Origin of the sequence: Spirosoma sp. SC4-14 (assembly GCF_037201965.1) — a bacterium.
Lineage (GTDB): Bacteria > Bacteroidota > Bacteroidia > Cytophagales > Spirosomataceae > Spirosoma.
In genome coordinates this window covers 3767474-3825144 of the sequence record NZ_CP147518.1, presented here as the reverse complement: position 1 = coordinate 3825144, position 57671 = coordinate 3767474, and the positions used below count along the sequence as shown (strand labels likewise).

53 protein-coding genes and 2 tRNA genes (2 of these 55 running past the window's edge) are annotated in these 57671 nt (G+C 47.0%); 26 read left to right on the top strand and 29 right to left on the bottom strand.

What is annotated here, in order from left to right:
• The 4 genes in view from WBJ53_RS15655 to WBJ53_RS15640 are tightly spaced (at most 56 nt apart) and all read left to right on the top strand, a layout consistent with a single transcriptional unit that may run on beyond the window.
• A protein-coding gene (locus tag WBJ53_RS15655; RefSeq protein ID WP_338877089.1) for a DUF1611 domain-containing protein crosses the window boundary here: on the top strand, positions 1–970 show its 3' portion. The gene continues 98 nt to the left of window position 1, outside the view; 970 of the gene's 1068 nt are visible here — the last part of the coding sequence; its start codon lies off the left edge, out of view; it ends in the stop codon at positions 968–970.
• A complete protein-coding gene (locus tag WBJ53_RS15650) occupies positions 960–2030 on the top strand; it encodes a dipeptide epimerase (protein WP_338877088.1) in 1071 nt (356 codons plus the stop codon). The genes WBJ53_RS15655 and WBJ53_RS15650 overlap by 11 nt, the downstream gene beginning before the upstream one ends.
• A 19-nt stretch (positions 2031–2049) precedes the next feature.
• The gene (locus tag WBJ53_RS15645) at positions 2050–2976 is read left to right on the top strand and encodes a DUF3445 domain-containing protein (protein WP_338877087.1); all 927 of its coding nucleotides are present in this window, start codon (positions 2050–2052) and stop codon (positions 2974–2976) included.
• A gap of 56 nt (positions 2977–3032) precedes the next feature.
• Positions 3033–4397 carry an amino acid permease gene (locus tag WBJ53_RS15640; RefSeq protein ID WP_338877086.1) on the top strand — a complete coding sequence of 455 codons (1365 nt, stop codon included), beginning with the start codon at positions 3033–3035 and terminating at the stop codon, positions 4395–4397.
• Here WBJ53_RS15640 and WBJ53_RS15635 read toward each other — a convergent pair.
• From WBJ53_RS15635 to WBJ53_RS15615, 5 genes are all read right to left on the bottom strand, one after another.
• Positions 4386–4988 (bottom strand): ACP phosphodiesterase, encoded by a 603-nt coding sequence (locus WBJ53_RS15635; RefSeq protein ID WP_338877085.1) that lies wholly within the window; start codon positions 4986–4988, stop codon positions 4386–4388. The genes WBJ53_RS15640 and WBJ53_RS15635 overlap by 12 nt on opposite strands.
• On the bottom strand, positions 4985–5569 hold the full coding sequence (locus WBJ53_RS15630) for a dCMP deaminase family protein (protein ID WP_338877084.1): 585 nt from the start codon (positions 5567–5569) through the stop codon (positions 4985–4987). Before WBJ53_RS15630 ends, WBJ53_RS15635 begins: the two co-directional genes overlap by 4 nt.
• Positions 5570–5639: 70 nt before the next feature.
• Positions 5640–7196 (bottom strand): T9SS type A sorting domain-containing protein, encoded by a 1557-nt coding sequence (locus WBJ53_RS15625; RefSeq protein ID WP_338877083.1) that lies wholly within the window; start codon positions 7194–7196, stop codon positions 5640–5642.
• Positions 7197–7437: 241 nt separating this feature from the next.
• Positions 7438–8763: an AarF/ABC1/UbiB kinase family protein gene (locus tag WBJ53_RS15620; RefSeq protein WP_338877082.1), complete on the bottom strand. Its 1326-nt coding sequence runs from the start codon at positions 8761–8763 to the stop codon at positions 7438–7440.
• Between the two features lie 73 nt (positions 8764–8836).
• The gene (locus WBJ53_RS15615) at positions 8837–9508 is read right to left on the bottom strand and encodes a TetR/AcrR family transcriptional regulator (protein ID WP_338877081.1); all 672 of its coding nucleotides are present in this window, start codon (positions 9506–9508) and stop codon (positions 8837–8839) included.
• A gap of 180 nt (positions 9509–9688) precedes the next feature.
• On the opposite strand from WBJ53_RS15615, the gene WBJ53_RS15610 reads away from it, so the two are divergent.
• Entirely contained in the window at positions 9689–10222 is a 534-nt protein-coding gene (locus tag WBJ53_RS15610) for a hypothetical protein (protein ID WP_338877080.1), read from the top strand.
• 11 nt (positions 10223–10233) lie between these two features.
• On the opposite strand, the gene WBJ53_RS15605 is transcribed toward WBJ53_RS15610, so the two are convergent.
• The gene (locus WBJ53_RS15605) at positions 10234–11106 is read right to left on the bottom strand and encodes an AraC family transcriptional regulator (RefSeq protein WP_338877079.1); all 873 of its coding nucleotides are present in this window, start codon (positions 11104–11106) and stop codon (positions 10234–10236) included.
• Positions 11107–11195: 89 nt separating this feature from the next.
• On the opposite strand from WBJ53_RS15605, the gene WBJ53_RS15600 reads away from it, so the two are divergent.
• Together WBJ53_RS15600 and WBJ53_RS15595 are read left to right on the top strand one after the other, a co-directional pair.
• Positions 11196–12137 carry an NADP-dependent oxidoreductase gene (locus WBJ53_RS15600; protein WP_338877078.1) on the top strand — a complete coding sequence of 314 codons (942 nt, stop codon included), beginning with the start codon at positions 11196–11198 and terminating at the stop codon, positions 12135–12137.
• A 12-nt stretch (positions 12138–12149) separates the two neighbouring features.
• The gene (locus tag WBJ53_RS15595; protein ID WP_338877077.1) at positions 12150–13142 is read left to right on the top strand and encodes a YhdH/YhfP family quinone oxidoreductase; all 993 of its coding nucleotides are present in this window, start codon (positions 12150–12152) and stop codon (positions 13140–13142) included.
• A gap of 43 nt (positions 13143–13185) precedes the next feature.
• Here WBJ53_RS15595 and WBJ53_RS15590 read toward each other — a convergent pair whose 3' ends face one another.
• The 4 genes from WBJ53_RS15590 to WBJ53_RS15575 all read right to left on the bottom strand — a co-directional run bounded on the left by WBJ53_RS15590 (position 13186) and on the right by WBJ53_RS15575 (position 18177).
• Positions 13186–15318, bottom strand: a complete 2133-nt coding sequence (locus WBJ53_RS15590) for a ComEC/Rec2 family competence protein (RefSeq protein ID WP_338877076.1) — start codon at positions 15316–15318, stop codon at positions 13186–13188.
• Positions 15315–15767, bottom strand: a complete 453-nt coding sequence (locus WBJ53_RS15585; protein WP_338877075.1) for a GNAT family N-acetyltransferase — start codon at positions 15765–15767, stop codon at positions 15315–15317. Before WBJ53_RS15585 ends, WBJ53_RS15590 begins: the two co-directional genes overlap by 4 nt.
• A gap of 108 nt (positions 15768–15875) precedes the next feature.
• Complete coding sequence (locus WBJ53_RS15580) at positions 15876–17231, bottom strand: M43 family zinc metalloprotease (protein WP_338877074.1); 1356 nt, start codon at positions 17229–17231, stop codon at positions 15876–15878.
• On the bottom strand, positions 17212–18177 hold the full coding sequence (locus WBJ53_RS15575; protein ID WP_338877073.1) for a PhoH family protein: 966 nt from the start codon (positions 18175–18177) through the stop codon (positions 17212–17214). The genes WBJ53_RS15580 and WBJ53_RS15575 overlap by 20 nt, the downstream gene beginning before the upstream one ends.
• Positions 18178–18537: 360 nt before the next feature.
• Here WBJ53_RS15575 and dnaB point away from each other — a divergent pair, with 360 nt between their 5' ends.
• A complete protein-coding gene (gene dnaB, locus WBJ53_RS15570; RefSeq protein WP_338877072.1) occupies positions 18538–20121 on the top strand; it encodes a replicative DNA helicase in 1584 nt (527 codons plus the stop codon).
• A 394-nt stretch (positions 20122–20515) separates the two neighbouring features.
• Positions 20516–21595 (top strand): alkaline phosphatase family protein, encoded by a 1080-nt coding sequence (locus WBJ53_RS15565; RefSeq protein ID WP_338877071.1) that lies wholly within the window; start codon positions 20516–20518, stop codon positions 21593–21595.
• Positions 21596–21672: 77 nt separating this feature from the next.
• On the opposite strand, the gene rlmD is transcribed toward WBJ53_RS15565, so the two are convergent.
• Positions 21673–23115 carry a 23S rRNA (uracil(1939)-C(5))-methyltransferase RlmD gene (gene rlmD, locus WBJ53_RS15560; protein WP_338877070.1) on the bottom strand — a complete coding sequence of 481 codons (1443 nt, stop codon included), beginning with the start codon at positions 23113–23115 and terminating at the stop codon, positions 21673–21675.
• A gap of 72 nt (positions 23116–23187) precedes the next feature.
• On the opposite strand from rlmD, the gene WBJ53_RS15555 reads away from it, so the two are divergent.
• Together WBJ53_RS15555 and WBJ53_RS15550 are read left to right on the top strand one after the other, a co-directional pair.
• A complete protein-coding gene (locus tag WBJ53_RS15555; RefSeq protein WP_338877069.1) occupies positions 23188–25428 on the top strand; it encodes a gliding motility-associated C-terminal domain-containing protein in 2241 nt (746 codons plus the stop codon).
• 92 nt (positions 25429–25520) lie between these two features.
• Positions 25521–26330 carry an SDR family oxidoreductase gene (locus WBJ53_RS15550; protein WP_338877068.1) on the top strand — a complete coding sequence of 270 codons (810 nt, stop codon included), beginning with the start codon at positions 25521–25523 and terminating at the stop codon, positions 26328–26330.
• Between the two features lie 31 nt (positions 26331–26361).
• Here the strand turns inward: WBJ53_RS15550 and WBJ53_RS15545 are convergent, their stop codons facing one another.
• Positions 26362–27105 carry a hypothetical protein gene (locus WBJ53_RS15545; RefSeq protein ID WP_338877067.1) on the bottom strand — a complete coding sequence of 248 codons (744 nt, stop codon included), beginning with the start codon at positions 27103–27105 and terminating at the stop codon, positions 26362–26364.
• Positions 27106–27161: 56 nt separating this feature from the next.
• On the opposite strand from WBJ53_RS15545, the gene WBJ53_RS15540 reads away from it, so the two are divergent.
• A tRNA-Lys gene (locus WBJ53_RS15540) sits at positions 27162–27237 on the top strand.
• A gap of 97 nt (positions 27238–27334) precedes the next feature.
• Here the strand turns inward: WBJ53_RS15540 and WBJ53_RS15535 are convergent.
• The gene (locus WBJ53_RS15535; RefSeq protein WP_338877066.1) at positions 27335–27745 is read right to left on the bottom strand and encodes a DUF3127 domain-containing protein; all 411 of its coding nucleotides are present in this window, start codon (positions 27743–27745) and stop codon (positions 27335–27337) included.
• A gap of 149 nt (positions 27746–27894) precedes the next feature.
• On the opposite strand from WBJ53_RS15535, the gene WBJ53_RS15530 reads away from it, so the two are divergent.
• Positions 27895–27976, top strand: a tRNA-Leu gene (locus WBJ53_RS15530).
• 112 nt (positions 27977–28088) lie between these two features.
• Here WBJ53_RS15530 and WBJ53_RS15525 read toward each other — a convergent pair.
• The 3 genes from WBJ53_RS15525 to WBJ53_RS15515 form a co-directional block, all read right to left on the bottom strand.
• Positions 28089–28568, bottom strand: a complete 480-nt coding sequence (locus tag WBJ53_RS15525; protein WP_338877065.1) for a DUF1772 domain-containing protein — start codon at positions 28566–28568, stop codon at positions 28089–28091.
• Between the two features lie 376 nt (positions 28569–28944).
• A complete protein-coding gene (locus tag WBJ53_RS15520) occupies positions 28945–29799 on the bottom strand; it encodes a DUF2911 domain-containing protein (RefSeq protein ID WP_338877064.1) in 855 nt (284 codons plus the stop codon).
• 284 nt (positions 29800–30083) lie between these two features.
• Positions 30084–30275, bottom strand: a complete 192-nt coding sequence (locus tag WBJ53_RS15515) for a cold-shock protein (RefSeq protein ID WP_338877063.1) — start codon at positions 30273–30275, stop codon at positions 30084–30086.
• Between the two features lie 314 nt (positions 30276–30589).
• On the opposite strand from WBJ53_RS15515, the gene WBJ53_RS15510 reads away from it, so the two are divergent.
• The 6 genes from WBJ53_RS15510 to WBJ53_RS15485 all read left to right on the top strand — a co-directional run bounded on the left by WBJ53_RS15510 (position 30590) and on the right by WBJ53_RS15485 (position 35978).
• Positions 30590–30925: a hypothetical protein gene (locus WBJ53_RS15510; RefSeq protein ID WP_338877062.1), complete on the top strand. Its 336-nt coding sequence runs from the start codon at positions 30590–30592 to the stop codon at positions 30923–30925.
• A gap of 258 nt (positions 30926–31183) precedes the next feature.
• Entirely contained in the window at positions 31184–31363 is a 180-nt protein-coding gene (locus tag WBJ53_RS15505; RefSeq protein WP_338877061.1) for a hypothetical protein, read from the top strand.
• Between the two features lie 300 nt (positions 31364–31663).
• Positions 31664–32575 (top strand): hypothetical protein, encoded by a 912-nt coding sequence (locus WBJ53_RS15500; protein WP_338877060.1) that lies wholly within the window; start codon positions 31664–31666, stop codon positions 32573–32575.
• Between the two features lie 112 nt (positions 32576–32687).
• A complete protein-coding gene (locus WBJ53_RS15495) occupies positions 32688–33629 on the top strand; it encodes a universal stress protein (RefSeq protein WP_338877059.1) in 942 nt (313 codons plus the stop codon).
• Between the two features lie 221 nt (positions 33630–33850).
• A complete protein-coding gene (locus WBJ53_RS15490; protein ID WP_338877058.1) occupies positions 33851–35587 on the top strand; it encodes an APC family permease in 1737 nt (578 codons plus the stop codon).
• A 28-nt stretch (positions 35588–35615) separates the two neighbouring features.
• Complete coding sequence (locus WBJ53_RS15485) at positions 35616–35978, top strand: hypothetical protein (RefSeq protein WP_338877057.1); 363 nt, start codon at positions 35616–35618, stop codon at positions 35976–35978.
• 40 nt (positions 35979–36018) lie between these two features.
• Here WBJ53_RS15485 and WBJ53_RS15480 read toward each other — a convergent pair whose 3' ends face one another.
• From WBJ53_RS15480 to WBJ53_RS15445, 8 genes are all read right to left on the bottom strand, one after another.
• On the bottom strand, positions 36019–37686 hold the full coding sequence (locus WBJ53_RS15480; protein WP_338877056.1) for an ATP-binding protein: 1668 nt from the start codon (positions 37684–37686) through the stop codon (positions 36019–36021).
• Positions 37670–38701 (bottom strand): SpoIIE family protein phosphatase, encoded by a 1032-nt coding sequence (locus WBJ53_RS15475; protein ID WP_338877055.1) that lies wholly within the window; start codon positions 38699–38701, stop codon positions 37670–37672. The genes WBJ53_RS15480 and WBJ53_RS15475 overlap by 17 nt, the downstream gene beginning before the upstream one ends.
• Positions 38694–39080, bottom strand: coding sequence for an anti-sigma regulatory factor (locus WBJ53_RS15470; RefSeq protein WP_338877054.1), 387 nt, complete (start codon positions 39078–39080; stop codon positions 38694–38696). The genes WBJ53_RS15475 and WBJ53_RS15470 overlap by 8 nt, the downstream gene beginning before the upstream one ends.
• A gap of 7 nt (positions 39081–39087) precedes the next feature.
• Positions 39088–39483 carry an STAS domain-containing protein gene (locus tag WBJ53_RS15465; RefSeq protein ID WP_338877053.1) on the bottom strand — a complete coding sequence of 132 codons (396 nt, stop codon included), beginning with the start codon at positions 39481–39483 and terminating at the stop codon, positions 39088–39090.
• 3 nt (positions 39484–39486) lie between these two features.
• Entirely contained in the window at positions 39487–40356 is an 870-nt protein-coding gene (locus WBJ53_RS15460; RefSeq protein ID WP_338877052.1) for an STAS domain-containing protein, read from the bottom strand.
• A 242-nt stretch (positions 40357–40598) separates the two neighbouring features.
• Positions 40599–42725: a xanthine dehydrogenase family protein molybdopterin-binding subunit gene (locus WBJ53_RS15455; protein ID WP_338877051.1), complete on the bottom strand. Its 2127-nt coding sequence runs from the start codon at positions 42723–42725 to the stop codon at positions 40599–40601.
• A 17-nt stretch (positions 42726–42742) separates the two neighbouring features.
• On the bottom strand, positions 42743–43765 hold the full coding sequence (locus WBJ53_RS15450; protein ID WP_338877050.1) for a xanthine dehydrogenase family protein subunit M: 1023 nt from the start codon (positions 43763–43765) through the stop codon (positions 42743–42745).
• A 19-nt stretch (positions 43766–43784) separates the two neighbouring features.
• Complete coding sequence (locus tag WBJ53_RS15445) at positions 43785–44576, bottom strand: 2Fe-2S iron-sulfur cluster-binding protein (RefSeq protein WP_338877049.1); 792 nt, start codon at positions 44574–44576, stop codon at positions 43785–43787.
• Positions 44577–44756: 180 nt separating this feature from the next.
• Between WBJ53_RS15445 and WBJ53_RS15440 the strand changes: the two genes are divergently transcribed.
• On the top strand, positions 44757–45293 hold the full coding sequence (locus tag WBJ53_RS15440) for an OmpA family protein (RefSeq protein WP_338877048.1): 537 nt from the start codon (positions 44757–44759) through the stop codon (positions 45291–45293).
• A gap of 556 nt (positions 45294–45849) precedes the next feature.
• Here the strand turns inward: WBJ53_RS15440 and WBJ53_RS15435 are convergent.
• Both WBJ53_RS15435 and WBJ53_RS15430 read right to left on the bottom strand, forming a co-directional pair.
• Positions 45850–46236 (bottom strand): hypothetical protein, encoded by a 387-nt coding sequence (locus WBJ53_RS15435; protein WP_338877047.1) that lies wholly within the window; start codon positions 46234–46236, stop codon positions 45850–45852.
• A 192-nt stretch (positions 46237–46428) separates the two neighbouring features.
• Entirely contained in the window at positions 46429–46785 is a 357-nt protein-coding gene (locus tag WBJ53_RS15430; RefSeq protein ID WP_338877046.1) for a nuclear transport factor 2 family protein, read from the bottom strand.
• Positions 46786–47234: 449 nt separating this feature from the next.
• Here WBJ53_RS15430 and hslU point away from each other — a divergent pair, with 449 nt between their 5' ends.
• Positions 47235–48620 carry an ATP-dependent protease ATPase subunit HslU gene (gene hslU, locus WBJ53_RS15425; RefSeq protein WP_338877045.1) on the top strand — a complete coding sequence of 462 codons (1386 nt, stop codon included), beginning with the start codon at positions 47235–47237 and terminating at the stop codon, positions 48618–48620.
• 68 nt (positions 48621–48688) lie between these two features.
• On the opposite strand, the gene WBJ53_RS15420 is transcribed toward hslU, so the two are convergent.
• Positions 48689–49081, bottom strand: a complete 393-nt coding sequence (locus WBJ53_RS15420; protein WP_338877044.1) for a helix-turn-helix transcriptional regulator — start codon at positions 49079–49081, stop codon at positions 48689–48691.
• 197 nt (positions 49082–49278) lie between these two features.
• Between WBJ53_RS15420 and WBJ53_RS15415 the strand changes: the two genes are divergently transcribed.
• From WBJ53_RS15415 to WBJ53_RS15395, 5 genes are all read left to right on the top strand, one after another.
• Positions 49279–49440: a hypothetical protein gene (locus WBJ53_RS15415; RefSeq protein WP_338877043.1), complete on the top strand. Its 162-nt coding sequence runs from the start codon at positions 49279–49281 to the stop codon at positions 49438–49440.
• A gap of 795 nt (positions 49441–50235) precedes the next feature.
• The gene (locus tag WBJ53_RS15410) at positions 50236–51396 is read left to right on the top strand and encodes a hypothetical protein (protein WP_338877042.1); all 1161 of its coding nucleotides are present in this window, start codon (positions 50236–50238) and stop codon (positions 51394–51396) included.
• Positions 51393–52877 (top strand): MBL fold metallo-hydrolase, encoded by a 1485-nt coding sequence (locus tag WBJ53_RS15405; protein ID WP_338877041.1) that lies wholly within the window; start codon positions 51393–51395, stop codon positions 52875–52877. The genes WBJ53_RS15410 and WBJ53_RS15405 overlap by 4 nt, the downstream gene beginning before the upstream one ends.
• A 9-nt stretch (positions 52878–52886) precedes the next feature.
• Complete coding sequence (locus tag WBJ53_RS15400; RefSeq protein ID WP_338877040.1) at positions 52887–55091, top strand: peptidase domain-containing ABC transporter; 2205 nt, start codon at positions 52887–52889, stop codon at positions 55089–55091.
• Entirely contained in the window at positions 55091–56395 is a 1305-nt protein-coding gene (locus WBJ53_RS15395) for an HlyD family efflux transporter periplasmic adaptor subunit (RefSeq protein WP_338877039.1), read from the top strand. The genes WBJ53_RS15400 and WBJ53_RS15395 overlap by 1 nt, the downstream gene beginning before the upstream one ends.
• Positions 56396–56543: 148 nt before the next feature.
• Here the strand turns inward: WBJ53_RS15395 and WBJ53_RS15390 are convergent, their stop codons facing one another.
• Both WBJ53_RS15390 and WBJ53_RS15385 read right to left on the bottom strand, forming a co-directional pair.
• Positions 56544–56951 carry a hypothetical protein gene (locus tag WBJ53_RS15390; RefSeq protein WP_338877038.1) on the bottom strand — a complete coding sequence of 136 codons (408 nt, stop codon included), beginning with the start codon at positions 56949–56951 and terminating at the stop codon, positions 56544–56546.
• Positions 56948–57671, bottom strand: the 3' portion of a protein-coding gene (locus tag WBJ53_RS15385; protein WP_338877037.1) for an MFS transporter. 533 nt of this gene lie beyond the right edge of the window; only the last 724 of its 1257 coding nucleotides appear in the window; the start codon falls outside the window, past its right edge; its stop codon occupies positions 56948–56950. Before WBJ53_RS15385 ends, WBJ53_RS15390 begins: the two co-directional genes overlap by 4 nt.

Sequence of the window (57671 nt, the reverse complement as noted above, 5' to 3'; positions counted from 1 at the left end):
AATTGTTGGGGTCGTTGATGCACCAACCGCCGGACAGGATGCGGGAATGGTACTGGATGGCAAGCACCGAAATATTCCCATTTTCGCATCCGTTGCCGATGCTCTGGCCCACCTGGAGTCGGTGTCGTTTGCCCTTGTCGCCGTCGCTACCAGTGGTGGCGTTTTACCCCCAACCATGCTGACGGCAATCAGGCATGGTTTGCAGAATGGACTATCTATTGTTAATGGTCTACACGAATTTCTGAACGAGAAACCAGATCTGGTCGAACTGGCCCGGCAACATGGCGCAAAGCTCATTGATGTGCGCCAGCCGAAACCTCGTCATGAGCTTCACTTCTGGACCGGCGAAATCCATTCGATCACCGCGCCAATTATTGCCGTTCTGGGAACAGACTGTGCATTGGGCAAACGAACCACAACCCGACTTATTCGCGAAGCCTGCAAACGCAATGGTATCAATGCACAAATGATTTATACGGGACAAACGGGCTGGCTTCAGGGCGGGAAATATGGGTTTATTTTCGACTCAACACTTAACGATTTTGTTTCGGGCGAACTTGAACATGCGCTGGTATCCTGCTGGCGCGAGACTGGTGCCGATGTGCTCCTGATTGAAGGACAGGCTTCGTTACGAAACCCCAGCGGCCCTTGTGGTTCGGAGTTTCTGGTATCGGGCAATGCCCGCCATGTGGTGCTCGTTCATGCGCCCAAACGCACCTACTATGACCACATTCCGGCCTGGGGCGAAATTCCTTCCGTTGAATCGGAAATTGCCCTGATAAAAGCCTACGGATCGACTGTTATTGCACTGGCGATTAACACCGAAGATTGTAGCCACGACGAAGCCCTTGCTTTCCAGCAGGCCTATGCCGAGCGCCTTGGCATTCCGGTACTCTTACCACTGACAGAAGGGGTAGCCCCTATTTTACCCATTCTGCAAACGCTAACTGTCAGCTCCCATGCGCATTAAAGCCATTCGAAGCTACCGCCAGAATCTGGCGCTGACGAAACCCTATACCATAGCCTACCAGACCATTTCATCCGTGGAAAATGTCATTCTGGAAATTGAACTGGACAATGGAATGGTCGGATTGGGAGCCGCCAATCCTGACCCGGATGTGGTGGGCGAATCGCCGGAACAAACGTTGCAAAACCTGCAAAGCGAATGGGTAAATAGCCTGACGAACTCCGACATCAGAGCCTTTTATGGGCTACTTAACGGTGTTAACCAGCAATTTTCAGCCGCTCCGGGTACCCTGGCGGCTGTCGATATTGCCCTACACGATGCCTTCTGTCAGTATCTGGGTATACCCGTACTGGCCTTTTATGGGCAAAAAATCCAGTCGTTGCCTACCTCCGTCACCATTGGCATCATGAATGTAGACGACACGCTTAGTGAAGCAGAGGGTTATTTTCGTCAGGGGTTTCGGGTGCTTAAAGTCAAAACCGGGTTGAACGTTGCTGAAGACATTGAGCGAACGCTAAAACTTCGGGAGCGATATGGCAACATGGTCACAATTCGCGTTGATGCCAACCAGGGATACACCCTGACGGATCTGACCCAGTTCGTAAATGCTACACAATGTGCCAATGTTGAATTGATTGAACAACCCCTACCTGTTGGTTTGGAACAGGATCTGTTGTGTTTGCCAACCGAAATCCGGCAGCGGCTGGCAGCTGATGAGTCGTTAAAAGGTCCGGCAGCGGCTATAACACTGGCTCATCGACCCCACCCATTTGGCATCTACAACATTAAGCTAATGAAGTGTGGCGGAATTCGGGCCGCGCTCGACATCGCAACAATTGCCCGTTCGGCAGGCATCTCGCTTTTCTGGGGTTGCAACGACGAAAGCCGGATCAGCATTACGGCTGCCCTGCACGCTGCTTTTAGTTGTGCCAATACCCGGTATATTGACCTCGATGGCAGCTTCGACCTGGCCGAAGACATCGTATCGGGTGGATTTACGCTTAAAGATGGGCATCTTCTGCCTTCTGGCGGCAGCGGACTGGGGCTTAGTAACTATCGGTAAACTGTATACCATTATCTTCATGTTGCCTTATTTCCCTTTCGGCCAGCGGTTTAATGATAAAATGGGCACAATATCGATGACCGATGCCGATCGGCTCATTGAAGTAGATGCTGATTACCAATCGGACGTTGCTCGCAAGCGTGCGCTTTTGGATGAGTACCCGAGGTACTATTTTCAGGCCCTTCCTCATTCAGAAACGGCCCAATGGGATGCTGTTACGCTGATTCTGAACAAGTTAATCCGAAGCTATCCCGAGTGGTTTTCACTGAAGCAGACCGGTACCAACTGGCTCTGGCAAAACAGACTATTGAATGAAGAGACCTCGTTCAGGCCTGGGATTATAGATTCGCTGCCTCTGGCTCCCCTCGACTGGGTTGGTCGGCAGGTTCAGGAAGATTTGGTAGTACTATCGGGCAACGACATAACCCTGATAGCAGGTCAGCTATGCTTTGGCAACGGCTGGTGCCTCGATGAAAAAATAGGACTTCCCTTCTGGCAAATTCATGCGCCCATTGTTCCAATTGTAGAACCAATGATGGTGGCCTCTCAAAAACTCATGCAACGGCTACCCGCCGAACGTCCGGTCTGGCGATTAAACTGGAGCATCAAACATACCGATCAACTCGACATGACTTGTCGGCATACTGAATCCCTTAACCAGCTTTTGGCCGACCAACTACCCACGATGACAGTTGAGACGATCAGCAAACAGCTTTACCTGCGCATTGAACGGCAAACATTAACCCGGCTACCAAATTCGGGGGCAATTTTATTTGGTATCCATACTTACCAGAACCGGCTTGATCGTGAGCTGGCCGAACGACCCGAAGCAGCCCGGCAACTTCTAAACGTACTCCGCACGACTCCACCTGCAATGATTGCCTACAAAGGTATTGCCCACTACCTGCCAGTATTAATCAATTACTTGAATTCAACAACGATATAATAGTATAACACAGTCATTTACACTAACAACAGCAAGAACAAAATTTTCTTAACCATATGATAAAACTTGCTCGTAGCATTGCGCTTCGTCCAGCCATTTTACTGGTTGTTAGTGGCATAGTTGGCTCAGGCGTGTTTAAAAAAGTAGCCCCGATGGCTGCTGAATTAGGTTCGCCGATGCTAGTGCTTGGCTGCTGGGTTGCTGCGGGCATCGTTAGCCTGGCTGGCGCATTGACGTATGCCGAGATGGCCGGTATGTTTCCGCAATCGGGTGGCGAGTATGTCTATTTCAAACAGGTTTACGGCCGCTTATTTGCATTTCTGTACGGTTGGGGTGCTTTCACTGTGATGCGAACGGCAACCATAGCTGCGCTGGCGCATATTTTTGGGCAATCGTTGTTATCGCTGACTGGCTGGCCCGACGATTCGGCAGATGTTGCCGTAAAAGGAGTAGCAACGCTGCTGATTGCCCTGCTAAGTCTGCTCAACTACCGGGGCATACGATTTGCTGAAGGCTTGAGCAGAGCCCTGATTTACCTGACATTTCTGGCTGTCGGCATCATTGCCTTTCTGGGATTTACGGCCGAATCGGGAAGTCTTTCTCACCTTACCCGATCAGTAGCCACTCAACACAGCGCCACGCATGGCAGTTTGCTGGGCTCGCTCGTTGTGGCCTCGCTTGGCGCTTTCTGGGGTTATGAAGGCTGGAATCAGATTGGCTATATTGGCGAAGAGATCAAGCATCCTCAGCGAAATTTACCTATAGCGCTTACTGTTGGAACCAGTATCGTGATTGCCCTGTATGTGCTGCTGAATGCCGTTTATGTCTATGTGTTACCCATTGATTCGCTGGCGCAGTTGGCCGCCACACCCGGCAAAATTGCCGCCGTTGAAGTTGTTCGACAGGCCGCTGGATGGGCCGGAGCCACTTTTATTTCGATACTGATTCTGGTAACAACCTCCAACTCGACGAATGCATCGATTCTGATGCCTGCCCGTGTTTTCTTTGCAATGGCCCGCGATGGACTGTTTTTTAGAGCCGCTGTCCGCATTCATCCCCGTTACCAGACGCCTTCGGTTGCTATTTTGTTTCAGGCGGGCTGGTCAATCATTCTGGTTTGGTCGGGCAGTTTCGATCAGTTGACAGACATGCTGGTTTTTGCTTCCTTTATTTTCTACGGTGCTACTGCGCTGGGGGTAATCCTTCTCCGACAACGCCAACCTGACCGGGAGCGCCCCTATCGGGTTATCGGCTACCCACTGGTTCCATTGTTCTTTTGCGGCTGCTGCACCTTACTGGTCATCATGACCCTCGTCAACCAGCCTCGCGAAGCCCTGATTGGCCTGGGACTGATTGCTACAGGGCTACCTTTTTACGGATTCTGGCGAAAACGAATCCTCTTTCCAGAACTAACCGAATAACAGAGCTTTCCGTACCTGGCTGGCGTGCTCGACCAGCTCCGGCCAAAACTGCAAGAACTGGCTGTTAATTTGTCCGTAATAGCGCTCTAAATCAATAATAGCCGTATCCAGGCCCGACGGAAACGCCGTGCGTCGGGCAATGCCGTTCAGGGAACGATCAATGCCGTCGAATGTCTGATAATTGCTGATCCAGTCATAGCGAATCATACCGTCGAGCATTCGAACGGCCGATGCTGGAAAACGCAATGACAGTTGGCGTAAGGCAGCATAAAAAAATGCCGTAAAATCATCCAGGGTTTCGCCGGTTAGCGGCTCAAACTGGCGCGCCAGGAAATGATCGAAAAAGACATCCACAGCCACCCCGGCGTACTTATGACAACGCGGATGCAGCAATTCCCGAACGGCAGCAACAGCAGGATGAGCATCGGTAAATGAGTCGATCGCCCGGTGCAGTCTGACCCCCGCAACCTCCTCCGTCCGAAGTTTATGCCGGGGGCTGGCAGGGTCTCCTTTAATAAAATCGCCAATAAAGTTACCGGTCAGAAAGCCATCGTTTCGGTCCGACAAATACCCATGTGCCAGAATATTCATTTCCCTGGCATGTCATCGTTTGTTATGCTGGTCCTTTGAGCGACAGGTGTAGCAGCAACTGGTGGTGTAGCCCGAAAAGAAATGTCTGGCTCTGCTGCATAGCGCTCGACGGTTACACCAAACCGGCGCAGAAAATCCACGCCTTCGTCGGACGGTATGCCTTTATATTCGGCATACGAGTGCAAATAGACGACTCTGGCAATTTTCATGCTGTAAATAATCCGGGCACAGGCAATACAGGGCGACAGTGTGACATAAATCGTTGCCCCTTCTATTTCGGCTCCATTTTTGGCTGCATACAAAATGGCATTTTGTTCGGCATGAAGTGCCAGCGAACACGATCCTTTCGAATCGCGCGGGCAACCTACTCCCGGAAACTCTTCGTCGCAGTTATGCGTACCGGCTGGTGGCCCATTATAGCCAATTGAAATAATTCGGGTATCACGTGCGAGTACAGCACCCACCTGGGCCTTTATACAATGCGACCGTTTGGCCAGATTGACGGCCAGCTCCATAAAAATATCGTCGAAGCGCGGGCGGGTAACTACAACCGGCTGATCAATCAGCTCTTTACTATCCATGCCACAAAATACGTAAAATTCGGGGTTCGGCGCTATGAGTAGTAACGCAATCTCCGTCTATTATTGCCTTCTACTCAACAACCAGTCGGTGCTCACGAACCTGAGCCCGCTCTTCTACCCGAAGCAGATAAATGCCAGCAGGAAGTTTCTGAGCAGTTTTCAGCGTTAAATCGCCATTATCGATAGCTAATCGAAGAACAGGAATCTGTCTTCCCTGAACAGTAAACAGACTCAGTTGTGCCGTTTGCGGATCATCGAGATGCAGCCGGAAAGGGGCATCCGAAACAGGGTTAGGGTAAACGCCATAAGCCTGATTATCGACCACTACCGATGCCCACGGATAAGTAGTTTCAGTGCCATCCAGATCTACCTGACGCAGTCGATAGTAGCTCGTTCCTTGGTAAGGAGCGTTGTCGGTATATGAATACGTATGCCCTTTGAAAGCACCCTCTGCGGCTTGCACATTGGTTACGGGCTGCACCTGAACCAGATCTTTGCTACGTTCGATAACGAAGAACGAATTATTAGTTTCACTGGCTGTTTTCCAGTCGATACGTACCGTTTTCTGATCTACAGCCTGGACGGTAAAGGAAAGCAGATGCACCGGCATTGCACTGGCAGTACAAAAGGACAATCCACCTTCGGTACCGGCAAACACTTTATCACTCAGGGCAAATACGCTGGCTACATAGTTAGCTCCCAGGCCATTACTGGTTGTTCTACTGGTGAATGTATTCCCGCCATCGGTCGAAATATTCAGTCCTCCTCCATACGTTCCGGCATAAATGGTATTGCCAATGGCATAAATGCTCAGCACTTCATTATCGCCTAATCCGTCGGCCGTTGTCTTATTCGTAAAGGTATTACCTCCGTCGATCGAAATACTCACTCCTCCATCCGTAGCTGCATAGACAGTACTTCCCACCACATAGACTCCCCAAATGGTTTCACTCCCTAATCCGTCGGCCGTGGTTTTATTGATAAAGGTGTTGCCCCCATCGGTCGAAATACTCAGCCCACCATCAGTGGCGGCATAAACCGTTGACCCAACCACATAAACTCCCCATACAAAATGGCTACCCAGTCCTTCTGTTTCGGTGCGGGCCGTAAACGTATTCCCGCCATCGGTCGAAATAAACAGCCCGCTTTGTGTTGCGGCATAGACTGAGCTACCTGATACGCCAACGCTAAATACAAACTCATCGGTTAAACCATTCGACGCATCCCGATTTGTGAACGTATTGCCTCCGTCGGTCGAGATGCTCACTCCTCCCAGTGTAGCAGCATACACGGTATTGCCCACAACAAATACACCATACACCGCATTATTTCCCAGTCCATCATCCGTGGTTTTATTGGTAAAGGTATTCCCCCCATCGGTCGAAATACTTAATCCACCACTAAGTTCACCAGCAGTTGCCGCATAGACCGTATTACCAACGGCAAATACACCATTGACCGAGTTATCGCCCAATCCATCAGCAGTTGTTTTATTGACGTATGTATCGCAGCCAGGGCCACTCTGCGCCAGAGTCTTGGGAGAAAAAGCCGCATGAAGAAAAAAGAGAAGCAACCCAGACAGGCACAAACGATAGGACAGCAAACTAACCGTAGCTGTAGAATGCATATGAAACGTATGATTGAAGAGGAACGTCGCGTCGATTACCCTAAACCATTGCAGGGAGCTATTTTTCAGGATAAATCTACTAGGCAAAAGTAGTAAAGAACTGGCGAATCTGGATGCGTAATAAAACAGCACTGGTCGGGGCGAATTATTTTTAGATAATCTTCGCCCCGACCAGTGCTGAGTTTATTAAAAACGGGAAGAGTACTTTTTGTATGAAAAAACCGGCACAATGGCATCACCACTAAACCACTACGCCCTTTGGCTGTAGCCATTCGGGTTTGGTGATTACAACCCGCGACCGCAGTTCATTGAGCATGGCGTATAAACCATAATAGGTTCGGTTGATGTATAAACCGTCACGATTGGCCCGAACCACTTTCGACGATCGAAGTTCTTCCATCTTCGATAACTCTTCGGCAAAGGCATACACTTTATTGAAATACGTGTCATCGCCAAAATCGAACGTGTCGCTGGCGAAGGGTTGCCCCAGCATGTCGATCATTTCCACGAACAGGTCAGAATAAAATTTCCGTTCCGATGGTGTATCCTGCGGCACCAGAAAGCCCAGATTCATAAAAATCTGCTGCGTAAGAGCCTCATCCAGCATCGTATCGGGGTTAATGAGCCGGAAATAGTTATCGTAAAAATAATCCGGGATAACCTTAATACAGCCGAAATCTATTACACCCAATGTTCCATCGGCCCGCATCAGAAAGTTGCCGGGATGCGGATCGGCGTGAACTTGCCGAAGTGTATGGATTTGATGGTCATAAAAATCCCAGAGCAATTGCCCAATACGGTCCCGAACCGCCTGCGATGGGTTGGTGGCCAGAAATTCCCGCAGGTGCAATCCGTCGAGCCAGTCCATGGTCAGAATCCGTCGACTCGACAGTTCGGGATAGTAATGCGGAAACACCAGCCCCTCGATATGCGAGCAGGCCTGCGAAATTTCGATACTACGTCGAAGTTCCAGCTCATAGTCGGTTTCTTCGAGTAACTTACTTTCAACTTCCTGCATGAAATAATCGATCTGACGTTCGTCTAGATTCAGCAGACGTACGGCCAGCGGTTTGGCAATTTTCAGATCGGAACTGACCGAATCGGCCACCCCCGGATACTGCACTTTGACGGCCAGTTTTTTTCCATCTTTCCAGGCCTGATGCACCTGGCCGATACTGGCAGCATTGACGGAATTGATGTCGAATTTGTCGAATAATTCAGACGGCGACTTACCAAAATAGGTTCGAAACGTTTTCACAACCAATGGCCCCGACAACGGTGGCGCCGAATACTGTGCCATCGTAAACTTATCGGAATAAGCCGTCGGCAATAACCCCCTGTCCATACTCAGCATCTGGGCCATTTTCAGGGCCGATCCTTTCAATTCGCTCAGGGCATCGTATATATCAGCCGCATTATCCTTATGCAATTCTTCACGTGGCAACTCAGGATCAAGCAGTTTCTTACTATAATGCTTAATATAGTTTCCGCCAACTTTTACGCCCGCTTTCACAAACTGGCTGGCCCGGGCTACTTTGGTTGTTGGAACAGAATTTTGGGTCTTCATATATATTGAATGATTGAGTGATTGACTTCTTGAATAGCTTGGTTTAGTGTCATTCAGCAAGTCAATCACTCAATCATTTATTTTGATAGATAAACTTAGCGAAGTCAAACAGGGTATCGAGCGGAGAACGCCCGATGAGGTCAAAAGCTGTATTGACAGCTTTTTCGATAGCAGTATCCGTTTTTTCGAAATTTTTACTAACGTCACGAACCCAGAAATCGAGCAAATAAAGCGTTTGCATCCAAAATGCATCGGGATAACGGTCGGTGACAAACGGGCGCGGCTCTACTTCCCGGCTCTCTCGTCCTTCGGCCAGTAAATCACGGATATAGTCGAAAAACGCATCCTTAAATGGATTCAGCACCTGCGATTTGGGTTTAAACCGGCTCAGACCGGCAGTCGGCCCTCCCTGCCCTTTGCTTTCTTCGCGTAGCCTGCCAAAACTGTAGACCACAAAACTTCGCTGAGATTTAAGCAATTCGATCCAGGTATAGTAAAAAGCCAGCAGTTTCTCCCGAACCGAATAACCCAGATACGTTTCGTCGGCTTCGACAGTGGCTTTGGCTTCATTAAAAAACGTAAGCCAAACGTCGGCTTCGATAGCATCGAACGATGCATAATCGTTGTAGAAGTCGGCTTCAGAAATTTTCAGTTTTTTAACAAACTGGAAAACGGAGGTGGGTTGTTTTCCGTTTTCAAGAACGTACTCCGTGTACGCCTTACGGATTTTTTCGAGCGTTTCCATACACTAGGCTAACGGACTGTGTACGAGAAAAGTTTAGGATTTTTCCTCTTTCCTTACAGTGAGTCAGCCGGTTTCCATAACTGAACTTGGCGGAGTGATTATCCGACCAGGATGCGGTATTGTTCCACTTTTTTAACGAAATTCGTACTTAGATACTGTGGTTCCATAAAATTTGTACTCATGAAAACCCGTTTGACACCGTACCTTTTTATCGTCAGTATGCTTACCGGCCTGTTTTTCAGTCACTATAGCCTGGGGCAATACCCCGGTGGTTATGGTGGTTATGGCTACGGCGGCTACGGACGTGGTGGCGGCAATATCAGCCAGGGCATGACCAGCACCCCCCGCTCCATTCCCAACATTGCGGGCGATATGGCCAATAAGGAAACCAAATGGCTGAAAGAAAATCTGTCGTTAACCAAAGAACAGGCCAAGGCAGTCAGAAACCTCAATAATGAATATGCCAGCGTCCAGCAGGATGCAATCAAAGATATTATCGGCAAAGGAGAAGGACGTCCCAAACCCGAAGCTATCAAGCAGATTCAGGATATGATGCTGATGCTGAACGAGGAAAAAGAAGATAAACTTCATCCAATTCTTACTCCCGAACAATGGGATCTGTATCAGTCGAAGAAAGAGGCAATGAAGAAAGAAATTGGTGGGTTCCGTCCACCCGCTCCCCGCAAAGATACGCTCAGCAAAGCGGTAAATTAGCCCGTTCCTGGCTACGCACTACGTAGTCTTTCGTTCTCAGATACGCCTACCATCCCCTGCCGCCGAAAGGTAGTAGGGCTGATTCCTCGTTGTTTTCTGAAAAATTTGTTCAGATGGCTTTCATCAGTAAACCCGAGTTCATCGGCAATTTCGTTAATGCGCCTATCGCTGTGCAGCAAGCGGGCTTCAATTAGTTTAGTGCGGTAGTTAATGATGTACTGCTGCATGGTTTGATGGGTGTGTTTCTTAAAATACCGCCCCAGGTAATTTTCCGAAATCCCAAACTCACGGCTCACAGCTTCGGCCCGTATTTTTTCGGGGAAATAAATATTGTTCTGAATGTAGTTCAGCATGTCCAGTGCCATCGCTTCGGTATGGGCATCGACCTGCTCGGGCAGATACCGGGCAATATTGCGGGCAACAACCACAATCAGCGTATTCACCAATTGCTGTATCAGTTCGTTATTGTAGAGATCACGGTTGACATATTCGCGAATGATAGCCTCAACAATAGGCTTCACCAGAAGCTTGTCGGTCAGGTTTTTCAGAATACAACCGGGCTGGTGATTGGCATTTTGCAGAATAAATTCAAGCCGCTGTATGTCGCCGTTCTGAAATACTCCCGACTTGATATATATGTCGGTAAAGCGCAGGAAGAAAAATTCTGTTGTACTCTCCACGTCAAATGAGTGACAATCGTCGGGCGTAATCAGAAACATGTGCCCAGCCCGATACGAAAATGTGTTCTGGTTAATACACTGCTTACCGGTTCCTGAGATGATGTATACCAGCTCAAAAAACAGGTGTTTGTGCTCGGCCTTACCACATTTGTCGAGGGTTTTATGAACAATCTCAAACGGCTTGTACAAACTTTCCTTTTTCATGGCGTAAAAATACCGAAAAAGAGAAAATTTCTACCAGAAAGAACCCCACTAATCAGTACAAATTTGCATCATCAACTTAGTACAGAAAAATGAATGCAATCATATTGAATGGTTTCGGTGGCGTCGATCAGTTCGTTTTTTCAGAATTACCCATTCCTGCCATTGGTGCAACTGAGGTTCTTGTTCGGGTAAAGGCAATTAGTATAAACCCCGTCGATGTCAAAACCAGAATAGGAAAAGGAATAGCCGGGCGCATCAAAAACGAACACCCACTAATTCTGGGCTGGGATATTTCGGGTATCGTAACGGCAGTAGGGCGTGGGGTAAATACGTTTTCGGTTGGCGATGAAGTTTTTGGCATGGTTAATTTTCCGGGGCACGGCAAAGCATATGCCGAGTACGTAGCTGTTCCGGCTTCGCAACTGGCGCTAAAACCGGCTACTATTCGTCACGAACAGGCGGCAGCCGCTACCCTGGCCGCTCTTACTGCTTACCAGGACCTCACCCAACATGCAACGATCCGGCCGGGGCAACGGGTATTGGTCCATGCCGCTTCGGGCGGAGTTGGTCATTTTGCCATACAACTGGCCAAACACCTGGGAGCCTATGTGATTGGAACGTCTTCGGCTGCCAACCGCGATTTTGTCATGCATCTGGGAGCCGATCAGCATATCGATTATCGCTCAGAACGGTTTGAAGACGTGGTTTATGACCTTGACTTTGTACTGGACACAATAGGGGGCGATTTAATCAACCGATCGCTGGACGTCGTAAAACCCGGCGGTACACTCATCAGTATTCCAACGGGTTTACACGACTCGGCCAATGAGAAAGCGAAAGCGAAAGGAGTACATAGTTTTTTCACCATGGTCCAATCCAATGGCAACGATATGCACGCACTGGCAAAGCTGATGCAGCAAGGCATTCTGAAACCTCACGTTTCACAAACTTTTCCTTTTTCTGAAATGGCAGAAGCGCACAAACAGGTCGAAAGTGGGCGAACGGTCGGAAAAGTTGTTGTAACGTTGTAAAAATTCTACGTCATGGAAACTACCTTTCAATGCCTGCTGGTCTCCGAATCGGCTAACGGCTATGCATCCGCAATTGTTACTAAAACCATCAATGACTTACCAGAAGGCGACATCCTTATCCGGGTTCGCTATTCGTCCTTAAACTACAAGGATGCGTTATCGGCTTCGGGCAATCGGGGAGTTACCCGCACCTACCCCCACACACCCGGTATCGACGCGGCTGGCGTAATTGAAAGCACCAATCACCCCGACTGGAAAGTCGGCGATGAAGTACTTGTTACGGGGTTTGATTTGGGGATGAATACAAGTGGCGGTTTTGCTCAATATATTCGCGTTCCGGCCCGCTGGGTGGTCAGACTACCCAAAGGACTATCGCTGCGGGAAAGCATGATTTACGGAACCGCCGGTTTTACAGCCGGCCTGAGTGTAGCCGCCTTATTAAAAAATGGTGTAACAGCCGATACAGGTAGCATTGGGGTTACGGGCGCCACGGGCGGAGTTGGTTCCATAGCCATTGCCATTCTACACCGATTGGGATACACCGTAACGGCGGTCAGCGGCAAAGCGGCCTCCCATCATTTTCTAACCTCAATCGGAGCCAGTGACATCATCAACCGCGCCGAACTGGACGATACGTCGGGTAAAATCCTGCTAAAGACCCGTTTTGCGGGAGCCATCGATACTGTGGGAGGAAATGTGCTGGCAACCCTACTGAAATGTGTTCATTACGGCGGTACCGTTACCGCCTGCGGTATGGTAAATGGGGGCGAATTAAACACCACCGTTTTTCCTTTCATCCTGCGTGGAATCCAGTTAGCCGGTATCGACTCGGTTGAATTTCCCAGCGAAAAGCGGGCAGCCATCTGGCAAAACCTGGCTACCGACTGGAAACCTGACACGCTCGACACTCTGGTTCACGAAATTGGGCTTTCGGACTTACCGGATGCCATTCAAACCATTTTGAACGGCAGGATGCAGGGCCGGGCACTGGTGCGAATTGAGTAAGCCCAAAGCCCTGTTTTATTCAGGTGGTTCGGCAACTGGGTCGCTACAGATCAGCCATATATGCGCCCATTTGCCGAACCGAATAGCACGAAATATGCTGTTGTCGGGCTTCCTGCAAGAGCCTGTCCGTTAATGGTGTTTTGTTCGAATCATCGAAAATAATGTGTCGGGCAACTACCCTTCCGTTCAATTGATTCCAATGCTGCAAGGCATTTCGGCGGATGATGAGATAATCGACAACGGCGGGCAATTTCCAGCGGTTGCGCCCCGAAAACCGATTGACGAGCAACAGGGTTTTCGTATGCCATACCCACAGTGTATAATCTGACGTCTGAAACAATGCCGGAAGCGGGTTTTCGATGCGGCTCGTCTCGTTATTGATGTACCGTGCATTTACGATCTTAGGCTTTGAAATGCCCCATTGGCCAAACGTATTTTTCAGATAAAAATCGTATGACCGCGTATCGGTCGTATCCAGATCCGTCAGCAAGGTGCTGGAGTGTCCATCGGTCAGGCTCACAGCCGTACGGTGCGGCAGAAAATGAATGGCCAACCGCTGTTGAGTGGCCTGTTGGTAGATACCCCAGAGCAAAACGCCCGAAAGCACAACGGCACACACGCATGTTGCCCAGATATAGGCTCGCTGGCGTGTAATCAGCATGGTCACTCCACAAAAAATAACAGAATACGTCAGTAGCATGGCCAATGGAGAAAGCCACAAGCCATCCCACACAGCTCCCGGCAACTGCCCTGTCTGCGCAACGGCATAGTTGAGTAACCAGGCCGTTTTCTGCAATAGCCAGCCCAACCAGTCGCCTACATACGGCACCCAGCTCAACGCCAGTGTTGCCATCGCCAGGGGCAGCAACAGCTCCGACATGACAATGACGATTGGATTTGCCAGCAGAAAATAAGTAGGAAACTGATGAAAATAAAAGACACCCAGTGGATAGGTAATGAGCTGAGCTACCAGTGCAACGGCCGTTAGTTCCCATACCCGGTTTAGCCACTTATTTCGAAACGAGAAGGTCTGATAGAGCGACGACTGCCAGCTCCCGATACCGGCCACGGCCAGATATGACAACTGAAAACCCGCCGAAAACAAAGCGTATGGGTCAACGCAGAGAATAAAAAACATCGACGCACCCAGCGTATTGGCCAGTTGCTGCTGCCGACCGAAGGTATTGGCTAGTATCAGCAACGAAAACATACCTGCCGAGCGGATTACGGGGGGTGAAAAGCCCGTAACGAGCGCATAGAACCACAAAACGGTCAGTTGCAGGCCCGCCATCAATATTTTTCCGTGCGGTCGCCTGATCAGAAAACTGAGCAGGAATGTTAAAACGGCAAACAGAATCCCAACGTGTAAACCTGACACCGATAGCACATGAACAGCTCCGGCCGCCGAATAAGCCCGGTATAATTCGGTATCCAGGTCGTCGCGTATACCCAGAATCATAGCATTGACAATGCCATATTCAGCCCGGCTACCGATTTTACTCACAAACACACTGTCGGCCCAACGGTTTACGGACGTCGCCAATCGGGTACTGAAACTGGGTGGATCGTAGGTTAAAATAGTCCGTTGAAACGGCCGCAGGTACTGCTGGTGATAGATATTCCGGTAGCTCAGATACTGTTTGTAATTAAACTCACCGGGATTCAGCGGGGGGTCGATCGGGCGTGGCGCACCCGACACCAGCCAGACTTCGCCATAGCGTGGCATCGTTTGTCCGATTTTGTCCAGATAAACAATAACCCGGCCGCTCAGCGGTCGCCAGCGACTCAGGCTATCGGTTGCCGACCATTTTCCCCGATTCAGTTCCAGCTCGACCCGATAGGTTTTGGCGCGTTCTTCAGGTTGTACCGACACAACTCCTTCATAAGCCTGTAGGGTATCCCGAAGGTGGCTAATGTTGTCCGGCCGATTGCTGGCCGTTCGTTGATAGGTAATCGCCCAGCCCACCGCCAAAAGAATCAGGAGTCCGCCAATGCCCTGCCGTATCTGAATAGACTTAACTGTCTGCTTTTTCCAGCGGCCATAGCCCCAACCATACAAACCAACTCCTACTAACAGAGCCAGCCATGGAACTACAGATCCTTCGGGCCACTGAACATAACTGATTATTCCGGCAATCAGTCCGGCAGCATAACGGACAAACGGATGGCCTTTCATTCCTGTATGTATGCCGAACCCGGTAAGACCATTTTATAGTGCTGGATACCGGCTTCTTCAAACATAGCCCCTACCGGCACAAAGCCAAATGAAGCATAGAGGGGCATTGCCGTTACTTGTGCGTGCAGGTAAATACTTTCGATGGGTTCGGGTTGCTGACTAAACACATTGTCGAGCACAGCCCGAACAAGCGCTTTTCCAACCCCTTTGCCCCGATAGGTGTCCAGAACGGCAAATCGCTCTAACTTAACACCGTTAGATGTGCGTCGCCAGCGGGCCGTACCGCACGGAACACCATCATACTGAGCCAGAAAGTGTGTGCTGGTCGTTTCAAATTCATCATATTCTTCCTCAGGGCTCACGTGCTGCTCATCGACAAAGACAGTTCGTCGAATGGCAAACACCGTCTCCAGATCAGAAGGGCTGGATATTGGTAAAACAGTAATCATACGCTCGCAAACTCTTCATGAACGGCTGCCGCACCGACAGGTTTTCAGTACAGACATCCATAATCAAACCGGAGAAACCGACGTCTCTCATCGCAAACTACTGTTTTTTTACTGGACCAGCAACCGTTTACTCGAACTCTCATTCGCTGTTTTAACGCGAACGACATATAATCCGGACGCCAAACCGTCGACCGAAAGGCTAACGCGGGTACTGGGTGCATCCGTATAACTAATGGTTCGCACCTGCCGACCACTCATATCCAGCAGATCGACCGAAAAGGATTGAAACCCTTTTAACTGAACGTCGACCGTTGGCTTATCTGACCCCGTCGGATTAGGGTAGACGTTGATTGTCAGGGTTTCGGTTTCGGGCAAAGCCGACAATGATTTCAGGAGTTTTGCCCGGCGAGGACTTAACTGCAATACGGCCCGCATCCGGTCTACCTGTCCCTGCGTAAACAGGTTCATGCAGTTATCGGGCCAGTAGGTCATATAATCTTCAAGCATATCCCGAACTTGCGTGCCCGTACAGTTCGAATAGGTTTGGGTGCAGTTTCGGGGCGAATCCGACCGATCCTGCATCAGGGGCGTATCGGCTACGTAATCTTCGCCACAATTGGCATCGCCCCAGGGGTGAATCAGCCCGAGCCAGTGCCCTATCTCATGCGTTGTTGTTCGGCCCAATGCATAGAGCGAACTGGTTACGGTTCCGGTTTGCCGACCAAAATACCGGTAGTCGATAATGGAGCCATCCACCATTTCATCCGTAACGGTAGGTAGCCCCTGAAGTGTGTCGGCCGCTGTTGGGAATTGGGTATACCCCAGATAGTTTCCCTGCAACGTAGTAACCCATATATTCAGATACCGATCACTGGGCCAGTAGGCAATCTGTGACAACAGAACATCGTCCGTAAATACATTGAAGGAGGATTTCTGCGCGTAATAATGTCGGGTTATGCCGTTAGACGGCTGCCCATTTGGGTCGGTGGTCGCCAGATAAAACTCAATTTTGGCGTCGGCACCGATAGGGCTGGTATTGTAGCCATTTGTACCTGATTGCCGCCGGTAATCTTCGTTGAGAACCTGAATCTGCGAGGCAATCTGTTCATCGGAGATATTCGAATTGTTGATCCCGCCTACTACTCCTGATGAATTATTGTGAATCACGTGCACCACAATTGGGATTCGATAAACGGTATCGTTATCAGCCAGACGAGCCATCTTCCCCGATGCTTTCGCTTCCTCAATTCGACGGTTCAATTCATTAACTTGCCGGGCTCGTTGCGGATTTCGCATCTGGAGCACAAACTTTTCGTATTCTGTTGTACCACAACGCTTTACTGTCGACTCGTCGGGTAGTTGCCCCCACGCCGTAGTGATAAAAAAGAGCATAAAAGAACCGGCCAGCCAAAGCCGGTCGGTTCTTGATAAATTGTTTTTCAGGCTATTGACCTGCTTTTTCATAAGCTGTAATAATTTCCCGCACAAGCCGATGCCGAACTACATCGCGCCCATCGAGTTCAACGAACGCGATTCCCTTGATTGGCTTCAAAATATCGACCGACTCGATCAGCCCTGATTTCTGCCTGTTCGGCAAATCGATCTGCGACCGGTCGCCGGTAATGATGGCTTTCGACGAAGGGCCCATCCGGGTCAGAAACATTTTCATTTGCATCGGCGTCGTATTCTGCGCTTCATCGAGCAGAATAAACGCATTGTTCAGCGTACGACCGCGCATATAAGCCAACGGTGCGATCTCGATTATACGGTTCTCGGTGTAAAATTTCAGCTTTTCGGCCGGGATCATATCATCGAGCGCATCATAGATCGGGCGCAGATAGGGGTCGATCTTCTCCTTCAGGTCTCCAGGCAGGAAACCCAGGTTTTCACCGGCTTCAACGGCCGGGCGGGTAATGATAATTTTCTTAACTTCTTTATTCTTTAGCGCCCGCACCGCAATAGCTACTGCCGTGTAGGTTTTACCCGTACCCGCTGGCCCAATGGCAAACACCAGATCATGTTTCTCAGCGGCTTCGACCAGTCGCTTCTGATTGTCGGTTTTGGCCCGCACAACCACACCTCGGTTGCCATACACAAGCACTTCATCGTCGTCGGGCAGGGTGGGCAAAACGCCCCCATTTGCTCCCGCAGGATGACCGCTATGACTGATGTAGTTCTGCACGTTTTCGTGGGTAATTTTTCCGTACTTCTGGTAGTGTTCCATCAGCGAGTCCAGTATATCACTGATGCGCGTAATTTCGGGAGTAGTCCCTTTTATGCGGATTTCGTTACCGCGCGAGATGATTTTGCTCATCGGAAACGCAGCGGCCACTTCTTTTATATTGTGGTTCTCTACGCCCAGAAAGTCGATGAGCGAGACATTGTCGAGGGTGATGACTTTTTCGACCAAACGATAAATAGCGTTTTAAGTGTGATTCCGAAAAGTAAGCGATTTCTCTGCTTGTACAACACATTTCGCCAAAAATTTATTCGATCCATTCTGATTCTTATTTTGTGAAACCATTCCCTCAAATAGCGTTGATTTATGTAAACAAATTGCTACCTTGCTGTTATTCAGCCTGCTGCCTGTTTCCATAAGCCCGTACGCTAAAATGACACGGTGTCGTTGCCAAAATTTAATGTTTTTTTTCTGCGCGATAGTGTCAACATTACCAGAATGTTACGGTAATTGATTGGGTCGAGCAACCGGGAACCAGGCAGACGGGGCTTGCCTTATGCAGGGATCATTGCGTAAACTTGCACTATTCGTATGGAGAACAACGCACGCCCTAACCAACACCTTCGTAAACAATCGGCTTTTGCCGGTGGTCGTCAGCAAGCCGGTAACCACTGGCTCGATACGGGGCTTGGCAAACTGCCGCCACAGGCCCTTGATCTTGAAGAGGCTGTTCTGGGTGCGCTGATGATTGAGAAAGATGCCCTCTCATCAGTTGTCGACATTCTAAAACCTGAAACGTTCTACAAAGAAGCCCATCAGCGGATTTACAACGCCATTCTGACGCTGTTTGCTAATTCGGACCCCATCGACCTGCTTACCGTGACGCAGCAACTGCGAAAAACCGGCGAACTGGAAATGGTTGGTGGGGGTGGCTATGTTTCAGAACTTACCTTTCGGGTCAACTCAGCCGCCAATATCGAGTACCACGCCCGGGTTATTTCAGAACAGGCCCTGAAACGGGCGCTGATCGCCATGTCGTCGACTATTCTGCGCGATGCCTACGAGGATACCACCGATGTGTTTGAACTTCTCGACCGCACCGAACAGTCGCTCTTCAAGATTTCGGAATCGAATATCAAGAAGAACTATGCCGACATGAGCACCATTGTTCGGATGGCGCTGAACGAACTCGAAACCAAAAAGAATCAGGAAGGGCTTACGGGTGTTCCTTCGGGTTTTACGAATCTCGACCGCGTTACATCGGGCTGGCAACCCACCGAATTGATCATTCTGGCGGCCAGGCCAGCCATGGGGAAAACGGCATTTGTGGTGTCGGCGCTCCGGAATGCGGCTGTCGATCACGGAAAACCAGTGGCGATCTTCTCCCTTGAGATGTCGTCGGTACAGTTGGTGAATCGTCTTATTTCGGCCGAAGCGGAGATCGATTCGGAGAAAATCAGAAAAGGAACCCTTGCCCCTCACGAGTGGACACAACTGCACCATAAAATTCAGCGACTGACCGAAGCTCCTATTTTCATCGACGATACCCCTGCCCTATCGATTCTCGAACTTCGGGCCAAATGCCGTCGTCTGAAAGCCCAGCACGACATCCAGATGGTTGTTATCGACTATCTACAGCTAATGTCGGGCGACACATCGGGTCGTGGCGGTAGTAACCGCGAACAGGAAATTGCCTCGATTTCGCGGGCACTGAAAAACCTGGCGAAAGAACTGAACGTACCCGTCATTGCTCTATCTCAGTTGAGCCGGGCCGTAGAAACACGTGGTGGTGATAAGAAACCACAACTGTCTGACCTCAGAGAATCGGGCTCGATCGAGCAGGATGCCGACATGGTATGCTTCCTGTATCGGCCTGAATATTATAACATTACGCAGGATGAAAACGGAAATTCGACGGCGGGTATTGGCGAAGTGATTATAGCCAAAAACCGAAGTGGTTCGCTCGATACGATTCAGCTCCGGTTCATCAACAAGTTCACAAAATTCTGCGACCTCGATTCGTATTTTGAGCCCGTGCAATCGCAGGGTTTTAGTCCTGATGTCAACGGATTAAGCAGTTTCGACGCGCCACCGATGGGTAATGTATTCAAGAGCAAAGCCAACGATCGGTCGAACTTCGGTAATGCCGATCCAAATCAGGAAACGCCATTTTAATTAGTCATCAACAAATGACAAGCATTTTATTGACCACAGAGAACACAGAGTTTTTTTCGTTTATACCTCCGTGTCTCTGTGGTCAATCACTTTTCCAGGAAGGCGAATGACTAATCAACGAATGACAATAGTTCCATTGAGACTCCGACATTACTGTTGGAGTTTTTTGTTTTCAATGCACTTAATTTTGTTGTCCACAAAGACACAGAGGGCACAAAGAAATAGGTAAGATTCTATAAGTTTCGGTGCCCTCTGTGTCTTTGTGGACAATAAAAAGCGGCTCCGTTATCTGGAAGTTAGCTTAAACGTGTTTGTAACAATTTCGTAATAGCCAATCTGAGTATCAATAGCCATTCATCTCCTTATTTTGCCCATCAATCTTTTTTCCTCCTTTATGAAGTATTTCTATACATGGCTACTGCTTGCAGTGGGCTTACTGGCTCAGGCACAGAAAACGGAGAACGTATTTTTGATTATGACCGATGGCCTGCGCTGGCAGGAAGTGTTTGGTGGAGCAGATTCTGTACTGCTGAAAGACAAAGCGTTTACCCGTAATGAAAAACGACTAAGCCAGGCCTTTTGGAACGATTCATCCGAAAAACGCCGACAACTGCTGTTTCCCTTTTTCTGGTCGACCATTGCTTCACAGGGACAACTCTACGGCAATCGCTGGCTGGGCAACAAAGTCAACCTTCGGAACCCTTATTGGTTTTCCTATCCGGGCTATAATGAAGTGCTATCGGGTTACGATGACGATAAGATTAACTCAAACGACAAGAAAAACAACGAGAATATAACAGTTCTCGAATACCTCAATAATCAGCCTTCGTTCAAGGGAAAAGTAGCAGCTTATGCTACCTGGGACTGTTTTCCCTATATCATCAACCAGGCCAGAAGTCAGGTGCCGGTCAATGCGGGGCGCGATACGGTTTCGGGAAATCTGACGAGCAAAGAAAATCTACTAAACGATATTCTTCAAACTGTACCCAGTCTGGCCAGCGACCGGCAGGATTTTATCACGTATTATCTGGCTAACGAATACATCCACAAAAATCAGCCGCGCGTGTTCTTCCTCTCATTCGACGAAACCGATGAATTTGCGCACGAAGCCAAATACGACGAATACCTCTACGCGGCCAACACGGTGGACCGATACATTGGCCGTTTGTGGCAGTTCTGCCAGAGTCATCCCCAATACAAAGACAAGACAACGTTTATTATCACAACTGATCATGGGCGTGGCGACAAAAACAAAAAACAATGGACCAGTCACGGACAGGCAATACCCGACAGCTATCAGACCTGGATAGCTGTACTCGGCCCCGATACGCCACCCCTCGGCGAAATAAAGACGAACTCCATTTTGTTTCACAACCAGATTGCGAAAACACTGGCCAAACTGCTTGGTCAGAACTTTACTAACGGTAAACCCATCGGCGACGCTATTCCAACCGTCTTCGCAGGTAATCGGTGATGATTTACAGTTTATGGTTTATGGTTGCTCTGTAATAGATGGGTGTATGCTGTTAGGCAGAGCAACCATAAACTACTTTATTTTTTCACCAGCAACACCACGTTTTCGACATGGTGGGTATGCGGAAACATATCGACAGGCTGCACATCGGCAACACGATATCCTTCATCCAGAATGCCAAGATCGCGGGCTTGAGTGGCGGTGTTGCAACTCACATAAACGATGCGTTCGGGCGCTGCTTTTAGCAATTGGCGACTTACGGCTTCGTCCATACCGGCGCGGGGCGGATCAGTAATGACAACTTCCGGCCGACCGTGCCGATCGAAAAATCCATCGGTAAGAATCTCGCGCATATCGCCAGCCGCAAAGGTCGTATTGGTTATACCGTTGATTTCGGCATTCACCCGGGCGTCGGCTACGGATGCTTCTACATACTCCACACCGACTACATGCTGTGCACGCCGGGCAACAAACAAAGCAATGGTACCCGTACCGGTATAAAGGTCATAAACCCGTTCGCGGCCGGTCAGCCCAGCCCAGTCGCGGGCTACTTTATAAAGATTGAACGCCTGCTGCGCATTGGTCTGGTAAAACGATTTAGGCCCAACCCGAAACGTTAGCGGTTTCCCACTGCCATCGTCCATTTGCTCTTCAATATAGGCCTTGCCCGACCAGTTGATTACGTCCTGATCCTGATAGCTATCATTTTTCTTGGTATTGATGATGTAATTGAGCGACGTAATTTCGGGGAAAGCCGTCTCTAAAAAATTCATCAGCCCAGCCAGGGTATCGGGTTTGTCCTGGGCAACCTGAACAGTAACCATCAATTGGCCTGTTGAAGCCGTTCGAATAATCAGTGTTCGCAGAAACCCGGTATGCACTTTCAGGTTATAGAGGCTCATATCGTGCTGAAACGCATAATCCCGAACGGCCAGCCGGATGGCATTCGATGGATCGGGTTGCAGATAGCAATGATTGATAGGCAATACCTTATCGAACCGACCAGGAACATGAAAGCCGATCACTCGTGGATCGATACTGTCGCCAGTTCCCACTTCAGCCTGTGTCATCCAGCGCCCCTCGGCACAGGTAAACTCCAGTTTGTTCCGATAATATTGGGTTGGTTCAGCCGCCCGAATCGGTCGAATATCCGGCAAGGCGACTTTTCCGATGCGGGTCAGATGATCGACAACCTGCTGATGCTTAAACCGTAGTTGTTCGTCGTAGCGAATATGTTGCCATTTACACCCTCCGCAGGTTCCAAAATGTTCGCAAAACGGTTGTGTGCGTACCGCCGACCACTCATGAATATGTTCGGCAACGGCTTCGCGGTATTGTTTCTTCCGATTTGTGATGCGTAGGTCAACCACATCGCCAGGAGCAACGCCCGGCCCTCCGGTTGGATTTTCAACAAAAATGACGCCCTCTTCGGTCCGTACAATACATTTTCCCTCGGCTGCAACGGCATCGACCTGCATTGCGTACAACCGTTCGGGGGCTTTATGACTCCTTCTACGCATAAGTATCCTAAAAAACCGCTAATTTAAGCAGTCGTTTCCGGACAGCAGTTATTTACCTAACCTAATCCTTATATGGTGAATTTGTACCGTAGTCGCTTGTGGACGATAGGCATAATCGGTTTTCTACTGATTATCAGTGGGGTTGTTCGCGCTACGCATATTGTTGGAGGTGAATTGGAGTTGCGCTACCTGGGGGCATCGAGCGCTTATTCTCACCGAATTAATTTAAATCTATACTTTGATGTGGTCAATGGCGACCCTGGAGCCGACGATGGCCGGGTGTCGGTAGGTATTTTTGCCAGGCGCAACAATCAGTTTATAGGCTACGTTCCGTTAAATCGAATTAGTAGTGAACCCGTTGTCTATACAAATACGGCCTGTCAAAAGGCGAATCTGCAAACCAGATTGATTCGCCATAGCATCGACCTCACCCTAGACCCTAATGTCTTCAACGACCCGGCGGGTTATTACCTATCGTGGGAACGTTGCTGCCGCAATGGTACAATTATCAATATACTGGCTCCTGGCGATGCGGGATCAACGTTTTATCTGGAGTTTCCCGCCATTAGTGCCACGCCAAATTCGTCACCCGTTTTCACAATACCTAAAGGCGATTACGCCTGCATCGGCCAGCCTTTCAGTCTGGACTTCAGCGCCAAAGACCCTGATAATGACAGCCTTACCTATACGCTCGTAACTCCCTACAATGGCTATAGCTCGAAAGCAACACCTAACCCTGGGGCTTTAAACCAGTTAAATAATCCAATCTTTTCACCGGGTCCCTACCCTACTGTCAGATGGATCAGTGGCATCTCCGAAGCCAACGAAATTCCCGGAACCAGAGCATTGGCCGTAAACGCCCGCACGGGCCTGCTCACCGTCACGCCTGATCAGGCAGGCTTATATGTATTTTCAGTTCAGGTCGACGAATACCGTAAAGGCGTACGCATCGGTCGGGTTCGGCGCGATTATCAGGTTCTGGTTGTCGACTGTATGAAAAACGATGCCCCGAAGCTATTGTTCAGGCCCGACGGCGACGCCACTTTCTATTCTCAGGGTGCGGTCATTACCATTGCCGAAAAAGACACCAACTGCCTGCAACTATATGTTACCGACCCTAACCCTAATCAACGCATTCGGATTGTCAACATGAGCGGGTCATTACCAGATCTGACATTAGCTCCCAGCGATCTGTTCACCCGTACGACTCACGATACTCTTCAGACAAAATTCTGTTTTGGCCGATGCGTAGGTGGCGATGGCAAACCATTTACCCTGATGATTCGCGCCGTAGACGATGGATGCCCACAGGGATTGAGCGACACCATTAGTATTCGGTTAAACATCATCCCGTCGGACAATAATAAGCCCGTTGCCAGCACTGACCTCACCAACAACAAGGCAACAGTGACGGTTGGCACTTCCCTCTCATTCACTGCCTTTGGCAATGATATCGACAACGACAACATAACCATTCAGGCCGTCGGTCGGGGGTTCACCCTGGCTCAGGCAGGCATGACCTTTGGCTCGGCAACCGGAGTTGGAAAAGTTGCTCAGCCATTTACCTGGAAACCAACCTGTACGGAAGCGATTCATGCCGACTATATCGTCGATTTTATTGTAACCGATACTCGCTGCAATCGCAACCTTCAGGACACCGTTACAGTCAATCTGACAGCCCTTGGACTACCGAGTCGCCCCCCAACAATACGCACAACGCTACAACAACAGGTCGTTGAATTACAACTGGGCTCTACCGATTCGTCGTCAATTGCCTTTACCGTCATTGGCGATGATCCCGACCGCGACACCATTCAGATGAAGGCAGTTGGCCGTGGTTTCGACTACAAAACCATAGGCATGAGTTTTACGGACAAAACCGGGCCTGTTGTTCTGGAGTCGCCATTTACCTGGCAACCAACCTGTGCTATTCTGGCTGGGCAGTCAGAGGCAACATTTGTGGTCGATTTTATTGCCGATGACCGGTCCTGTCAGCCCAATCATACCGATACGACCACGGTAACCTTTCACATTAAAGACCAGTCCGTTATTGCCGACATAAAAGTACCCAACGTATTTACGCCCAATGGCGATGGCTATAACGATTACTTCTCGGTAAAAGGCTTACCCGAAAATTCGTGTGCCGAGCAGTTTAATAAAGTTGAAATTACCAATCGATACGGGCGAACGGTATTCACCTCCAGCGATCCAAAGTTTATCTGGTATGGCACAGATGATCCGGTGGGTACGTATTATTATCTAATTCAAACGACAACCCGCACCCTGAAAGGAACGGTAACACTGCTAAGGTGAGATTTGGTTTATGGTTGCTCCGCTCAATCAGGTTCTAAAGAGGCAGCCCAACCACAAACCACAAACTTTTTTCTATCTTCGCAGCCACAATTATGAAGGACAAAGTAGTACTCATTACTGGCGCATCGTCGGGAATTGGCCGTGCTCTGGCATTTGCGTTTGGCCGCGAAGGAGCCAATATTGTCATCTGTGCCCGTAAGGCCGATGCACTTCAACAAGTTACATCAGAACTTCAGCAGGCTGGAATCACCGTTCTTTCTTTAACTGCCGATGTAAGCAACGAAACGGATGTAAAACAACTCATTGAGCAGACGATTGCCCGCTTTGGCAAGCTGGATATTCTTATCAACAATGCCGGAATCTCTATGCGTTCAATGCTGATCGACACCGATCCGGCCGTTATCCAGAAAGTGATGGATATCAATTTTATGGGAACGGTGTATGCAACCCGCTATGCGCTTCCCTATATTCAGCAAACAAAGGGCTCCATTGTCGGCATTTCGTCCATAGCAGGCTATCGTGGCTTACCCGTTCGGAGTGGTTATTCGGCCTCAAAATTTGCCATGAATGGCTTTCTGGAAGCCGTCCGCACCGAGTTATTACACAGTGGTGTTCATGTTTTAACAGCCTGCCCAGGTTTTACTACGTCAAATATCCGCGTATCGGCGCTCGATGCTCACGGCAATGCCAAAGGCGAAACCATGCGGGATGAAGATAAAATGATGAGTGCCGAAGACTGTGCCGATCACATCCTGCGCGCAGTTAAATCCCGCAAACGCGAACTTATTCTAACAACACAGGGTAAGCTTACCGTTTTTGTCAATAAATGGCTTCCTGCTTTGGCCGATAAACTTGTCTTCAACACACTCGCCAAAGAAAAAGACTCGCCATTGAAGAAATGATTGAATTGTTGAATTTTTACAATTCAATCATTTATATAACCCACACGTTATCGCGACGGACGTAATAGAGTTCGTTATGCCAGAAAACGTGCAGGTAAATATCATGGCTACCAATGATGTTTACCTTATGCCCACGCCCTATAACTTCAGCCACGGGTGCGGCCGCCGATGGATCAGTCCGAAGCAGTACCCGATCCTGACTGGTAATTCCGGATTTAACACGTTCGGGCAGATTGACAAAGAGCAGTAATCCAATCAAATAGATTAACAATACCCATTTCTGGCGGAGCGGAATAGTTTCTTTGCGTGCCAGCTTTATGGCAAGCACGCCAAAAGCATAGCCTGCCGGGAAAAGCAGGAAAAGCAGGAAGTACACGCCATATTTTTTGTAGAACAAATAAAAGTAATTGAGGTCGTCGGTTTCGTACCCATTCAGATTATTAGCGCGGGCAATATCGTTCATCCGCCGAAGTACGGCATCATCGGGATGCCGATCGAAATAAATTTGCAGGTAATATAATTGCCGGGGCACATTATTCTCCTGTTCGTAGGCACTTGCCAGTTTCAATAACATGGCATCAGTTGCCAATCGTCCCTGCGTTAGCGCCGTTTCATAAAGTCGGGCAGCATTGATCTGATCCCCAGCGGCAAACAGCGAATCGGCATGCCGTATAGGGTCTATTGTGGCCGCCAGCAACAGTGGCGACCCTGCCAAAAAACAAAAAAATAGGCTTATTTTAAGGACAAAGGCTTGCATTGATCGAAATAAGGCCATAGTTTTGCACCGCGTTTAAGGGATACGGCATTTATTCACGAACGCATCACGAATACGATTCGGTAGCTCAGCTGGTAGAGCAATACACTTTTAATGTATGGGTCCTGGGTTCGAATCCCAGCCGAATCACCAGAAACATAGCTGGATTTTTTTCTGGCTGTCATACAACAAAAAAGGAAGTAGAGACAAAAGCTCTACTTCCTTTTTTGTTGTATGACAGCCAGAAACGTCAAAATGGCAGGTCGTTACTTTCTTCATCAAACGATGTGTTGAATGGCGTAGCCACGGGTTGGCTTTGCGCAGCAGGGCGTGGTTGCTGGGCTGGAGCGGGGCGTGCAGGTGCAGCATAGCCGCTATCAGCCCCATCGGCCAGTTCGAGCCGAAATGCTCTAAGTTCAGTATACCAACGCTCGTTATATTCCCGCGACTCGACACTAAAGGTAGCCTTCAGGGTATCCCCTTCAGCAAACTGTTTTAAATCAGCGGCTTTGTCACCCCAGACAGTCATGCATACCTTTTTAGGATACTGACTATCTAGTGTTTCAATGACAAATTCCTGTTTATTCCATGCCCCATTGCGCCCCTGACCGGTTACTTCGGGCATTACTTTTATAAGCTTTCCTATTAATTCCAGCGCCATCCTTATTGAACTTTACATGTTATTGGAGGACTAAAATTACAAAATTCCAGCCACTTTTGCAGGAAGTCGCATCAAAATGTAAAAAGAAAAACAAGTCTGTTTGCATGAAGAAATTCAAACATCTATATTTGCACCCGCAAACAGCAATAGGCCACGTGGTGAAACTGGTAGACACGCCATCTTGAGGGGGTGGTGCTGCAAGGCATGGGAGTTCGAGTCTCCCCGTGGTCACTCAAAAAAACGCTCAAATCAGCACGATTTGGGCATTTTTTGTTTTTGCAGGAGTCTTAATGCAAAAATGACTGCACAACCGCCTTTTATCGTTTTGCAAGAGCCGCATGGCCTATGCTATAAAAGTGAATGCCACCAAAGCGGCCGCAAAAGATAGTAAGGTGCATATATTTCGGACATAATTAAGCCCAATCCAAAGAGCCACTAAACGGTTTACCCGCTCGGAAGCTAGCTGATCGGACATCTGCAATTTGATTGCGGTGGGAATAAAGAATGAAAACGTACCAATCCGCTCGATCAGGGTTATCGATGCGGCAACAAGCCACCACTCATAACCTGGTAGCTTCAACTGCCAGGCCAGCGCCAGGTTGGCCATCGTAAGGAGCGTTAAAGGGCCCGTGGTGACATATGCCCAAAATTTTCGCCCAGCGTTCACTTCATCCATGGCCCGAGAATTGACCACATACCCAACTTTAGCTGATTTATGAAACCATAGAGGCATAATCATTTTTGCCTCATACAACCCTGCACCTAATGCGATGCCTAAGTTTAGAATAAATAACGATAGAACAACCAGAGCAAACACATTCATACGATTAGAGATCAGATTAACCAGTTTGTAGTGGTGCATGTAGCTACAGCATTGTAATCTTACTCATTTATACGGCTTCGTGCTGGAACAAGAGAGTGAAGTAAGGAAATTGAGGGATAAACAGGGGTCATTGGCTGATCAATTGCTTTACGTAAAAGCAACGTTTCAGGAAATAACTCTCTTCTTGTGGCGGTTAGCTATTGACGGCCGGGAGCGGTGAAGCATGAATTGAAAATAAGGAACTCGCTATAACAGGTAAAGTGTCGTTTTAAACAAAAACGCAGACCAGTTGTCTGGCACTGCGTTTTTGAGGAATAAGTCCACGACGTTTGCCGCCAATGAACTCTTTAATCAGTTGGTGGAATTGGTCGCAAAATTATTTTTTTGCACTGGCGATCAAATCATTGGCCATTTTCACGTAGTCTGCATTTTTGGCAGTAGTAGCCAGTTCTACTGTTTTCTGGGCACTGGCAATGGCACTTTGCTTATCTTTAAGTTTCAGCTCTATTCTGGCTTTCAATAACATAATCCAAAAAGCATTCGGATTTTGTTCAACCGCTTTGCTAGCCCAGCTCAGCGCCTGTGGCAAATCCCGGTTTGTATCGTAATAATAACTGGCGGCTTCAAAATAGGCTGGTTTATCGGACGCCATTGATGCCTTAATGTTCTGGGAAATAATTGGATCGATATTAACCGTTAAGGGCACAGCGATGCGGGTTTTATCCCACATGATTTCCAATGTTGCCGAACCAGGCAGAATATCAGCAATGTTGATTGTAAATGTTTCTACTTTATAGGGCAGGGTCGTTGGTTTTACCTCAACCCGCGCTACTTCATTTTCTAGTTTATAATCGGCAACATTGGCTCCCAAATTCAACTCTTTAGACAGCATCACCTGCCAGCTTGTTTTACCCGGAATCGTAAATAAGCCGTAGGTTCCGGCCTTTACTTCCTTTCCGGCCACGTTTACATCGTCGGAAAACGTAATTTTAGTTGTTGCATTAGCGCCCGTGCGCCACACTTTGCCAAACGGAACCAGATCGCCAAAGATCACTCGTCCTTTCGCGGCTGGTCTTGAATAGTCGATCGTTATATCGCCTAACCCAAAACTTTGTTTGGTGCTTTGAAAGGGACTAGCGGCTGGTATTTTTAACTGTGCGGTAGCGGTTGTGATGGAGCAGACGGTCAATAGGATGGCTACAGAACTAAGTAAAAGTTGATTCCTCTTCATAATAAATAACAAAACATGTTTTTTCCGCAAGGTACAATTTCGGCCAGTTAATGTCCACTCCCAACCTACAGCTAATCGTAATGGAGCTGAACGGCAGTCGTATGTTTTGTTCGCCATTGGTTGGGTTTTGAACCAACCGATGAAGGCGACAAACGATTTTAGCTGATGGGTTAAAGCACTGATTGCCCTTTGGCCCCCACACACCGTCGATCACTAAAGGCTTTATACCAAAGAAGCACGCCTGAAAGGCGTGCTTCTTTTACCTGGTTCATTATATCGGTCAATTAAGCTTGCTCGACATCCACTGCGTTCAAGCCTTTCTTTCCCTGCTCGACATTGAATTTCACCTTGTCATTCTCCCGTATCTGATCAATCAGACCCGACATGTGTACGAATATATCGGCACCGCCGTTACTAGGACTAATGAAACCAAACCCTTTGGTTTCATTGAAAAATTTTACAGTTCCTTCTTGCATTTTGTTTTTCTTTGCAACGAAGTACGCCCTAATAAATGGCAATTCCTAGTTTGTTCTATTTATTTTTCTTAGTAGTTAATTGATTGTCAATTATTCACGATAACGATTCCCTCCCTAACGACCACTTTTTTCGCCCTTGAAAAAGCAGTATAGCCTTTCTAAAAGGCTATCAGGCAGTGAGCTGGCTTCAATACTGCATTAGGTTGGTTCCTGTTTTCTGTAGCGATTGCCGTTATTGGGCAAATCCTTATCAACCCATGCAGCTTTTCGCTTCTGTAGTGCATCATTTAGGTAACTGACAACGAACTGCCTTAATGAACATACGCGACAGATTTGAGAAAGACCCCATCGAGCTCTTGTTGGGAATGAGTGGCGCCGTCCAGTATCTAAACCATTCCCAAAAAGACGAAGTGACCTATTGGGTTTGGGTAAAAACAAAAACGGGCACAAAACAGATTATGGTCCCAATTGACGCTGTTCGTTCGATTCAATCGAAAAAACCTGACCCAGCCGTTATTCTGTCAATTAAAAATCAGCTTGCTGAGCAATTGCCGGGAGAAGTCATTCAGGTTCATAATCTGGCAGAAGAGTCTAAACCTCCTCTCATTCGGTTTAAAGATCAGTTGTTGCGAATTCTGGGCTTTCGGTAAGCCTGCAAGTCAGGTACCGTAAACCGATCCCGGCAAATTCATATACTTTTTAGAATTCTGACCAATATGCTTTTCGGTGTTTACGGGATCGGCAACTTGTGAACCGTATCGTTACGGCATCGCTTTCGGCTGACGGCAATTAATTTTCTGCTATGTAAGTCGTTCTACTTGGAGCATCCCCACACTCTGCTTATATTGCTTAAAATATTTCGCTCTTCAACGAAGAGCACCCTCGCTTACCTCTAGCTACCCATAGTAATGAAAAAAGAATTCTGGCAGGATCGGGCTAACCAAATGGAACTGGAACAAAATCGGATCATCGATCAAATTGAGCGTATCGAAGCCGGAAAGAAAAAGATCATCATTCGCCCCCATCTGCGATTCCTGAACCGGGTAATGGATCGGCTGGAAGAAGCCAAGGGCAATTGCCAGCCATAAGCAAACCAAAATCAGAAAATTACGCCGATTTCTTCCCAATACATTACAGGCCCACTGAACAACCAGGGCCGTTAACTCCTTACTGAATAATCGTTTTATGGCTGTTTCCTATGGGAACACCGTTTCGCTTTTGCCTTAAAGCCAGCCCAGGCTCTTCTTTCTGACTCGTTTCTTGCCGAAGAAACGAGTTAAATCATCTCCTTACTAAGCAATTTCTAAGCAATTCTTAAGCTGTCTTTAAGGGCAGATGGGTATATTATTGGCATACAAATTTATATTCTATCCAAAAATTATACAGCTATGAATTATAAACAAACCAATACGGCTACCATCTGGCTGGCCGTTTTATCGCTGCTTTTACTGGGCAGCAGCCTATATTACTGGAACAAAACCAGCAACTTAACAAAAGAGAAATACAGAACAGAACTTCGGGCCGATTCACTCTTCTCGGTAAAGCTTACTCTTGAACGGGATATTCAACAAATCAGCAACGATCTGAACGCTCAACTGACCGATGCAGCTGTCCGCAACGATAAGCTGGAAGCACAGATGGAGTCGGTTCAAAACAGACTCCAGGCCAAAAACAAACTGCTCAGCAGCTTACGTCGGCAAACCATAGCCGACAATTCACGGCTACAGCAGCAGCTAACTCAACTAGAAGACGTACGGAATAATTTACAGTCTGAACTAGTACAACTAAAGGCCCAGAACCAACAGGTACTCGCTGACAATACGGGCCTGAAACATACGATGGCTTCATTAGCGGACAAAACCAACGTACTCAATACCGAACTGATGGCCACAAAAGCACTGGTGACCGTCGATAATTTCCGGGTCGACATTCGGAAACCAAACTCGAAGCTGACCGCAAAAGCCAGAAAGGCCAAACAGCTTCAGATTTCGTTCAAGTTGCCTTCTACCTGGAAAACAGAAGGTGTTGAACCTATTTATGTCAGTATCACTGACCTTAAAAATAACCCTGTCGATGGAGCGCTACATACAGAAACCATCCATGTTAGTAATTCTGCGCTTCAGATTCCGGTACATGCGGTTAAAACGGTTGATTTCTCAACTAATCCGCAAACCGTTACCATTGATTACGAACCTATGCATACGGTAGCTGCGGGCGTCTATAAAGTTAAACTGTATACCAAAAACAACTACCTGGGAGCAACAGAATTTGGCTTGAGAAATAGTTTCTGGTTTTTCTAAATCACTCACTCGAGCGCTCTCGCTCCTAACCCAATTGAAACCTATACAATACGAACGGGACTGCTATACCAAATGTAGCAGCCCCATTATCATTCCCTAAACACATATACCTATGGAAACTATAACTATAAATCGAATTCTGGTTCCTATCGATCTGGACCAGCCCTCACCAGATATTATGAATCTGGTTATTGCAATGAGCCAGCGACACAAAGCCGAAATCAGGCTGCTGTATGTTCTTAGCCCTGAATACTATACGTTCGCTGCCATTGATAGTCTGGCGGTATCTATGCCGCACGAAGAAGTTCTTGAAGCCGAGACCCAGCGGCTACACCAATGGGCCGATAAAATGCTTAGCGATCACTCGGTGGCTTACTCTGCCGAATGTCGGATCGGTCCAACAGTTGACCGGATTGCTGAATCTGCTACCGAATTCAGAGCTGATCTGATTATAATGGGCACCCATGGTTCCACAGGCCTGCTCCAGTATGTGATGGGGTCCGAAGCCTATCATGTTATCAATCGGGCTCCGTGCCCCGTACTGACCGTACCCGAACAGGCCAACGTGCGTGAATTCAGGGAAATACTATTCCCAATCCGTCCCGTGCCAGGCAATATGGCAAAGTATGAGTTTACCCGAACTATTGCCCGTAAAAATAACGCCCATCTTACCATTTTGGGGTTAGCCAATAATCTGGAGGCCGATGCGGGTAAAGCTATCAATATCAATATGGCACTACTGAGTAAGCATATTTTAGACGATGCTCTTGAAGCCGATTCACTACTATCGCATACGAATTCGGCTGTACATACAGTACTTCAACAGGCAGAGGAACAAAATGCGGATCTTATCATTATAACGGCCGACCATGCCAGCAATATTCGGCATCTGTTTGTAGGGCCTTTTTTTAAACAGATTATCAGTCAGGCAAAACGTCCGGTGTTGTGCATCAAGCCACAAAAATCAACCCCTATGCGGGCACACCCGGCAAAAGGTAAGTCTATACCTTTGTTTCCGATGCTAAATCAATCTGGTTTTCCGCTAGCCAGTTGAGTCTACTTACATCTTTCATACATTGAACATACATAAATCGTCCGCAACGACGACCCTCCCAATAGCCTGGATGTTTCCGGTTTCGGGAGGGCCGTTGTTGCGAATGCTGCCCAGACGGTAGCAGATGGTGTTTCAATGGAGTCTACCTCCGACATTATTAAATAACCACCAGAATGCTTAGTATTGCTTTAAAGAAAGGATTTCTAAGCTAGTTCTGTTTGATGGAAAACCATACCAAATTAAGCGAGTTACCGGCATCGGCCATTTGCGGTAACGACATTAGTTCTTCCTGTCTCTATGTTTCATCGCTCAGTATTTTATATGCAGGACAGTTTGCCTGGATTTCATTGCTGCTGGTAGGGGGTACGTTATTTTTGTTTCGCAAAATCTACGGCGAAGTTGTTGGCGCTTTACCTCTGAACGGTGGCGCTTACAATGTGCTTCTCAACTCGACCAACAAGTCAATGGCATCGCTGGCCGCCTGCCTGACTATTCTGTCCTACGTAGCTACCAGTGTAATTTCGGCCAACGAAGCCATTCATTACGCGACCTCGTTCAGCCCCGGCTTACCCATCATACTAGGCACCATTGGACTTTTGTTTCTTTTCTTTCTGCTGAACCTGCTCGGGCTAAAAGAATCGTCAAAAGCAGCCGTTGTTATTTTTATTCTGCATCTGGCCACATTGGTCATTTTATGCCTAACCTGTGGCTGGTATGTACTCACCAACGGGCTGAGCCAGTTTTCCCTCAATTTTGCAACAAAGTCTGAACATAGTCTTTCGTTTCAATTATTTGCTGGTTTTTCGGCGGCCATGCTGGGTATTTCCGGATTCGAAAGCTCGGCCAATTACGTTGAAGAACAGGCTCGGGGTGTTTTTCCAAAAACCCTCCGGAATATGTGGATTATTGTTACGGTATTTAATCCACTTATTGCCCTTCTGGCCCTGTGCCTGATTCCGGTAAATGATGTTCAGAATCATCAGGAATCCTTATTGGCCTTTATGGGCCAACAGGCAGGTGGTCACTGGCTTTCGTGGCTTGTTTCGCTGGATGCAGTGCTGGTCTTGAGCGGTGCGGTGCTCACCTCCTTTGTTGGTGTAAGCGGCCTTATAAAACGGATGACCCTCGACCGTATCTTTCCGCAGTTTCTGCTGAAAGAAAATGGCCGACAGGCCCCCTATTATATTCTGCTGGTATTTTTTGGACTTTGCGTATCGGTTTTGCTCAGCACGGGTGGAGCACTTCAGGCATTAGCAGGGGTCTATACCATTTCCTTTCTGTCGGTAATGGGGTTGTTTGGTATTGGCAATCTGTTGCTCAAACTTCGGCGAAAACGCCTGCCCCGGCCCGAAATTGCACCCGTTAGCTCAGTTCTGCTAGCCCTGATAGCCGTTGGAACAGCCTTAGCCGGTAACATTATGCTTAATCCGCACTATGTGCTGGTATTTTTTGAATATTTCATTCCTACGTTTATGCTGGCGCTGATGATGATGGACCGTACGTTGCTATTACGGGGCGCCTTATCGGTTATTCTTTACTTTTTTAAACCACTCAAACAGGGAATTGAACGGTTCACGAGCTGGACAAACCGAACGATTAAGAAAATTAATGATCAGGAGTTTGTCTTCTTCTCGAAAGGCGACGATATCGCATCGCTCAACCGGGTGATGATCTACATTCAGGAAAACGAAGAAACAAATCGACTGCTGATCGTAACGGTTGAAAATGACCATTTTAAAGCTCCCGAAAATTTACACCGGGATATTGAAACGCTCGATCGGGCTTATCCCGACATCGATATTACGTACAAGAAAATTGAAGGTCATTTTGGGCCGGAGCTCATCAGTGAGCTGTCGGCCCAATGGCAGATCCCGACCAATTTTATGTTTATCGGCTCGCCCGGTCAGCGGTTTCAGTATCGAGTTGAACAACTCTGTGGTGTTCGGCTCATTATTTAATCAGTATTCAATCTAAACAACAATAAACATGAACAAACAAACGTATTTCCCCGAAGTAATTAACTGGGCCCAGGAACATGGTTTTGATGAAATTCGGGCTAACTTACCCGATAACAATACGTATGAAACTCCCATCCGCTACGAACGGGTACAGGACGATGTGGCCTTCACGCCCGATGTAACGGGCAAATCGTTCAGTAATAAATCGTATTTTGAGGTTATCCTGAAGACCGATAAGATCCAGCGCCTACTCTCGAAACTTAAGCTTATCAGTCTCCTGGCAAGCCGCCAGAAGGGCAAACTCTATCTGATGGTACCCAAAGGTCATTTCCAGTTTGCCCGCAATATGTGTCGGACGCATCGGCTACGCGCAGAATTGGTGAAGTTATGAACTTAATTTGCCAGTATGAATGATATGCTAATGCCCGATTTTAGGCTGGCAGGTAAACGCTGAAAGTAGCTCCCTGATTGGGTTGACTCGTGGCCGTAATGACACCGCCATGGTTATTCACTACTTTTTCACATATCGCTAGTCCTACTCCGGTACCACTATACTCCCTTGACGAATGCAGTCGTTGAAACACCTGAAAAATCCGGTCAAGGTATTTCTCATCAAAACCAATTCCGTTATCGGCTACATCGATCCGATAAAACTGCTCGGCCGAAGACGTATGTTTGAGCGAATTGGGTAGGTCGATAGCCTTTACCAGCTCCGATTTAACCGTGATTTGCGGAATGGTTTGAGGTTGGTGAAACTTAATGGCATTACTCAGCAGGTTCTGAAATAGTTGCCCTATCTGAGAGGCATCTGCCACCACAACAGGCAACGGATTTAGTTGAATTTGGGCACCCGTTTCCTGAATAGGTATCAACAGATTATCAAGAGCAAGCGAAACAACCTGGCTTAACGAAATAGGTAAGGCAACTTCCCGGCGAGTCGACAGTCGGGAAAAAATCAGCAAATCTTTTATTAATGTCGACATGCGGCCTGCCGCAGCCTGCATTCGTTCCAGATAGGTTAAATCTTCTGAAGGTAAATTTGCATTTCGTGTTTTGAGCAGGTCGCCAAACTGCTGGATTTTTCGCAATGGCTCCTGAAGGTCGTGGCTGGCAATGTAGGCAAACTGACTTAGCTTATTATTACTTTCATTGAGCTGATCAATTGTTACCTTAAGTTCCTGCTGCGAATGCTCGAGTTCTTGCTTTGCCTGCGCTAATTCCTTGTTTTCCCGAAGCGTTTGCCCAACAATTTTTTGAGCATGAATATTCACGCCAAAGCCTGTCCAGAGCGTAACCTTCTCCGATTCGCCCTTCACGGGCTGTGCAGAAATCAGATGCCACATATAGGTTTGTGAACCAGCTTCTTTAAGCCGACATTCCCACCGAAAAGCCTGACTATGAACCGTTTGCTGATTCCACATTTCCCAAAAAACGATAAAATCGTCGGGATGTAGCACGGGCGCCCATTTGGTTTGGTTAAGCGTCTGGAGCGAACACCCCGTAAACTGACTTACCCAATCGTTGCCATACAGTATTTGCCCCGCCTGATTAATGGTAAAAATCATCAGCGGCAACGAATTCGTTACCCGTTTGTAGTGCTCTTCACTGGCTTGCAGGCGTAGGGCCAACTGCTGCAACTGATCATTCTTTTGCTTAATCTCATCGTAGGCCGAAACAGGCAGATCAGCTCTAAACTGAGCACGCCAGTCGGCAAACCGATCAGGTTTAATTCGGCGGGATACCGGCAAACTATAATACAGGTTAATTAAACTTGATTTACCCGTATTGGTAATTTCTAGTTTATCCACCAGACGCTGTGCATACATCAATCCCTGGTGGAGCGGATTTGTAATCGATAAATTTTTATCTTCAATTATCGCTATCAGCGAACCACCGCGAGCCAGACGGTCGGCCCCCAACGATAGCACCGGGCTACCGCCATGCTCCATGGCATAGCGGGCTACTTCGGAAACGGCAGTAGCAAAGGTAGTTTGAGCAGCCAGCGATAAGCCAGCCAGCTCCGATAGTTTCATGGCTCGTTTATGGGCCAGAATCAAATCCATCTCATTATCGAGCCCAACTTTAACTAGTTCTTCCATGATCTGCCTTCACTCTGCCAATAAAAATAGAGGTGTCGTCGGTTTGCCGGGCGAAATCCTTATAGATTGCAGCCGCCAGAATGCTTAAATCGTACCGGTGTATCAACGTATATTTTGTAATATCCCACCTTGACTGAAGTCCGTCGGACCCCATCATCAGCAACTGCCCCTGTTCAAATGGCAAGGCATGATCATTCATGGAATTGGGAAGATTCATACCAATGATACCATTGTAAGACAAAAAATTTTTTGTCCTGAGCGAACCACTGATCCGCGTTGAAATATTACCGACACCGCACCAGTTCCACTGCTTATTTTGTGTATCATACACAACAACGGCACCAACCAGTCCACGGGTTTTAGTTACCGAGCGGTGTAACTGCCGAACAATGGCTACCGGTTGATGTTCGGCACAGAGTCGAAATGCATTGATGGCGGTTTGAACCGCTAAATTTGCTTCGGGTCCATGCCCCAAACCGTCGCCCAGAAACAATTTTATATGGCTGGCCGTCAGTTTTACATAACAACCGTCTCCGCTTACGGTTTCACCAGGCTTAGCTACTACAACAGATCGGTACTCGAAACTCTCGGGCCGGGCCATTACAAGTGGCTTTTTATAAATTCGTGCCAACAAAATTGTTCCCCATCCTTTCTGCGAGTAGAGCTGGGTAAAATCCGCCAGTCGATTTATCGATCCTAGTCCGTGGCCAAGTGTTCCGGTGGTTGATACGCCATCCTGTATCATTCTGACGGGCTCTGCCATACCTGGGCCATTATCAATACTTATTAGTTCGAGGCCAGCGTTATCGGACGTCAGAAAATGCCGCACCAAAATTTCCCCTCCGCCCGCGTGCTTAATTAAATTTGACCCCATTTCAGCAACGATCAAATCGATGGCACTCAAGCGTTGCGGGGCAAAGCCTACCTGTAAGGCAAGTTGACTGATTCCTTTTTTCAGATAGGCCAGAAAGCTCCGATCGGTAACCAGAAAACGTACATGTGGAGCGTTATCCATTTTTCCATTTTAATACAGTAACGGTTGTACCCTCGCCTGGTTCACTTTTTATATCGAATTCATTGACCAGCCGACGAGCACCGGGCAGGCCCAGCCCCAGACTTTTACCAGTTGAGTAACCATCCTGCATGGCCAGACTAATATCGGCAATCCCCGGTCCTTTATCTGTAAATGTAAGCCGGATACCTGTTTCCCGGCCCTTACTTATAATTTCCATTCTGACTTCGCCATGCCCCGCATACCGGAGCATGTTTCGCACTAATTCACTGGCAGCCGTAATGAGCTTGGTTTGATTGACCAGGCCCATTCCTATTTTAATGGCCAGTTCTTTAACCCGGTTTCGAAAAGGAACTACATCCTGTTCGCGGGTAATTGCCATGCTGTCCTTACTCAGAGTTATCATCCTCGTCGGCCATTAAGTCCATTGGCCCCAACTTTGTCTCTAGCAAAGCCATGCCCCGTTCAACATCCAGCGCCGTATGAACTCCAGTTAAGGACAAGCCTAGTTCAATCAGCGTGATGGCAACGGCGGGCTGCATCCCAACAACCACTGTTTCTGCATCCAGTATCCGGGTCATGCTTGCAATGTTGCCCAGAATTCGTCCCATAAATGAATCGACGATCGAAACGGCCGAAATATCAATCAGTACACCCCGCGCTCCTGTTTTATGAACCATACTGACAAGGTCTGTTTCCAGATTTAAGGCCAGTCGGTCGTATAAATCAATCTGAATGGTAACCAGAAGAAATTGACCCATTCGCAGGATAGGTATCTTATCCATACATTAAAAAGCCTTCTTTTCGACTACATCAATTCGTTTTACAACCAGTTTATTCATACTAAAGGCATGCTTCAAGGCACTGGCCAGCGACGCTTTTGTAATGATATTCGACAGATCGATACCCAGATGTACTACCGTCTGAGCAATTTCGGGCCGAATGCCGCTAATGATACAATCGGCCCCCATGAGCCGGGTAGCACTAACGGTCTTAATGAGGTGCTGCGCTACCAGCGAGTCGACAGCCGGAACGCCCGATATATCCAGAATGGCAATTGAACTACCTGTATCCACAATCCGCTGAAGCAGACTTTCCATTACTACCTGCGTACGGGCGCTATCGAGTGTGCCAATAATTGGCAATGCCAGAATGCCATCCCAAACCTGAATAACCGGGGTCGAAATGTCGGCTATTTCTTCCGTCTGGCGATAAATAACTTCTTCCCGGCCTTTGATAAAAGTTTCCAGCGTAACAACACCAAAGCTGTCGAGCAAACGACTCACTTTCAATACTTCCGTGTATAGCGTAGCCGGGGCATCAACTAACTGCTTCTGAAGCAACTCAAAAATGGCTTCTTTTAAACTAAAAATATACAATCCTGTTTCACGGGGCGAGAAACCCTGACGAGCCCTGGAGATGGAAATTGTTGCCAGCAACTCAAATACCTCGTCAAAATCAGCAGAGTCAATCTGATTGATATTTTCTTCAGTTAGCGTCTTAGCTAACATATCTATTAATTCTTCCGATTGGGTGCGCAAGTCATCGTTTGTCATCAAATCTTCCCGCAATTCTTCATTTGCCAGTTGTTTTTGAATCCAGGTGTCCAGTACTTGGGCTTTGTGTCTCTTTAATAATTGAATAATGCCAGTTGCCATTGTAACGATTTGAGTAAAGCAGTTTTTAGCTGAGGCAAGCTAGACAAAAAATTAACTCATATTATACTTTTTCAAATATATAGGCTATTTTTTTTGGATTAAATAACCAAAAGTAGCTAAAATAGGCAAATAAAACATATAAATATAAACCAAATAGGTAACATATCGACAAAAACTTATATAAATGGGTGCCTCTGAACTACGAATAGCTCCGCTACTATCTGCCGGGTAAGTATATACGTCTACAAAAGTTTATCAGGTGTTATGGGCAATTCCCGTATTCGTTTGCCAGTTGCGTTAAAAACGGCATTGGCAATGGCAGCGGCAACCCCAACTATACCTACTTCGCCAATCCCTTTCACCCCCAATCGATTAACAGCCTGATCGTTTTCCCGAATAAAAATGACCTCCATCGACCGGATATCCAGATTGGAGGGAACATGGTAATCGGCCAGCGATCGGGTTACAAAATTGCCCCAGCGTGGATCGAGAATCGACTCTTCGGTTAGGGCCATGCCAATGCCCCAGATGTTTCCGCCAATGATTTGCGAACGCGCTGTTTTAGGGTTTAGAATTGTTCCTCCCCCCGTTACGGCCAGAAACCGGTTGACCCGAACCATGCCCGTAGCCTTATGCACGGCCACTTCGGCAAAGTTGGCATTAAAGCTATGACACGAGTATTGGTCTGCCGTTTCGGGTGGCTTTGCCTCTATTCTGGTCTGAAAATCGGTAATTTTTTCGGCTCGCATCAACTGCGATGCCGTTGGGCGGGCAAAAAATTGCTTACCCGATCGGGCGATGAGCTCATCCGTAATTTTCTGGCAGGCATCGTTCACGGCATTGGCATAACTGGCAGCTCCTACCGACCCCACCGATCCTGCTGCCGGGGGTAGATCCGAATCACCAATTTTTACCGTTATGCTCTGTAGTGGCAGGTCCAGTGCATCGGCAGCCGTTTGCGCCAGTATGGTATGCGTACCGGTCCCTAAATCGGCTGCAGCCAGCTCAACGGCAGCCGAAATCTCACTACCCGACCGTTTTAGCCGGATAATAGCCGAACTGGGCCGCTGATGGGCTGGATAGGTACCGCAGGCTACGCCATAGCCAATCCAGTATTCGCCCTGCTGATTCTGCCGGGGTTCAGCCATTCGTTTTTCCCAGCCAAAAGCGTTGGCTCCTTCCTGCAGGCATTGCACCGTGGTTCGCGACGACCATGGCTTATTATTGGATGGATCACGTTCGGGCTCATTTTTGAGCCGAAAATCAATTGGGTCCATTTTGAGCTTATAAGCCAGTTCATCCATAGCCGACTCAAGCGCAAAACTTCCCGTCGATTTGCCCGGACCGCGCGTGTAGGTTGGTAGTATCACATGCATAGGCACAACGCGATAGGTGATGAGCGAGTTGGGCACATCGTACATGATCTTCGAGCAATCGCCACAGGGTTCTATAAATTCATTGTCGATAGCACTATGGGTCGTAATCTCATGGGCCAGCGCCGTCAGTTTCCCATCCTTCGTAGCCGCCAGACTCACCTTCTGAATATTCCGTTGCCGCAGGCCCACCGAATTGACCATCTGCTGTCGGGCAAGAGCTAATTTTACGGGTCGGCCGACCTGTTTGGCCGCCACCGCTGTCAGCACCAGATTGGCCCACTGCCCTCCTTTAGACCCAAACCCCCCACCAATAAACGGTGAGATGATGCGCACATTTTCTGGCTTGAGATAAAGCGTTGCAGCCGCTGCACTTTGCGCTCCATTCACAATCTGAGCACTATTGTAGAGCGTCACCCAATCGCCATTCCATTCGGCAATGGTGGCATGGGGTTCCATGGGCTGATGGTGTTCTATCGGTGTTCCATAAATTTCTTCTATTTTGAGGGTTGCCTTGCTCAGTTCGGCTTGGGCATCTCCCCGTATGTCGTCGGCTTTGTCTTTATCTTTTGGCCGGACGGCTCCGGAAGCCAGCTTTTCGAAATCGACTTTAGGTTCTTTTTTTTCATACTTAACCCGGATAAGATGCGACGCATACCTGGCCTGCTCGAATGTTTCGGCCACAACCAGGCCAATATGCTGCCCATAAAACTCAATTTCGGGGCTTTGCAGCAAAGCTCCTCCGCGAATACCACCATGTACATTGAGTTTCGGAGCATTTTTATGGGTAATGATGGCCAGCACACCAGGGGCTTTTTCGGCATCGGAAGTATCGATGTTCTGAATGGTGCCGGCCGCAATCGTACTTTTGAAAATAACGGCATACGCCAGATTTCTGACGGGGTAATCCATTGAATAGGTGGCCTTTCCCGTTACTTTGGCGATTCCGTCGATACGACTGACGGGTGTGCCCGTTAGTTTGTTTTTATCTGCCATGATTCTGTCGACTTTACTTATACCCTACCCCCATTCAGAGCCATTTGCAAGGCCAGCACAATGCTTCTTCGACCTAGTTCTACTTTAAACCGATTGTATTCCAGCGGCTTCGCATCAGCCATTTCGGCATCGGCAGCCTGTCTGAAATTAGCTTCGGTAGCTTCTTTTCCTACCAGAAACTGTTCGGCTTTCAAGGCTCGCCAGGGTTTGTGGGCCACACCACCCATGGCAACTCTGACCTTTGCAATCCGGTTAGTGGCTCCGTTGGTCTGTTCTGTTTCAAGGGCCGCGGCAACCGACACGAGCGCAAATGCATAGGAAGCCCGATCGCGCACTTTGAGGTAATACGATTTCCCGGCAAACGCATTTCGGGGGAGTATAATAGCCGTAATTAGTTCGCCATGCGCCAGATTGGTATCCTTTTCGGGCTCCTCGCCCGGCAGCCGATGAAAATCGACAATCGGAATGCTTCGCTCCTGTCCTGTGACATCTCTCACCAGCACCACAGCATCCAATGCCGCCAGTGCCACAGCCATATCTGAAGGGTATACAGCAACGCATTTGTCGGACCATCCGAATATGGCGTGCATCCGATTGATCCCCTCCCGTGCGCCACAACCCGTTCCGGGTTCGCGTTTATTGCAGGGCATGGCTACCTCATAAAAATAGGGGCAGCGTGTCCGTTGCAACAGGTTGCCACCATTTGTAGCCATATTGCGAATCTGTCCGGAAGCTCCAGCCAGAATTGCCTGTGTTAACAGCGGATAGTGCCGACGAATGAGTGAGTGATTGGCAGCGTCCGTATTTTTCCCAAGGCTTCCCAACGATATCCCTCCTTCATTTACTCCGGATGCAATGGTTTTAATTTCTGTTAACCCTACCCCGTTAATATCGATCAGCGCATTGGGTCGTTCTACGTCTTCCTTCATCAGGTCCAGCAGGTTAGTTCCCCCAGCGAGGAATTTTGCGTTCGGATTTGCGCTCAGAAGGGTCACTGCCGAAGCGAGGTCTTTAGGCCGGGCAAATGAAAAGGGTCTCATAGAATAGATAGCTTAAAAATTAAGCAGAAAACCGCCAGACCTGCTCTACTGGCTTTCCGCTGTGAACCTCCTGAATAGCAGCAACAATATTCGGATAGGCCCCGCAGCGGCATATATTCCCCGACATTCGCTCACGAATTTCTTCATCCGACAGGCGAATAGCCGCCGGTTTCTGGCGAATATTTTCTGTTACGTAACTAGCTTCCCCCTTCCGGGCCTCATCCATCAGTGCAACAGCCGAACAGATCTGTCCGGGCGTACAGAATCCGCACTGAAAGCCGTCATGTTTTAAAAAAGCTGCCTGCATGGGATGCAGTTGCCCATCCGGTTTTGCAAGTCCTTCAATGGTCTGCACCTGTTTGCCTTCGCAGGTGGCTGCCAGCGTAAGGCAGGATAAAACCCGCCTACCGTCAACAATGACCGTACAAGCCCCACATTGCCCGTGGTCGCACCCTTTTTTAGAGCCTGTCAGTTCCAATCGCTCTCGCAACGTATCCAGCAGAGTCATTCGGGAGTCGACGGCCAGCGTTCGGGTTTTGCCATTAACATCAAATGATAGAGTAACGGCATTCTCGATACTAGTCGGGGGTAATTCAGTAGGAGATGATACACTAAGTGGCCTGGCTATCAATTGCTCGGCAACCGCCGACTGTGCCGCCAGGATGCCACCACCTGCCAGGGTAATCAGCTTTAAAAAATGTCGCCTATTAACGCCGGTATCGAGTATTTCGCTCAGATCTTCGGGCATCAGGTCCTCAAACAGTTTCTTTTCGTCGTCTGTTAGTTGAGGCACTTCGTTGTCGTCCTTCATACAGCACGTCGGGGAATACAGATTTAACAGGATACGAATCGGGCTAAGGGCGTATCAATAAAAAGTAACCGTGTCCGCTCACCTATTGTTGTAAATATTGAGCAAAACAGTAAAAACGGAACTTGCCGTTATATTGTTTTTTAGGGGTGTTTGACATCTTCTAAAAAGCTACAGTGACGCATGCATTTTTTTAAAGACCGTTTCCTGCCGACTATGGTATTGAATCGATGGCTAATGAGCACTTATTGCCCTCCTTACTGGAGCATTTTCGGCTGGTTACTGACCTTCGCTATCTATACGAACGCCCTGGCTCAAACCAGGTATAGCGCATCGACTCCAACATCCTCCGAGGTGGCTAAACCCACCACACTGGAACTTCCCTTAAGCATTACCATCCTGTATTTTGACCAAAGCAGTTACCATTTGCGACCGGGAGTCCGTCAAACGCTGGACTCGATGGCTCAGTACTTAATAAGGAACGTTACTATGCTCGCTACCATTACGGCTTATACGGATAATATTGGCGAACGTGAATTGAATAGGAAGTTAGCCATACAGCGAGCTCAGGTGGTTAAAACCTATCTCATACAACAGGGAGTCGATGCCAATCAGCTTCTGGCGATTGGGGAAGGGCCAGATACAAAAGCAGCAAATGAGGAGCCGGGCACCATAAAAACAATTAGCAGGCGCGTTGTTGTGCAACTCTCTCCCCGTTAAGGTCGATTGCCCAGGGCATATTCAGGACCTTATTTTTTACGACCAGCCATAGTTATCTGCGACATCGGAAGCGCCAGAAACAGACTAGCGAATTCATTTTCAAGAACTTATATTAATATATAAATTATAATCAATAGTATACAATTATTTCTTTTTTAAAAAATAGGTAACGTCAGGTTATTTCTTCGTCTAAATAGTACTCCCGCAATTTAAAAATGGATTATGAGTTACAAAACATTTGTTATCCTGCCTCAAACAATTGATTGTTGCCACTGGGATTCGGAGTCAAACTCCTTAATAGCCAGTGGACAGCGAACAATTTATAAAATCATTGATCCTGTAACTGAGGTTGTTTATGGTCTTAAACGTACACTGGCAATGGCAAAACAGGCTATTGACACAAACGGGCAGCGTTGGCATATGATCCGAGGATAGGGCATTGTTCTATAGCCAATAAAAAAATCCTAATCGAAGCGATTAGGATTTTTTTATTGTGCTAATCCAGTTGTTTGTTTTGAGACTTACAAATGATCTGACTCTGCACCCTCAGCCGCATCTATTCCATGGCAATAACTCGGTTGGCTCGCTTAACGGGCTTCGTTGTCAGATTCAATTCCTTACGAATACTACCCTCTTTTGAGGCCACCTCTAGTTCATATTTTCCATCGGCCAGTTCATCAACATTCAGTTTTACGGCATACTTTTCGGTTTTCCGATCAATACTTTGCCGGTAAATCACCTGATTATCTGAGCTTTTCAATAAAATAACCACCGGTGTTTCGGCTTTTTTGTTGACGGCAACCCGAATCTGATTATTAATTGTCACATAAGCACTTGCATCAAAGGAAAGTCCTTTGGGCATCGTTGGGTTAACTGGATTTCCCAGAGTAGCCGAGCTCAACAGAGCAGCAATCGTCAATTTGTTCATTAGCGGTAGTAACATGGCTGTATTTGTGTTTAGTGTTCTTTGAATTTGTGTTGTTAATCTGTTCACACTAGTAAAGCCAAAGGTTGTGCCAACTTAACAAACTGACTGATTATCAATAAATTAATCAAAAAACAGCAAGCTCAATATGTCCGTAACTGGACAGGCGTGGTTCACTTACGGACAAAAGCAGGAAGCAAAACAGGCGCCCTACCCTGCCAGTATCTCCATCTGGCAGATCAGGCCATTTTCAATTGTGTATCGGTGCCGAATACGCTCATCACCAAGTTTATTGCCCGACAAATCGAAAATAAGTTGATGAACTTCGACCACCACTCGCCCCTGCTCATCGGTATGGAACTGGCATGGCTCTACCCGTGGATTCACTACCTGCCACTGTCGTGTCCAGTAGTCTTTCACGGCCTGGTGGCCCACCACTCGCCCACCCTCCCAGCCATTTGGCCAGTCAACATCGGGATGCATTGTTTCCAGCACGGCATCAATACTGCGTGCATTAAAAGCAGCATAAGCCGCTATCAGTAGAGTTCGGGATTCGAATGAAGGCATCTTTTTATCTTTTTTTCCTGAATAAAAATCCGACGAATCCAATTTGCAGCTAATCAGTATCAATTGAGAAATTATCAGAATTACTTGATTTTCAACCAATAAACCTATCTAAATTTGTAGCTTAGCTTTTCTAATTTGAGGTTTGTCTGTTTATTTCGTCCAGTGCCCTACTGCCATGAACGTTATAGAAATTGTTTTTATCTGGCTTCTACTTACTGGCCAAACGAGTGTCATGCCTGTTACTTTTCGAGTGGATAAAACAGTTACCGATGTCCAGTTAGAGAACATAGTGTGCTGCTCATCACACCCAACGGCCGTAAAATTGCCGATGCAGGCTACGAAGACCAAATCTGACTGTAACCCCTCATTTTTTCGCTACCAATAGCACATTTTTCTATTTCCTGTGTTTCTTTGACACAGAGAGTACCCAATGTATTCCGTTTTGTTAAATGACCCAATCACTCAAAGACCTTACCCCTCGGCAAATTGTGACCGAGTTAGATCAGTACATTATTGGCCAGCATGATGCCAAGCGTAATGTCGCCATTGCCCTTCGTAACCGCTGGCGCCGGATGAATAGTTCGGCCGATATGCAATCAGAAATTACTCCTAATAATATCCTGATGATTGGTGCTACAGGCGTCGGTAAAACCGAAATTGCCCGTCGGCTGGCCAAAATTGCCGATGCGCCCTTCATTAAAGTTGAGGCCTCGAAATTTACGGAAGTCGGGTATGTTGGCCGCGATGTCGAAAGCATGGTGCGCGATCTGGTCGAACAGTCGGTCAACATGGTGCGTGCTGCCAAAAAAGAATCGGTTCAGGTGAAAGCGCAGCAACTGGTAGAAGACGCCATTCTCGATATTCTGATTCCGCCCGTAAAACCGGCCAACAGCCAGCTTGGCTTCGACAACGAACGAAAAAATGACCCGGACGCCGAACTAAACGAACGAACCCGAGAGCGCTTCCGCGAGAAAATCCGCTCCGGCGAAATGGACGACCGGAAAATTGAAATCGATGTACAACAAAGTCAGGCTCCGAATATTGGTATCATGGGCGGCTCGGTCGACGATCTGTCGATGATGAATATTCAGGAAATGATTGGGGGTATGTTGCCCAAGCGCGGTAAGAAACGGAAAGTAAGCATTGCTGAAGCTCGTAAAATTCTGCTGGAAGAAGAAGCGGCTAAACTGATCGATATGGATGAAGTAAAGGACGAAGCCATCCGCAAAGCCGAAGATGCCGGTATCATTTTTATCGATGAAATCGACAAAGTAGCCTCGTCACGGTCGGGCAACGGGGGTGGTCCCGATGTTAGTCGGGAAGGTGTTCAACGCGATCTGCTCCCTATTGTAGAAGGCAGCGCCGTTAATACCAAACATGGCGTTATTCATACCGACCACATCCTGTTTATTGCCGCCGGGGCTTTCCATGTCTCCAAACCCAGCGATCTGATTCCTGAATTGCAGGGTCGTTTCCCGATTCGGGTTGAGTTGCAAAGCCTGTCGGAAGACGATTTTTACCAGATTCTGAAAGAGCCTAAAAACGCCCTGACGAAACAGTATGTTGCGATGCTGGCAGCCGAAGGCGTAGAATTGAGTTTTCAGGATGATGCCCTCCGCGAATTGGCCCGTATTGCCTTTGAGGTAAACGAAGAGGTCGAAAATATCGGTGCGCGTCGGCTCCAGACTGTGTTAAGTCATCTGATGAACGACTTTATGTTCGATATTCCTGATGTGATCAGCCCCAATGAGCATGTTGTTGTCACGAAGGAACTGGTTTCTAACAAATTAAACGGCCTGGTCAAAAACCGGGATTTAAGTCAGTTCATTCTGTAATCTCGGCATAGCCTAGGCGAAAGCCCGCATAGCTGAAGGAAAATCGTTAATTAATTTTTATCCTTCAGCTACGCGGCTTTCTGTGTTTCTTCAAGCTGAACATTCCTGATTCTGAGCACTTCGTTCTCCTGTTTTAGAAGTTTAATAACTTCGTCCTTACTACTGAGTAAATCTTTGTAGAGATCATGTAGTTGCTGCTGCCCGGCTTCCTCTTCATTTTTTCTTACTTCGCCATCAGTCTGTTTGCGAGCGGTATTAGCAACAGTAATCTCAGGCAATAGCTCATCAATATCGATATCAAGCACCCGTAGTAGCATGGGCAAATAGTCGATCCGCATACCTGATACGTCCGCTTCCCAGTTATAATACGTTGTCTGCGATATACCAACGAGTTCAGCAACTTCAGCCTGTGATAAGCGTCGTTTCTGGCGGGATTTGCGAAGTCTGGTTCCTAATGTCATATAAACTAAATGATCAAACATTATTATCAGACGTAAATCCCCCCCCTATAAGTAACCTATTATGAAAAAAAATTAAAAATTTAATTAAATCAATTATTTTTACATAATCAGTTACTAAACTACTTTTCTCATCTTTGCTCCTGCCAAAGCAACAACGCACTATTGCAACACAACTATTCCCTTTGGCACAAACATACATGAAACGATTATCATTAGATGAATTAAAAGCACAGGCAACGCAAAAAGATCAATTAGCACAAAACGTTGAAGTTAATTTGGAAGCTATTAAAGGTGGTGATGTAGATTGGTGCCATGTAGCAGAGGTTTTGAAAAAAATTGAACAATTTATTTTCTTTTAGTTTACTGTCTTCCCACCTACCATTGTTTTAATAATGGTAGGTGGGAAGATGACTTAAGAATAAATCATATATAAATTTTCTCATTAGCTATTATGTCATTAAAACCAATCAAAGATTTCTTCATTTTTTTATTTTCCATTTTATTTTTATCTATTTTATCCACTGTATTGATTGAATATCTACTTAATAAATTAAGTATTAATCTTCCCGAAAGTCATTTGTTCAAGTTTAGAAAAGATCAAAGTACCCTAGAAATTATATCACTTTATTGTATTTTGGGTCCTATAGTTGAAGAGCTATCATTCAGATTACCTTTAAAGCTTAATAATATAAATTTATCTGTTAGTTTAACGTTCTTTCTTTATTTTATTTTATCATTTTTCTTCCATACACACCTCTATGTCATTAATAGTACTAATTACACAATAATAATAATAGCAATTATCACTGGGTTCACATTATTTTTTTTGTTAAATAAATATAACGTAAATATTCTTTTATCCAAATTTACTTTAACTAATAACCCATGGAAAATAACTATTTTTTACTCTGTTTTATTTGCCATTCTTCATTTGGTTAACTACAATCCCATAGAGAGCAACAAACTTTACATTATCGCAATAATTACACCTAAAATAATTAGCGGCATACTATTTTCAATAGCTCGACTAAAATACAATTTAATATTTTCTATTTTATTGCACATGGCTATAAACTCGATTGGATTATCTCCTTTCTTTTTAAGCCTCTAACATTAACATTCCAATAAAATTACATGTGGATATATAATTTATCATGAATACCTTACTATATTTCCCTTTCAAGAAGGAACAGTTAGACAATCATCAAGCTTCCCTCTCCGATACAATCCGAATGGCTGTATACCAGAAAGATGAAACTTTATTTGAGTTACTTGATTATAATGATGATCGCATCTTTTTAGAGCCAACATTGTTCTGCCAATTTTTATCTGACATCGACAAATCAGAGTTAACTCCGCTGGAACAATGCCTATTTGGATACATACCGGTGGAAGATCGGCCATCGTCTCTAACTGTCAAAGCAGATCGGTTCGGGCTGGTAAATTTGCCCAATCTAGGCTACGTTCGGGCTAAGCCGTATGAAACGTTTACACTCAGTACTACAGAGTTGGATCAGTTGTTAATTCCCAATCAATTTTTACCCAGTAGTTCAATTCGGTTTTGCTGGCATCCTACCGATTTATTAGGGTATCAAAAGAATATTACGTTTTACGAGTCAACAGAACTAACTGTTCAAAATTATCAGAAATCTCTTTTTCTGGCCGTTCACTTCTTTCAAACGAATTTACCTGATTTCTGGCAGCTTATAGAAACCGTTACGCGCGAGTTTGTCGTATTCAACAGCCCACCCGAGCATCATTCGTTTGCTGGTATCATGCATCATGGTACGGCTTATTTCAATGTAGAAAACACAACGAAATCAGCCGTCTTTTTCATTGATGATATTGCGCATCAGTGTGGGCATATTATTTTTAATGCCTTAACACTAGATACGAATCAGTATTTACGGGTTCCGAAAGATTTTCCGCTAAAAGAATTTACGGGATATGATGGAGAACGTAGAGGTGTCTATGGAGCCTTCCATGGGCTGTTTACTTATACAACCATTCTGCATTCGCTGGATACGCTTCTTAGCAGCCCTTCAAATTTCGATGATGCCTTACGTCATGAAGCCCTTGGCCGATTAGGTTTTTACCTCGACAAGTTTGGTTTTGATCTTGTCAACCTGAATAACCCTAACATTCTTACTGAAACTAGCATGGATTTTCATCGACAGTTTGCCATCGGTTATAACTATATTCGTCAGAAGTATCAGTCGGCTTTGTCTGGGTTTTCTTATCAAAATCAGCCGTATACTTTTCAATACAATCTGTTCAGCCACCTCAACCCACTCCCTAAAACGCGCGTTGTATGAAATTAATTTATTTAACGTTAGCCTTAGCCGTTAGTACGTTTCAAGTACGGGCACAGACAACAGCTAATTACCAGAAAGCATTAGCCATTTTAGATAAAGCCATTCAGGCAACCGGTAAAACGATTCCAGATCATATTCTGCTCAACAGCAGCGGAACCATACATAATCTGGGTCATTACGAAACCCCGGAAAAAACGAAAGAAATACCTGTCGATGAAACTGTTGCTTTTTTTCAGGATGAACAGATTGCTTACCTGCACTCAGCCATTCAAAACAATGGCGGTTCATACACCCGTACGGCTGTAAGCAAAGCGGACTCGCTCTATTCAATCAGCTACTACAATCGAATACCTGTTCGGGGCATAGCCCAGGATTTTCGATATGAGGCTGCTCGCCTACTACCTGTTAAACTCCTGCAATTTGCCCGCGAAAATCGGCAGTCATTACGTTACCTAGGTCAACAGGAAGGCCATTACCTGCTATCATTCAGCTATAAACCCAATGATGCTGTTACGTTGTATATCAATAAAAAGACTCACTTACTCAATAAAACAGAAACGCTGGGTTATAGCGACCGCTATGGTGACGTAACGTTTAGCAGCGAATACAACGGCTATGAAGATAAGAACGGTTTGAAAACGCCCAAAAGCCGTACTGATTATGAGTTCGGTAAAGCGGAGCGCGATGTAACGTATAAAGACATACGTTTCGATATTAAACCAGATACCAGCGATTTAAAAATCAAATGGACGCCAATAGCGTTTCGGAATGCTCTACCGCAGATCGTAAAAAAAGCAGACTTGTTGTCATTTGAAACGATTGCCCCAAACATTGATCTGGTTAAGATTAATTCACAGAACAATAAAGTGCTGATTGTACAATTCGCCGACCATACAGCCTTGTTCGAAAGTCCATCAGGAATTGGGTTGAACACACAGATTTTACAAGAAATCCAGCAAAGATACCCACAGAAGCCACTCAAACAGATTTTCCTTACGCACCATCACCCCGACCATGCAGGTGGCATTCGTGCGTTCGCGGCTCTGCCTGTAACATTCATTACCACATCAGGCAATGAAACGTATTTTAGAAAGCTACTGGGCAATACTCATACATTAAGCGAAACACAATTGTCGAGTGAAACAACCTACAAATTCGATTTCGTCCCTACGGATGGTAAGAAAATATATACAGATGCTCAGACGGAAGTAGTTGCCTACGAAATTGGTAAAGGTACCAGCCATACGGCCGAACATCTGGTCTTCTATTTTCCGCAGCAAAAGCTCCTCTGGTCAGGCGATTTATTGTTCTTCCGCGCCGATGGCCGAGTCATGCCCATGGGCGACCGTGGAAAGGCTGTTTATAAGCTTATTACAAACCAGAGCCTGGCCATCGATAAAATCTATACCTCATGGCCACTGAACGGTCAGGCAGCCTATGGATCGGTTGAAGATCTGCGAAAATCAGTGGGAACGAACTAATTGGGTATCGTGGCAAAAAAATATCCGTTCTATCGGCAGTACGATTTAATGGACTGTGGTCCTACCTGCCTGCGCATGATCAGCAAGTTTTACGGCAAAACACTGGACGCGGCTTACCTGCGCGAGATCGCCAGTCTGGCCCGAGACGGTACGACATTGGGCGGACTTGCCGATGCAGCCGAACGTATTGGCTTTGGTACTCTGGCCCTGAATGCACCCTATGATACGCTGGCCGAACAGATCCCATTACCATGTATAGCTCACTGGCGTCAACGGCATTTTGTGGTTGTATACGAAGCCAATCCGAGCAAAGTACTTGTTGCCGATCCGGGCCATGGGCTGATTACGTATACCCGACAGGAATTTCTCAAAGGCTGGATTCCTGAAAAAGTAGCAACGCAGGAGTCGGAAGGTGTATTATTAGTTTTTGAGCCCACTCCGAAATTTTATGAACTGGAAACCCCGGATATTAAAAAGAAAACATTCAGTGGTTTTCTATCTCGTTATTTCCGACCTTACAATCGTTATGGATTACAGTTGTTTCTGAGCCTACTGACTATCAGTCTACTCCAGCTAGCCTTACCGTTTTTAACCCAGCAAATTGTCGATACGGGCATAAATACCCGAAACCTAAATTTCATTTACCTGATCCTGATTGCTCAACTAGTTTTATTCGTCTCGCAAACAGGTGTAAACGTACTACGAAGCTGGATTTTGCTACACGTAACAAGCCGCGTTAACCTGCGTATGTTATCCGATTTCATGATGAAACTGATGCGGCTTCCCATCGCCTTTTTCGATGCGAAAGGTACCGGCGATATTCTGCAACGTATTCAGGATCACAATCGTTTGCAGGCATTTCTATCGGCCAATACGTTAGACGTACTTTTTTCGGGCATTACGTTCCTCATTTTTGGTGCCATTCTATTTTATTTCAACGCCCAATTGTTTTTTATTTTTCTAATCGGCTCAACTGTCTATATGCTTTGGGTTTTGCTCTTTTTGAAGCAACGTGCCGAACTCGACTACCGTTACTTCGATCAGGCGGCAGGCAATCAGAGCAGTGCAATTCAACTGATCAATGGCATGCAGGAGATCAAACTCAACGGATCAGAAAAACGCCGACGCTGGGAGTGGGAAGCCATACAAGCCCGTTTGTTCAGGCTCAATATCCGCAGTATGGCTCTTTCACAAACGCAAAATGAAGGGGGACGATTTCTGAATGAAGTCAAAAATATTCTGATCAGCTTCGTGGCGGCCAAATCGGTGATTGACGGCCAAATTTCACTTGGTTCCATGCTATCGGTTCAGTATATCGTTGGCCAGATGAACGTACCGATCAACAATTTTATCACCTTCATCAGAACCTATCAGGATGCCAAACTCAGCCTGAATCGACTCACCGAAATTCATGATAAGCCAGATGAAGAACCGACTGACGCGGGTATGATTTACGAATTGCCCATCGAAAAAAGCATCCGTTTTGACAATGTCAGTTTCCGGTATGGCAGTAGTTCTTCTGAAAACGTCCTGAAAAATATCAGCTTTACAATTCCGGAAGGAAAAGTTACAGCTATTGTTGGGGCAAGTGGCAGCGGAAAAACAACGTTGCTAAAGCTCCTGCTCAAATTTTACGAACCCACTCTCGGACAGATCCATGTTGGTAATAGTAATCTTAAACACATCAGTTACGATTTCTGGCGTAGTCAGTGCGGAACAGTTATGCAGGAAGGGTATATCTTTTCGGATTCGATTGCCCGAAACGTAAGTGAATCCGATTCAAATGGTCTGATTAACCGTAAAAAACTTCGTAGTGCTGTTTCAACAGCCAATATTGAATCCTTTATTGAAGGATTGCCCAATGGTTATAATACACGTATCGGCTCTAGCGGAATCGGTATTAGTGGAGGCCAGAAACAACGTATTCTGATAGCACGCGCTGTGTATAAAAACCCGGAATTTCTATTTTTCGATGAAGCAACCAGTGCGCTTGATGCGACAAACGAAGCAATCATTATGAATAATCTGGAAACATTTTTTAAAAACAGAACGGTCGTTATTGTCGCACACCGGTTGAGCACTGTAAAAAACGCCGACCAGATTATCGTGCTTGACAAAGGGCAAATTGTTGAGCACGGCACTCATCTTGATCTAATAAGCCAGAAAAAATACTATCATTCTCTTGTAAAAAATCAACTGGAACTGGGCAATTAATGGAATCGATAGATATAGAGGAACAGGATAGCCAAAGTGAAGCCGTCAGAGATTTCATCGACCAGATTCCTAACTGGCTTATCCGCTGGGGCATTACCGTTATCTTTCTGGCTGTTATGGCTGGCTTTTTCATAAGCTGGCTGATTCATTATCCGACCATTGTCATTGCCTCCTTCCGGCTGACTGCTCAGAATGCCCCTAAGCCTGTAATCGTTAAATTCGACGGTCGAATAACAAGGCTTTTTGTTCATGATGAGCAACACGTAGTGGCCGGTCAAACAATAGCTTATCTGGAATCTACGGCCAATCATGGTCAGATCTTACAATTACTGAAACAATTACAAACATTGCGCCAGATCATTAACATAGATCGATTTGAGCGACTGAATACGTTTCCTGCCCATCAGTTTCAGGAATTAGGCGAATTACAGCCTGCTTACGAAAGTTTTATGGAGTCGTATATCCAAACGCTTGCGCTTTTCTCGAATAGATACTATGCCAAACGTAAAGCATTCTTACACCAGGAACTAGCCGATCTGATAAAAACGCAGCAGCAGCTTTCGCAACAGTATGCCGTTTATATTGAGGATGAAAAACTGGCGCAAAAAGAGTTAGCTATTCATAAAAAACTGTATCAGGGAAGAGACATATCACCTTTGGATTATCAGCGGGAGGAAAGCAAATATATTTCCAAGCGCTTACCTATAAAACAGACAGAGGTTGCCATTACGTCTAACTCAACCGCCCAAACCCAGAAACGTAGAGAACTTACAGAACTAGATCGGCAAACGACAGAACAAAAAAATCAATTCAGACAGGCGGTTAATACATTAATCAGCGCGCTGACAGATTGGAAGAAGCGCTATTTGCTGGAATCTCCAGTATCCGGAAATATCCATTTTTCGATGGTTTTACAGGAAAACCAACCTATAAAGTCTGGCACTGAGATTATGTATGTAGGACCAGCAAAAATGAATAACTACTTTGGTGAACTGAGAATTCCGCAAGCTAACTTTGGCCGGGTTAAAACAGGGCAGAAAGTACTTATTAAATTTCAGGGATACCCATTTGAAGAATATGGTGCGGTAGAAGGCATCATACATACCGTTTCACAGATTCCGTCACAGGACAATTCTTATTTTGCCGCAACGGTCGAATTACCAAATGGATTGCAAACTACGTATGCTAAACATCTCGTTTATAAGACAGGTATGGAAGCCACTGGCGAGATTATCACAGAAGATTTGCGGCTTATAGAACGAGTATTTTATCAACTGAGGAGAGCGGTTTACCAACGGCAATAACAATTCAGAGTTTTAACTTAACTCACACCAACGCTATTTATATTTCTCCACCACAATTTGGATACATCTGTAATCGGTGAACCAATAGCCATCCCGGAAAAGACTTGGACGAAGTTCCCTGTTAGCAGAATCAAGTACGGTCTATATTCTAGTCTATACTTCTTATCAGTTTAATAATCCGCTCAATAGCTCTGTCTATATCGCTCCGTTTCTGATGGGGCGAATCGAACCGGTTGAACGGCCGAAGTTCCAGCACAAACGTTTCTTCGACCGCATCGTCGTCGATGGGTGTGTAAAGCCGATAGCCACGAACTGTTACCGGCAAAATGCCATGCTGGTTTTTAAACCGGGTAAGCACAAAGGCCAGCAGGGTTTCTACGGCAACGATACTCACGCCCGCCGTGGGCACAAACCGGACTTCGGCGTGGTTACGGTCGACCAGGGTTTGCTCGTCGGGGCGAAAATGCCCTTCGCAGCTCGAAAAGGTCTGAACAATTCCCGTCGCATTCAGCGCATCGACCAACGGCCGAATCCGGGGTTCGAGTATATCGGTCATGGTTCTCCATCCAGTAAAGCTACTTCGTCGGCTTCGTCGATATGATGTGGCCCCGGCTTTACGCCCAGCCGCCAATACCAGCCCAGATACAGGACGGCCACCAGTGCCAGTCCGCCCGACACCGCAAATGAGGCATCGATACCTGCTTCGCCAATCATGTGGTTCAGCAGCCAGCCCGACGCCACAGCCCCCAGTCCTATTCCGGCTTCCAGGGCAATATACATGGTAGCCATGGCACGTCCCCGCGTATGCTCATCGCTCAGGTCGGCCGTCCAGGCCTGGATGGTCGGCGAGTTCATGCCCCACGACATGCCATAAAAAACGGCCGCCGTCCAGAACCAGATTTTTGCATCAGTATTGCCAGGGTTCGTCAGATAAAGCAAGCTCATCGAAAACGCCAGCACAATGGTCGACACAAACAACACCGGCACGCGCCCGTATCGGTCCGACGTTTTACTGAACATCAACCGAACGGCCAGTGAAGCAATCGTATAGACGGTAAAAAACAACCCTTTGTTTGTGATACCGAGCGACGCACTTACCGACGAAATTACGGTCAGAATTACACCGGACGAAAACGACTGAAGTAATAAAACCAGAAACGGTGGCAAGGCCTGTTTGTCGAAGACCTCGTCTTTTTTCAGTTTCAGCAAACCGAATCGGAATGGTTGCCGTTTGAGCAGTGTTTCGGGCATCTGAAGCAGAATACCAATCGACAAT

Excerpts from the sequence above, each read along its gene's own strand:
- WBJ53_RS15650 (WP_338877088.1), top strand. The coding sequence starts at position 960 with ATGCGCATTAAAGCCATTCGAAGCTACCGCCAGAATCTGGCGCTGACG.
- WBJ53_RS15645 (WP_338877087.1), top strand. The coding sequence starts at position 2,050 with ATGTTGCCTTATTTCCCTTTCGGCCAGCGGTTTAATGATAAAATGGGC.
- WBJ53_RS15640 (WP_338877086.1), top strand. The coding sequence starts at position 3,033 with ATGATAAAACTTGCTCGTAGCATTGCGCTTCGTCCAGCCATTTTACTG.
- WBJ53_RS15635 (WP_338877085.1), bottom strand. The coding sequence starts at position 4,988 with ATGAATATTCTGGCACATGGGTATTTGTCGGACCGAAACGATGGCTTT.
- WBJ53_RS15630 (WP_338877084.1), bottom strand. The coding sequence starts at position 5,569 with ATGGATAGTAAAGAGCTGATTGATCAGCCGGTTGTAGTTACCCGCCCG.
- WBJ53_RS15625 (WP_338877083.1), bottom strand. The coding sequence starts at position 7,196 with ATGCATTCTACAGCTACGGTTAGTTTGCTGTCCTATCGTTTGTGCCTG.
- WBJ53_RS15620 (WP_338877082.1), bottom strand. The coding sequence starts at position 8,763 with ATGAAGACCCAAAATTCTGTTCCAACAACCAAAGTAGCCCGGGCCAGC.
- WBJ53_RS15615 (WP_338877081.1), bottom strand. The coding sequence starts at position 9,508 with ATGGAAACGCTCGAAAAAATCCGTAAGGCGTACACGGAGTACGTTCTT.
- WBJ53_RS15610 (WP_338877080.1), top strand. The coding sequence starts at position 9,689 with ATGAAAACCCGTTTGACACCGTACCTTTTTATCGTCAGTATGCTTACC.
- WBJ53_RS15605 (WP_338877079.1), bottom strand. The coding sequence starts at position 11,106 with ATGAAAAAGGAAAGTTTGTACAAGCCGTTTGAGATTGTTCATAAAACC.
- WBJ53_RS15600 (WP_338877078.1), top strand. The coding sequence starts at position 11,196 with ATGAATGCAATCATATTGAATGGTTTCGGTGGCGTCGATCAGTTCGTT.
- WBJ53_RS15595 (WP_338877077.1), top strand. The coding sequence starts at position 12,150 with ATGGAAACTACCTTTCAATGCCTGCTGGTCTCCGAATCGGCTAACGGC.
- WBJ53_RS15590 (WP_338877076.1), bottom strand. The coding sequence starts at position 15,318 with ATGAAAGGCCATCCGTTTGTCCGTTATGCTGCCGGACTGATTGCCGGA.
- WBJ53_RS15585 (WP_338877075.1), bottom strand. The coding sequence starts at position 15,767 with ATGATTACTGTTTTACCAATATCCAGCCCTTCTGATCTGGAGACGGTG.
- WBJ53_RS15580 (WP_338877074.1), bottom strand. The coding sequence starts at position 17,231 with ATGAAAAAGCAGGTCAATAGCCTGAAAAACAATTTATCAAGAACCGAC.
- dnaB (WP_338877072.1), top strand. The coding sequence starts at position 18,538 with ATGGAGAACAACGCACGCCCTAACCAACACCTTCGTAAACAATCGGCT.
- WBJ53_RS15565 (WP_338877071.1), top strand. The coding sequence starts at position 20,516 with ATGAAGTATTTCTATACATGGCTACTGCTTGCAGTGGGCTTACTGGCT.
- rlmD (WP_338877070.1), bottom strand. The coding sequence starts at position 23,115 with ATGCGTAGAAGGAGTCATAAAGCCCCCGAACGGTTGTACGCAATGCAG.
- WBJ53_RS15555 (WP_338877069.1), top strand. The coding sequence starts at position 23,188 with ATGGTGAATTTGTACCGTAGTCGCTTGTGGACGATAGGCATAATCGGT.
- WBJ53_RS15550 (WP_338877068.1), top strand. The coding sequence starts at position 25,521 with ATGAAGGACAAAGTAGTACTCATTACTGGCGCATCGTCGGGAATTGGC.
- WBJ53_RS15545 (WP_338877067.1), bottom strand. The coding sequence starts at position 27,105 with ATGGCCTTATTTCGATCAATGCAAGCCTTTGTCCTTAAAATAAGCCTA.
- WBJ53_RS15535 (WP_338877066.1), bottom strand. The coding sequence starts at position 27,745 with ATGGCGCTGGAATTAATAGGAAAGCTTATAAAAGTAATGCCCGAAGTA.
- WBJ53_RS15525 (WP_338877065.1), bottom strand. The coding sequence starts at position 28,568 with ATGAATGTGTTTGCTCTGGTTGTTCTATCGTTATTTATTCTAAACTTA.
- WBJ53_RS15520 (WP_338877064.1), bottom strand. The coding sequence starts at position 29,799 with ATGAAGAGGAATCAACTTTTACTTAGTTCTGTAGCCATCCTATTGACC.
- WBJ53_RS15515 (WP_338877063.1), bottom strand. The coding sequence starts at position 30,275 with ATGCAAGAAGGAACTGTAAAATTTTTCAATGAAACCAAAGGGTTTGGT.
- WBJ53_RS15510 (WP_338877062.1), top strand. The coding sequence starts at position 30,590 with ATGAACATACGCGACAGATTTGAGAAAGACCCCATCGAGCTCTTGTTG.
- WBJ53_RS15505 (WP_338877061.1), top strand. The coding sequence starts at position 31,184 with ATGAAAAAAGAATTCTGGCAGGATCGGGCTAACCAAATGGAACTGGAA.
- WBJ53_RS15500 (WP_338877060.1), top strand. The coding sequence starts at position 31,664 with ATGAATTATAAACAAACCAATACGGCTACCATCTGGCTGGCCGTTTTA.
- WBJ53_RS15495 (WP_338877059.1), top strand. The coding sequence starts at position 32,688 with ATGGAAACTATAACTATAAATCGAATTCTGGTTCCTATCGATCTGGAC.
- WBJ53_RS15490 (WP_338877058.1), top strand. The coding sequence starts at position 33,851 with ATGGAAAACCATACCAAATTAAGCGAGTTACCGGCATCGGCCATTTGC.
- WBJ53_RS15485 (WP_338877057.1), top strand. The coding sequence starts at position 35,616 with ATGAACAAACAAACGTATTTCCCCGAAGTAATTAACTGGGCCCAGGAA.
- WBJ53_RS15480 (WP_338877056.1), bottom strand. The coding sequence starts at position 37,686 with ATGGAAGAACTAGTTAAAGTTGGGCTCGATAATGAGATGGATTTGATT.
- WBJ53_RS15475 (WP_338877055.1), bottom strand. The coding sequence starts at position 38,701 with ATGGATAACGCTCCACATGTACGTTTTCTGGTTACCGATCGGAGCTTT.
- WBJ53_RS15470 (WP_338877054.1), bottom strand. The coding sequence starts at position 39,080 with ATGGCAATTACCCGCGAACAGGATGTAGTTCCTTTTCGAAACCGGGTT.
- WBJ53_RS15465 (WP_338877053.1), bottom strand. The coding sequence starts at position 39,483 with ATGGATAAGATACCTATCCTGCGAATGGGTCAATTTCTTCTGGTTACC.
- WBJ53_RS15460 (WP_338877052.1), bottom strand. The coding sequence starts at position 40,356 with ATGGCAACTGGCATTATTCAATTATTAAAGAGACACAAAGCCCAAGTA.
- WBJ53_RS15455 (WP_338877051.1), bottom strand. The coding sequence starts at position 42,725 with ATGGCAGATAAAAACAAACTAACGGGCACACCCGTCAGTCGTATCGAC.
- WBJ53_RS15450 (WP_338877050.1), bottom strand. The coding sequence starts at position 43,765 with ATGAGACCCTTTTCATTTGCCCGGCCTAAAGACCTCGCTTCGGCAGTG.
- WBJ53_RS15445 (WP_338877049.1), bottom strand. The coding sequence starts at position 44,576 with ATGAAGGACGACAACGAAGTGCCTCAACTAACAGACGACGAAAAGAAA.
- WBJ53_RS15440 (WP_338877048.1), top strand. The coding sequence starts at position 44,757 with ATGCATTTTTTTAAAGACCGTTTCCTGCCGACTATGGTATTGAATCGA.
- WBJ53_RS15435 (WP_338877047.1), bottom strand. The coding sequence starts at position 46,236 with ATGTTACTACCGCTAATGAACAAATTGACGATTGCTGCTCTGTTGAGC.
- WBJ53_RS15430 (WP_338877046.1), bottom strand. The coding sequence starts at position 46,785 with ATGCCTTCATTCGAATCCCGAACTCTACTGATAGCGGCTTATGCTGCT.
- hslU (WP_338877045.1), top strand. The coding sequence starts at position 47,235 with ATGACCCAATCACTCAAAGACCTTACCCCTCGGCAAATTGTGACCGAG.
- WBJ53_RS15420 (WP_338877044.1), bottom strand. The coding sequence starts at position 49,081 with ATGACATTAGGAACCAGACTTCGCAAATCCCGCCAGAAACGACGCTTA.
- WBJ53_RS15415 (WP_338877043.1), top strand. The coding sequence starts at position 49,279 with ATGAAACGATTATCATTAGATGAATTAAAAGCACAGGCAACGCAAAAA.
- WBJ53_RS15410 (WP_338877042.1), top strand. The coding sequence starts at position 50,236 with ATGAATACCTTACTATATTTCCCTTTCAAGAAGGAACAGTTAGACAAT.
- WBJ53_RS15405 (WP_338877041.1), top strand. The coding sequence starts at position 51,393 with ATGAAATTAATTTATTTAACGTTAGCCTTAGCCGTTAGTACGTTTCAA.
- WBJ53_RS15395 (WP_338877039.1), top strand. The coding sequence starts at position 55,091 with ATGGAATCGATAGATATAGAGGAACAGGATAGCCAAAGTGAAGCCGTC.
- WBJ53_RS15390 (WP_338877038.1), bottom strand. The coding sequence starts at position 56,951 with ATGACCGATATACTCGAACCCCGGATTCGGCCGTTGGTCGATGCGCTG.